Below are 46,113 nucleotides of genomic sequence, written 5' to 3' on the forward strand. Positions count from 1 at the left end.
GGGGTCGGGTCTGGGGGGGTCGGGTTCGGTGGGGTTGGGGTCGTTGCGGTGGGTGTTTTGTTCGGGTGAGGCGTTGGGTGTGGGTGCGGTGGAGGGGTTGCGGGGGTTGGTGTCTGGGGTGGGGGTGGTGAATTTGTATGGGCCGACTGAGGCTGCGGTGGATGTGACGTCGTATGTGGTCTCTGGTGGTGAGGTGGTGGTGCCGATTGGTCGGGCGGTGCCGAATGTGTCGGTGTGGGTGTTGGATTCGCGGTTGCGTCCGGTGCCGGTGGGTGTGGTGGGGGAGTTGTATTTGGGTGGTGTGCAGGTGGCGCGGGGGTATGCGTCGCGGTCGGGGTTGACTGCGGAGCGGTTTGTGGCGGATCCGTTTGGTGGGGTGGGTGTGCGGTTGTATCGGACGGGTGATCGGGTGCGGTGGTCGGGTGTGGGTGAGTTGGAGTATGTGGGGCGTGTTGATTTTCAGGTGAAGTTGCGGGGGCAGCGGATCGAGTTGGGGGAGGTCGAAACCGTCCTCGCGACCGCGCCGGGTGTCGCCCAGGTGGTCGCCTCGGTTCTGGAACTCCCCGCGGGCCAGCAACTCGTCGCACATGTCACCGGAACCGTTGTGGACGTCGATGTACTGCGTGAGACGGCCGAGAAGCTGCCGGCGTACATGCGACCCACGTCGTGGGTGGTGCTCGATGAGCTGCCGTTGAACACCGCTGGCAAGGTCGACCGCAAGGCGCTGCCCGCACCGGATCTCGTCTCTGCGGGTCGCGCCGAACCCGAGACCGACACCGAACTCGCGCTCGCCGGTGTCTTTGCCGATGTACTCGGTCTGACCATGGACTCGGTGTCGGTGACCGACACCTTCTTCGACCTGGGCGGCAACTCTCTGGCGGCCACCCGCCTCGCGGCACGCGTCACCCGGATGCTCGGCGTCACGGTGCGAGTTCGGGACGTCTTCGACGCCCCGACAGTCCGCGATCTCGCGGGCCGGATCGACGCGGCCGAGGTTCCCGTCGACGGCTCAACGATCGCGGCAGACCGTCCGGCCGTGTTGCGCCGCCCGACCCTGCCCCGTCCGACCCTGTTGCCCCGTCCGTCCGTGCTGCCCCTGTCGAGTGCGCAGCAGCGCATGTGGTTCATCAACCAGTACGAACCGGACGTCGCGTCGTACATCATTCCGTTCGCTTTTCGGATTCGCGGCCAGGTCGACGTCGAGCATCTGCGTCGTGCGCTCGCCGACGTGGTCGCGCGCCACGAGATCCTGCGCACCACCTACCCGATCGCCCGCGACGGGCGTCCCGAGCAGGTGATCAACAACATCGACCTCGGGACCGACGGATTCGACTGGGCCGTGGTGGATTCCGAATCCGAGGCCCTGGCCGTGGCCGCCGAACCGTATGACGTGACCCGCGACCGGCCCGTGCGCGCCCGAGCACATGTCGAACCCGGTACCGGTGCGATGCTGGTGATCAGCATCCACCACATCGCCGCCGACGGCGAGTCGGGTCGGGCGCTGTCGCGCGATCTGCTCACCGCCTACTCGGCGCGATGCGATGGTCGGGCCCCGGACTGGATGCCACTGCCGATCCAGTACGCCGACCACGTGCTGCGGACCGCCGCGCGCGCCGCCGAACGGGATGACCACCGGCAATGGTGGGTCCGGAAACTCGCCGGTGCGCCCGTTCTCCTCGATCTGCCCACCACGCATCCCCGTCCGGCCACCCCGACCATGCGCGGCGCAACAGTCGAGTTCATCATCCCGGGACGCGTCGCGCAGGGGGTGGGCACGCTCGCCCGCAACGGTGACGCCTCCGCGTTCATGGTGTTGCACGCGGCATTGGCCGCGGTGCTGGGCCGGTTGTCGGGAACCTCCGACATCGTCATCGGGACCGCCACCGCGGGCCGGGACGGCGACACCGACGACCTCATCGGCATGTTCGTCAACACCATTGCGTTGCGGACTCCGATCGTGGCGGCGCAGGCATTCGCCGACCTGCTCCGGGTTGTGCGCGAGGTGGATCTCGATGCCCTCGATCACGCCGATGTGCCCTTCGACGACGTCATCGATGAACTCGGTGTCGTTCGCGCCGCATCCCACGCGCCTCTGGTGCAGGTGTTGCTCACCACCTCCGAACTGGCAGCTCCCATCGCAGCCGACGGACCGCTCGCCGATCTCGACATCGAACCCGTTGCGGTCGAGGACAACTCGGCGAAATTGGACCTCACCGTCGGTGTCCTCACGGACCCCGCAGTGGGGGCTCCGTGGCGCGGTTCGCTCACCTACGCGACGGACCTCTACGACGAACCCGCAGCCCGCAGGCTCGCCGATCGATTCGTAGCCGTGCTGGCGGCCGCGGTCGACGACAGCGCACGTCCGGTCGGGGACCTCGAGTTGCTGATCGGGGACGAGGAGATGGTCCCGCTGGTGTCGGGCGATCCAGATCCCGATCCGATGATGCTCCCGGACATACTCGACGGCGCGGCGCAGAGGCGTCCGGGGCACCCGGCCGTCGTCGATGCCGAGAGCACCTGGACCTATGCCGAACTCGATACTGCGAGCTCGCATCTCGCGAGTGAGCTCATCGGGCGCGGGATCGGTCCGGAGGATGTGGTCGTGTGCGCGTTCCCGCGGTCGGCAGCCGCGCAACTCGCGTTGTGGGCAGTGGTCAAGACCGGTGCCGTGTACTGCCCGATCGATCCCCGTTATCCGGCCGAACGCATCGCGCGTGTCCTCGCCGCCGCGGACGCCGCGTTGATCCTCACGGATGGGAGTGTCGGGGGGCTCGCCGCCGACGTCATGGCGACGTCGCCGGCGCGGTTGCTGCTCGAGCCGACGCTCGTTCGCGACCTGCGGACACGACCGGCAACCGACGCGTCGCCTCGCATCCGGCCGATGTCACCCGATTCCGGCGCGTACATGATCTTCACGTCCGGCTCCACCGGAACGCCCAAGGGGGTGCTGGTGACACACCGCGGGCTGGCGGGTGTCACCGCGGCGCTGCGCGACCGTCACCGTTCCGGACCCGAGGCGCGGTGGCTCGGGATCAGTTCACCGGCCTTCGATGCAGCCGTCCTCGAGGTTCTCGGGGCCTACGGCAGCGCCGCCACGCTCGTCATCGCTCCTCCCGACGTCTACGGGGGCCGTGAACTCGCCGACTTCATCACGGCCGGTCGGACGACCCACGCCTTCTTGGTGACCTCGGTGGCGGCATCGCTGCCGGACCCCGGCCGCCTGCCGATGACCGACGTACTCGTCGGCGGCGAGTCGGTCCCCGACACCGAGAAGGACCGTTGGGCCGCGCACGTGGGATTCCACAACGGGTACGGGCCGACCGAGACCACGATCATCAGCGTCACATCGCCGCCCATCAGTGCCGACGAGCCTGTCCACCTCGGCCGCCCGGTCGCCGGGGTGAGCGCATTCATCCTGGACGAACGGTTGCATCCGGTGCCGCCCGGAGTCATCGGTGAGCTGTACCTGGCCGGTCCGGAACTCGCACGCGGCTACCATGGCCGCCCCGCCTTGACCGCCGAACGCTTCGTCGCCGCACCCGCGGGTGAGGCGGGGACGCGGATGTACCGGACCGGAGACCTCGTACGCCGGTCCCGCAGCGGTCGACTGACGTACGTGGGCCGCGCCGACTTCCAGGTGAAACTGCGCGGCCAGCGGCTCGAACTCGGGGAGATCGAATCCGTCCTGAGTGCGCACCCGGAGGTGCGGACTGCGGCGGTCGTCGGTGTCGGGAACCCGGTGACCTCGCTGGCCGGTTATGTCGAGCTCGTCGATCCTGTGGGCGGGCGGGACCAGGTGCGACAGATGACCTCCGCGCTGCGGGAGCATCTGATGATCCACCTCCCGCCGCACATGGTCCCGGCCGCACTCGCTGTCCTGGACACCATGCCGCGCAGCCCGATCGGGAAGATCGACCGAGCCCGCCTTCCCGCCATCGAGCAGTCGAGCATCGATACCGAGCACGTCGCGCCGTCGACCCATACCGAGCGCGTGCTCGCCGCCATCGTCGGTGAGGTCCTCGGCGTCGACGTCCTCGGTATCGACGAGGCGGCGTCGGCGGGCTCGACCGGCAGCGGAGTCTCGGTGACCGCCGACTTCTTCGCCATCGGTGGCAACTCGTTGTCCGCAACCCGCGTCAGTGCCCGCGCGGGTGATGCCTTCGGGGTACACGTGGGCGTCCGCGACATCTTCGAGGCGCCGACGGTCCGCCGGCTGGCGCGCCGCATCGACGCCGCCTACGACGACGCGTCACGACCGCCCCCGTTGCGACGTGCGGCTCCCCGCCCCGCGCACATCCCGTTGTCCTATGCACAGCAACGGATCTGGTTCCTCAACCGGCTCGACCCGGAGTCGGGTGCCTACACCATCCCGGTCGCGGTCCGCCTACGCGGCCAACTCGATTCGGGCGCCCTACGCGAGGCGGTCATCGATCTGCTCGGCCGCCACGAGGTCCTGCGGACCGTCTTCCCGGCGCAGGGCGGCGAACCCCGCCAGCACATCCTGCCGATCGACGAGGCACGTGCCCGCCTGCGGTGGGAGACACTCGCGGTGTCGCCGGATCTCGCCGACCCGGCCGAACTCGTGGGAGAACCGACCTTCGATGTCACCACCGACCTCCCGCTGCGGATCCGGCTCCTCGCCGTGGGCGACGACGAGCACGTCCTCGTCATCGTGCTGCACCACATCGCCGCCGACGGGGAGTCGATGCGGCCGCTGCTCGCCGACCTGTGGAGTGCGTATCTGGCACGTGCCGAGGGACGTGCACCCGGCGCCGGGAGCGTAGCGAGCGGGCCGAGTGTCATCGACGGCGCCGGGAGCGTAGCGAGCGGGCCGAGTGTCATCGACGGCGCCGGGAGCGTAGCGAGCGGGCCGAATGTCATCGACGGCGCCGGGAGCGTAGCGAGCGGGCCGAATGTCACCGGAACGGCCGCACCACTGATCCAGTTCGCCGATCACGCACTGTGGCAACGGGACATGCTCGGGGACATCGACTCGGCGGAGTCCGTTCTCGGGCGCCAGGTCGGCTACTGGACGAACCGCCTCTCCGGGATTCCCGATCTGCTCCCGCTGCCGACGGACCGGCCGCGGCCGGCAGTGGCGTCGCAGCGTGGCGGTCGCGTGACCGCGGACCTCCCGGCTGAACTGACCGGACGCATCTCGGCCACGTCCCGCGCGCACGGCGCCACCGAGTTCATGGTCATCCACGCGGCGCTGGCGGTCGTGCTGGCGCGCCTGTCGGCGACTCGCGACATCGTGATCAGCACACCGGTCGGCGGACGTGGACATGCGCACCTCGACGACCTCGTCGGCATGTTCGTCAACACCGTGGTCCTGCGCACTGATGTGGACCCGCATGCCCCGGTCGGCGAGTTCCTGGAGCGCGTGCGCGTCGATGACGTCAACGCACTCGCGCGCGCCGACGTCCCCTTCGAGTACCTGGTCGACAGACTGTCCCCGGTTCGCTCGGAAGCGTTCGCCCCGATCAGTCAGGTGATGTTGTCGGTCCTGCACGATCGAGACGACCTCGGCTCGGGGGGACCTGTCTCCGGTTCCGGTGCGAGGGGGTCCGGTGCGAGAGGTCCCGGTGCGATGGACTCCGGTGCGCTCATCCTCGAGCCGATCGAGACATCCACCGCCACCACCCAACTCGACCTGACAGTGGTGGTGACGATCCGGCCCGGACACGCGTGGGCCGTCGAGATCGTCTATGCCACCGATTTGTTCGACGAACACACCGCCCGGACCGCGCTCGTCCGGCTGACCAGGGTCCTCGAGGCGATCGTGGACGCGGACGACCTGGCCGTCGGCGCCATCGACCTGACCGACGCCGCCGAGCTCGCGCGGATCGCCACGCTGGTGTCGGGGCCGAACCTGCCCGTGCCGTGGTCGACGGTGACCGATGCGATCGCGGCCGCCGCGCGTCGCTCACCGGGGTCGACCGCCCTCGTGGCGGGCTCGCGGACGGTGACCTATCGCGAGTTCATCGATCGGACCACACGGCTAGCCGAAACCCTGACCGCACATGGGGTTGGTCCCGATGTGGCCGTGGGCGTGTGCATCCCGCGTTCGGTCGAACTGGTGCTCGCGATTCATGCCGTGGTCATGGCCGGCGGCAGCTACGTCAGCATCGACCCGGCGACACCGAGCGACCGAGTGGCCGCGATGGTCGACTCCGCGTCCATCGCGGTCATCCTGACCGTCGATCTCCGCCCGTCCGCCCTGTCCGGACTGGCCACGCCGACGATCGTCGTCGATGGAAACGCGTCGCCGGAGGCGAATTCGCGTCGGCGTCCGGAACTGCGGCGGCCTCGCCCGGAGAACGCCCTCTACACCCTGTTCACGTCCGGATCGACGGGAACACCCAAGGGCGTCACCGTCAGTCACGGCGCCGTTCTCAACCGACTGGCGTGGATGTCGGTCCGTTCGCCGCTGCGTCCTGACGACGCGGTCATGCTGAAGACACCGGTCACCTTCGACGTGTCCGTCCCCGAACTGTTCGAACCGCTGATGGCCGGGGCCCGTCTGGTCATCGTCGAGGACGGTCGGCACGTCGACCCGGCCCACGTCCTGGCCGAGATCGAGCGGCATCGGGTGACCTCGGTGCATTTCGTGCCGTCGATGATGGCGGCGTTCGTCGAGTACATCGGTGACCGCCCGCAGCGGCGGGCGGCGCTGTTGTCGCTGCGGCGGATCAACGCCTCGGGTGAGGCCCTACCCGCGGCCACCGCCGAGGCGATGGCCGCGCTGGCTCCGCAGGTCGACATCGACAATCTCTACGGTCCGACCGAGGCGGCCGTCGAGGTGACGGCGTATCGCTTCGCTCCCGGTGATGCGATCGTGCCGATCGGCCGGCCCAATGCGAACACCACGACGTGGGTGCTCGACGACAGGCTGCGCCCGGCGCCGGCCGGGGTGGTCGGCGAGCTGTACGTCGGCGGGGATCAGCTGGCGCGCGGCTACGCGGGCCGGCCCGATCTCACCGCCGAACGCTTCGTGGCCGATCCCACCGGGCCGACGGGCGGCCGGCTCTACCGGACCGGTGACCTGGTGCGCTGGAACGCCTCCGGCGCCCTCGAGTATCTCGGCCGGGCCGACTTCCAGGTCAAACTGCGCGGGCAGCGCATCGAACTCGGGGAGATCGAGACCGTACTGGCCCGCGTCGACGGCGTCACGCACGCCGCCGTCACCGTCCGGAGCGGTCCGGCCGGCGATGTGCTGGTCGGGTATCTCGCCGGTCGTGTCGACCTCGAGGTGGTCCGCGAGCACCTCAGAGGTGCGTTGCCGCAGTACATGCGGCCTACTCGATGGGTGATCCTCGATTCGGTCCCGATCACCGCGACCGGCAAACTGGACCGCCGGGCCCTACCCGCGCCGAGCGACGACCAGACCGAGATGGTGCCGCCGGCCGACGCCGTCGAACGGGCAGTGGCCCTTGTCTTCGCCGACGTCCTGGGACTCGACGAGGTCTCGGTGACGGTGCCGTTCTTCGATCTCGGTGGCAACTCGCTGGCCGCGATGCGCGTCGTGGCGCGGATCGGCGAGCAACTCGGCGTCGACCTCGATGTCCGGGCCCTCTTCCGAGCCCCGACGGTCCGCGAGCTCGCGCGGATCCTCACGCGTCGTCGGGTCGCCGAGCATCCGCTGGTTGCGCGCCCCCGGCCCGCCCACATCCCGCTGTCGTATGCGCAGCAACGCCTCTGGTTCATCAACCAGTTCGACGTGACCTCTCCGATGTACAACATGCCCGTCGCCTTCGACATCCACGGGTTCCTCGATGTCGGCGCACTGCGAGCCGCTGTCGTCGGGGCGATGACCCGCCACGAGCCCCTGCGGACCGTCTACCCGCTCGGTGACGACGGGGTGCCCCATCAGCACATCCTCGACCCGGAGGCGGCGGCGCGTGATCTGCGTTGGGAATCGGCAGACACCGCGGATGCGGCGATGGCGCTGTGCGCGGAGGGATTCGACGTGTCGACGCAGCTCCCGCTGCGCGTCGTGATCGCCGTGGCACCGCCGGACGGAGACGACGTCACGACGCCACCGGTGCATCGGGTGGTGCTGGTCCTCCACCACATCGCCGGCGACGCGGCGTCTCTGGCGATCCTGGCCGCGGAAGTCCTCGGCGGCTACCGCCGTGACGAGGTGGTGGATGTGCCGAAGATCGCATACGCCGATCACGCACTCTGGCAACGCGAACTACTCGGCGAGATCGACGACCCGACGTCGCCGATGGCCGCGCAGTACTCGTTCTGGGCCGAGACGCTGGCCGGTGTGCCCGCCGCGCTCGAGCTACCCGGTGACCGTCCGCGCCCGCCGGTCGCCGACCCCGCCGGCGGCCGCATGTTCCTCGAACTCGGCGAGCAACGCAGCGCGGCAGTCGTGGCGACCGCTCGCGCACACGGGATGACCCCGTTCATGGTCTGTCATGCCGCGTTCGTCGCCGCCCTCGCGCGAGTGGCCGACGTGGACGACGTCAGCGTCGGCGCCGCCGTGTCGGGGCGCGGCCACGCGGCCACGGCGGGGCTCATCGGCATGTTCGTGAACACCGTGGTGCTCCGGACCCCTCTGCGGGCCGAGGACACGGTCGGGGTTCTTCTCCGCCGGGTCCGCGACACCGATCTCGCGGCGTTCGCGCACGCCGACATCCCGTTCGAGACGCTTGTCGAGCACCTCACACCGGTCCGTTCCACCGCCCACGCTCCGCTCGTCCAGGTCATGATCAACTACCTCGCCGAATCCGAGGACGGGACCACGCTTCCGGGGGCCGGTTCCGGCACGGATGCCGGTGCGTTCAGCGTGGACGGTCTCGAGGTGGTGCCTGTCGAACCGGGGCCGCCGCCCGCGAAGGTCGATCTGACACTCGGTCTCGCGGAACGGATGGTCGGCACCCGCGTCGAGTTGGTTGGCGAGATCGATTATGCCGCAGCATTGTTCGACATCGAGACGGTGGCGACGGTTCGCGACGTCTTCCTGCGCATGGTCGACGCCGTCACCGGTGACCTCGATACCGTCGTGGACCGAGTCCCGGTGGTCGAACTCGAGCTGACCGCTGCCGGGGACGGAGCGTCGGTGATCGTCGACAGCGCGGCCCGCGCGGTGCCACCGCGGGTGCCGGGCCAGCTGTACGAGCGCGGCGAGGATGGTGCACTGGCGCCGACGGGCGTCCGGGCACGGTGGGTCGACGCGTCCATGACACGGCTCGAGATCCTCGGGCCGGTCGCGCGCCATCCCCGAATCGACGGCCGGCGAGTGGATCTCGACGCGGTGGAGGACGCGTTGGCCGCCGTGGACGGCGTGGCTGCGGCAGCAGTCGTCGGTGTGCCGACGGACGACGGCGTCGAGGTGGGGGCCTGGGTCGTTCTCGACGGCGACGACCTCGGAGTTTCCGAGCTGCGCCGCGAGGTGACGACGGTGCTGCCCGCGCATTGTGTTCCGACCGTGATCAGCATCGTCGAGGACATCCCGCTCGGTGCCGAGGGTCGGCCGGAGCACGCCCGGATCGCGGCGCTCATGGCCGCGGATGGACTGGTCCGGGACGACACCGAGACCGCGGCGCCGACGGGCCGCTGGGAGGTGGCGGTCGCGGAATCGATGGCGGAGATCACCGGCTCCGCGGTCACGAGCGCGGGTCAGGGATTCTTCGACCTGGGCGGGACGTCGTTGTCGGCGGTGCGACTGGTGTCGCTCCTGCGTCGTCGGACCGGGGTGCCCGTCGAGGTCGCATGGATCTTTGCCGGACCGACGCCGCGCGATCTCGGCGCCCGACTCGCCGCGCACGAGGACCCGGCCGCTCCGGCCGCTCCGGCCGCCCCGCGGGGCGAGGTGGTCGTGCCGCTGCGAGCAGAGGGCAACCGGGCTCCGGTCTTCTGTGTCCATCCCGCCGACGGGCTTGCGTGGCTGTTCGCCGGTCTGACACCGTATCTCGACGATCGTCCGGTCTTCGGCCTGCAGGACCCCTTCGTGGTGGCCGGTGACCCGGCCGACGCATCGATCCGCGAGCTCGCTGCGCGCTATGTGGCCGAGATCCGCACTCTCATTCCGCAGGGGCCATACCATCTCGTCGGCTGGTCAATCGGTGGGTTGATCGCACAGGAGATGGCCGTCCAACTGCGTTCGCAGGGTGCCGAAGTCGGTTTCCTCGGTCTCCTCGACAGCTATCCCGCCGTCGGTGATGAACTCGAGACCGACGGAACGGCATCGGGTTCCGCGGAATCGCCGGACGATACGCGCTCGACGGTCGCGGACCTGCTCGGTGGGTGGCAGGCCGTCATCGACGTCGACGCGGTCGTCGCGTCGGACGATCCGGCTGCGGTGGCCGCCGCGATCCGCGAGAAGGTCACCGGACTCGGCCTGCTCGACGGCGATGCGTTCGACCGGATGCTGCAGCGGATGGCGACGTCCACCCAGCGCACCGTCGACCACCGTCCGCGAGTCTATGACGGCGACGCGATGCTCATCATCGCCGCTGCCGGAGAGGCGGACCCGGACACGACGGCCGGACGGTGGGCGCCGTTCCTCGAAGGACGGATTACCCGCGTCGATGTCGACGCCGATCACCTCGGGATCGTCGGCAGTGACGCACTGGTCGAGATCGGACCGCGGATCGACGCGGCGATCACCGAGGCCGAGGCGCCACCGGCCCGCCCTGACCTCTGATCCGAGACACGGACAAACTGGCCTGCGCTGCTCCCTGACGCGGTACCCCAGACTACTGGCCCCCTCTGCTCCCTGCGGTGCGAGCGAAGCGGACTCCCCTTTGCTCCCTGAGGTGCGAGCGAAGCGGACTCCCTTTTGCTCCCTGAGGTGCGAGCGAAGTGGACTCCCTTTTGCTCCCTGAGGTGCGAGCGAAGTGGACTCCCTTTTGCTCCCTGAGGTGCGAGCGAAGCGAGCCACGAAGGGCATGGTGACGTGCCTCGCCGACCCTTCGTGGCTCGTCGCTATCGCTCCTCGCACCTCAGGGACCAGAAGTAGTGTGGTTCCTTCGGATCAGGGAGCGGGGTGGGCGTTGGTCCCCCTGGGACCAGATCCTCAGCCGGCCGGCAGATCCGCGAGGGCATCGGGCAGGTCGTCGCGATGGACGACGACGAGTCGCTGTGTCGCGCGGGTGAGGGCCACGTACAGGTCGCTGAGTCCGCGCGGTGACTGGTCGATGATCCCGGCGGGTTCGACGACGATCGTCGTGTCGAACTCGAGACCCTTGCAGCTCCGCACCGTGTAGACACGGGGCGGCTCTCGGTCCGGAAGGGTGGAGTCCTCCGACGACAGCGCGCCGCCGATCATGTCGAGCAGGTGATCGGGCACCACGACGGCGGTGAGGCCCTCGGGCTCGGCGAGCGCGACGGCTCGGCGAACGCCTGCGACGATCTCCTCGGGCGTGCCGTTGTGCGCGCGGAGGGCGACCGGTTCGATCCCGTTGCTGCGTAACGAGGTCGGCGCCTTCTCGCCGTTGCCGATCGCGTCGAGGACACGGGCGGCGTACACCATGATCTCGCTGGGCGTCCGGTAGTTGACCGACAGCTCCTTGAACTGCCAGCGCTTCGCGACGTACGGCTCCAGGACCTCGCCCCACGAGCGTGTGCCCGCCTCGTCGGACGTCTGAGCGGTGTCACCGATGATCGTCATCCACCGATTCGGTATGCGCCGCATCACCATTCGCCAGGCCATCCCGGACAGTTCCTGGGCCTCGTCGACGATGACGTGGCCGAAGGTCCAGGTCCGGTCGCCGTAGGCCCGTTCGGCCGTGGTGGCGCGCCGGGTCTCGGTCTGACGAGAGGCGAGCTGCTCGGCATCGATCAGGTCATAGGCCATCAAGATCTCGGGGTCGAGCTCGTCCTCGAGATCCTGAGGTGCCGAGCCGGTCAGGATGTCCAGTGCGTCCTGGGCGTCGGCGAGCTGACGGCGCCAGCGCGCGCGTTCGGCGCGTTCGGCGTCCTCGGTGCCGTAGCCGATCAGCTCGGCGAGCTCGTCGAGCAGCGGGACGTCGGCCGGTGAGAAGTCCTCACCCGATTTTGATGCTGATCGCGTCGAACGGTGCAGCGCAGCACGATCGGCGTCCGTCCACCCCGGGGTGGCCCTGCGTATCGCGCGCTCGTCGCCGAGGAGTTCGCGCAGCAGAGCCTGCGGGGTGAGGGTCGGCCAGAAGCGCAACAGCGCGGCGCGGATGTCCGGATCGCGACTCATGTCGTCGCGGATGTCGGCGATGTCCGCGGGGCTGAGCAACTGCGATCCGTCGAGCAGGCTCGATCCGATCGTGGCCGCGTGCCGCGCCGCGAGTTCGGCGAGCCCGGCCTTCAGAAAAGCGTTCTGCGACAGGTTGTGTGCGCGGCGCGTGGCGCGGGCCTTGGCGCGTGCCGCCTTGACCAGTTCCGAGTCGATCTCGACCTGATAGCTGTCGAAATCGACCGACTCCGGCCGGGACGGCAGGGACTGCTGGGCGCGCACCGCGCGCTTGAGGACGTCGACCATCCGCAGCCCGCCCTTGACAGCAGCTGTCGTCCGCGGATCCTCGGTGCCCGCGCGCACACCGGGGAAGAGATCACCGATGGTCGACAGGAGTACGCCGGACTCACCCAGTGAAGGCAGCACCTGGCCGATGTAGTTCAGGAAGTCGTCGTTGGGTCCGATGATGAGAATGCCGCTGCGCGACAGGTTCTCGCGATGCGTGTAGAGCAGATAGGCGGCCCGGTGCAGCGCGACCGCGGTCTTGCCGGTACCAGGTCCGCCCTGGATGACGGTGACTCCCCGGTGCGCCGAACGGATGATGAGGTCCTGCTCGCGCTGAATGGTCTCGACGATGTCGGTCATCTCGCCGGTGCGAGCGGCGTTGAGTGCCGCGACCAGAGCCGACTCGTTGACGACGTCGCCGTGTCCGAAGTCGTCGAGCAGGGCGTCGCCCGCTGTCAGCGACTCGTCGCTGACACCGCGGACCTTGCGGCTCCGGGTGCGGATGTGGCGACGGCGCGCCACGTCCTCGGGTGCCGCCGGGGTCGCCAGATAGAACGGACGTGCCAGCGGAGCGCGCCAGTCGAGCAGGAGAGTGGCGTCGGTGGCGGTGGCGTCGAGCTCGCCGTCGTCGGCGAATCCGTCGTCGAGGACACCGATACGTCCGATGCGCCGGACCTCGCCGTCCTCGAGATCGAGCCGCCCGAAGTACAGATTGTGTTCGGCGGCATCGAATTTCGCGAGATCTTCGTTGTACATCCGCTCGTAGGACTCGCGCTCGGACAGCGCCTGAGGCGTGCCACCGCGTTCGGACAGCGTCGTGGACAACCGGCGCTGCGTGGTCCGCCGCATCCGGTCGAGCCGGCCGTACACGCGGTCGAGGTGCCGCTGTTCCTCGTCCACCCGAGGATCGGTGTCCGGTGACAGCGCGGTCATCGGTCGCGGCCGATCGGCAGCTGAGCGTGCAACCCGCATGGCCGCGACAGGCCGGCATTGCGCATACGGGCGGTCATCGTCTCGGGTCGGGATGCGAGCCGGGTGCACACCCGGGACGCCGAGTCTGTGAGCGTCGCGTCGTCGAGTTGTCGGGACAACCAGCCGAGGACGTCGGTCTGCGAGCCGAAAGGGAGCGGGGCGCCGGTGACCGGGTCGGCAAGGACGCCGTGTCGGGACACGTAGAGGTCGAACTCCGCAGGCAAGGGCCGCGTGTCCGGGATGAGGGGAGTGGGCCCGCCGGGGATCAGGGGGTGGTCGCGCGTATTCACTGTCTGTCGATGGTAGTTGGGTTCGGTGGCGTCGAGCGCCTCGATGTGCGTGGGACCCAGCCAGGCCGCGAGGGTCCGAATCGTGCCCTGAACTGCGACGACCGGGGCGGCCGGGACGTAACCGCGGGCTGCGACGTGCGCGGAATGGCCGACTGTGATGTTCGCGACGTCGACCGTCTGAAGACAGATAGCCTCCGCGGACGGTACCTGAGCGAGCTTGCGCCGCAAGACATCCGGGGCGGCGTTCGACCCGACCGCGACCACCAGCCGAGAATTGGGCGTCGGAGCCATCCCGAACACCGGATCGTTCACCACCACATCTCGCACCGCGGCCTCTCTCAGCGCCACGGACGCGGGCACCCAGGGATAGTCCTCCGGCGGGTGCGCCGCGTCCGTGGTCGTGAGCTCGGTCGTGTTCAGGGTCGTGCTCGTATCTGGTGGTCGTGCGTGTGGAAGCCCCGGGGGGTCAGCGACGCGCCTTACGCAGACGCTTGCGGCCCTGGTCGGCCGAGTCCTCGGCGGCGGCAGCGAGCTGGCGTGCGGTCTCGGCGAGTACGGCCGATCGTGCGCGGGCGACATCGGCGAGCTCGGTGGACCGATCGCGGGCCACATCGGCGAACTCCGGTCCGCGCTTGCGAGCGGTGTCGGCCAGGTCGGTCGCGCGATCGCGTGCGGCGTCGGCGAGCTTCGGGGCGTTCTTCTTCGCCTGCTTCTGCGCCTTCACCGCCTGCTTCTGGGCCTTCTCGGCTCGTTTCTGCGCCTGCTTGACGAGCTTCGGGCCCCGCTTGCGCGCGGTCTCGGCGAGATCCGACGAGCGCGCGAGGGCCGTGTCGGCGAGTCCCGATGAACGTTCCAGGGCCGCGTCGGCGAGAACCGGGGCGCGGTCACGGATACGGTCGGCCACCTCGGAGGCGGTGTCGGCGGCCTTTCCGGCGAATTCCAGTGAGCGCTTCTGCGCGGCCTCGGCGATCTCGGGTGCGTGTTCCCGGAACTTGGCCGCGGCGTCGGCGGATCGCTCGGAGACGATCTCGGCGCCGTCGTGGGTGCGCTCGACGAGATGCTCCCACGTCGACGATCCGGCAGCCGCACCGATCGGCAGGGCCGCGGCGACGGCCGAGGCCTTCTGGCGTCCGCGCCATGCGAGCGAGGGCTTGCCCTCGGTGTCGACAGCCGCCAGCAGGACGCCGCCGAGGAGACCGACGTTCTTGATGAAGGCGTTGCGCTGTGCTTCCTTCTTGACCGGGTCCGCCTCGTTCCAGAAGTCGGTGCCGGCCGCGGTGGTGGGGATCAGCGTCCCGGCCAGGACGACGGACGCGAAGCGCGGGAACTTACCGGTTGCGAGGAGGATGCCGCCGCCGATCTGGGCGGCCGCGTTGATCTGCACCAGCGTCTCGGTGTTCTCCGGAATCCGGCCGGCCACCTCCGGCGGGAGCGACGACCGGGCCTTGTCCACGACCGGCTCTGCGGACTGCGCGATCGGTTTGGGGCTCCGGATGGCGTCCACGCCGCTGGCGACGAACGCCGAGGCGAGGAGCGGACGGGCTATACGGCGGAGAATCATCGGTCACAACCTTCTTCAGTCGGGTTTGGCTATCGAGATCCGTCGGGTGAAGCGCGTTTCTGGCTCGGTCAACGCTACCCTCTCGCAGCAAATGTGCAGGTCAATCGGCTCTCCGTGATCAGTTTGCCGCTGGCGGGGCTTCGCCGATCACGACTTGCCGAACGATCCGGGTAACAGGTAACCGTCCGGGACGCAGACGAAACACGCCGAGCTCATCGCGTCGCTCGCGTCACTCGGTCACCAGCGGCGCTCGCGCCATTCCGGCAGCGACCCGCGCTCGGCGCCCAGAGTGGTGTCCTTGCCGTGGCCGGGATAGACCACGGTCGAGTCGGCGAATCGGTCGAACAGCTTCGTCGAGACGTCGTCGAGGAGAGTGTCGAAGTCCTCCGGCTTCCAGGTCTTGCCGATGCCGCCCGGAAAGAGGCAGTCGCCGGTGAACAGGTGCACGGTCGACTCGCCGTCGTCGTTCACGTCGGTGAGCGCCAGGGCGATCGACCCCGGGGTGTGCCCGACCAGGTGGATGGCTTCGAAGGTGAGGTCGCCGACCTCGATTACGTCACCGTCGTCGACGAGCCGGTCGGGTGTGACGGGCAGTTCGCCGGCGTCGAGACGCCCGGCGGCCGTAGGCACACCCGTGGCTTCGGCGACGGCGGCGAGCGCCTGCCAGTGGTCGAAATGCTGGTGGGTGGTGAAGATCAGCGCCGGGGTTCCCGTTACGGCCGACAGGACCTCGGTGATGGTGTCCGCGTCGTTGGCTGCGTCGATGATCAGCTGATCACCCGTCGCGCGCGAGGTGACCACGTAGACGTTGTTGTCCATCGGGCCGACGGACAGTTTGACGATGGTTGCCGACGCCAGCGTGCGGCGCTGCGGGGTCGTCGACTCGGAGAGGTCGCCGGTGTAGGTGTCACTGATCGGTGTCGCGGGGGAGGTCATGCCGACAGGCTATGACAGCGGACCGCCGGAATGTGACGGTCGTGACCATGGGACTTCGCGTGGCGGGCGTATCCTGGACCATCGGTTCGGCGATGACACGCGGGCGGCGAGACCGATCGCCCGGTCGTCGGACTCCGAATCTTTCCAGGGCGAGTGCGCGATGACGATCTTGTCGGTGGCCGTCGGTACTGTGCCCGTGCGCCGGGTGTGCGCCCTTGTGACTCGAGAATGTAAGGACTGCAGTGGTTGATCGTCTGATCGTCCGAGGTGCCCGCGAACACAATCTTCGGGGCATCGATGTCGACCTGCCCCGGGACAGCCTCATCGTCTTCACCGGGCTGTCGGGATCGGGCAAGTCGTCCCTCGCCTTCGACACGATCTTCGCGGAGGGGCAGCGGCGCTACGTCGAGTCGCTGTCCGCCTATGCGAGGCAGTTCCTCGGGCAGATGGACAAGCCGGACGTGGACTTCATCGAGGGTCTCTCGCCCGCGGTGTCGATCGACCAGAAGTCGACGAACCGCAATCCGCGGTCGACCGTCGGCACGATCACCGAGGTCTACGACTACCTGCGCCTCCTCTACGCCCGCGCCGGCAAGGCACACTGCCCGATCTGCGGCGAGGCCATCGCCAAGCAGACGCCCCAGCAGATCGTCGACCAGGTCCTCGCGATGGACGAGGGCACGCGCTTCCAGGTGCTCGCACCGGTCGTGCGCACTCGCAAGGGAGAGTTCGTCGACCTCTTCGCCGAACTCCAGACGCAGGGCTTCTCGCGAGCCCGCATCGACGGAGTCGTCCACCCCCTGACCGATGCGCCGAAGCTGAAGAAGCAGGAGAAGCACGACATCGAGGTGGTCGTGGACCGCCTGGTGGTCAAGACGAGCGCCAAGCAGCGCCTGACGGATTCGGTCGAGACCGGCCTACGACTGGCCGATGGGATCATCGTGCTCGACTTCGTCGACCTCGAGGAAGACGACCCGGAACGCGAGCGCCGCTTCTCGGAGCGGATGGCCTGCCCGAACGCGCACCCGATCGCGATCGACGACCTCGAACCGCGCTCGTTCTCGTTCAACTCTCCCTATGGCGCCTGTCCGGAGTGCGACGGGCTCGGTGTCCGCAAGGAGGTCGACGAGGAACTCGTCGTGCCCGACCCGGAGATGTCGCTCGCCGAGGGTGCGATCGCACCGTGGTCGACCGGACACAACGCGGACTACTTCCTCCGTCTGATGTCCGGCCTGGCCGATCAGATGAAGTTCGACATCAACACCCCCTGGAAGAAGCTGCCGATCAAGGCGCGCCGGGCCCTGCTCAACGGCAGCGATCACCAGGTGCACGTCAAGTTCCGCAACCGGTACGGCCGGACCCGCTCGTACTACACCGAGTTCGAGGGTGTGCTGTCGTTCCTCGCACGCCGTATGGACCAGACCGAGTCCGAGCAGATGAAAGAGCGCTACGAGGGTTACATGCGCGACGTGCCGTGTCCGGCATGCCAGGGTGCGCGTCTCCGGCCGGAGATCCTCGCGGTGACACTCGATCATCCGGAGTACGGACCGAAGTCCATCGCGGAAGTGTGTGCGCTGTCGGTGGCCGACTGCGCCGATTTCCTCGAGCAGCTGACGCTCGATTCCCGCCAGGCTGCCATCGCGGGGCGTGTCCTCAAGGAGGTCCAGGCCCGCATCCGCTTCCTGCTCGACGTCGGGCTCGAGTACCTGTCGCTGGAGCGTGCGGCGGGTTCGTTGTCGGGCGGCGAGGCGCAGCGTATCCGTCTGGCCACCCAGATCGGGTCGGGTCTCGCGGGCGTGCTCTACGTCCTCGACGAGCCGTCGATCGGTCTGCACCAGCGCGACAACCGGCGGCTCATCGACACGCTGACCCGACTCCGGGATCTGGGCAACACGCTCATCGTCGTCGAGCACGACGAGGACACCATCCGCGCCGCCGACTGGATCGTCGACATCGGCCCGCGTGCCGGTGAGCACGGTGGACACGTGGTGCACAGCGGTAGCTACAAGGACCTGCTGAAAAACCGCAAGTCGCTGACCGGCGCGTACCTCGCCGGACGCGACTCGTTGCCGGTCCCGGAGATCCGCCGGCCGATCGACCGCAAGCGGCAGCTGACCGTCGTCGGTGCGCGGGAGCACAATCTCCGCGGCATCGACGTGTCCTTCCCGCTCGGAGTGATGACCGCGGTCACGGGCGTGTCGGGTTCGGGCAAGTCCACGCTCGTCAACGACATCCTGGCAACGGTGCTCGCCAACAAACTCAACGGCGCGCGGCAGGTGCCCGGACGCCACACGCGCATCAAGGGTCTGGACAACCTGGACAAGCTCGTCCAGGTCGACCAGTCACCGATCGGTCGCACGCCGCGGTCCAACCCGGCCACCTACACCGGCGTCTTCGACAAGATCCGCACACTGTTCGCGGCGACCACCGAAGCGAAGGTTCGCGGTTACCAACCGGGCCGGTTCTCGTTCAACGTAAAGGGCGGCCGCTGCGAGGCGTGCACCGGCGAGGGCACGATCAAGATCGAGATGAACTTCCTGCCGGACGTCTACGTCCCGTGCGAGGTCTGCCACGGCGCGCGCTACAACCGGGAGACCCTCGAAGTCCACTACAAGGGCAAGACCATCTCCGAGGTCCTCGACATGCCGATCGAGGAGGCGGCCGACTTCTTCGAGCCCGTCACCTCGATCCACCGCTACCTCAAGACCCTCGTCGACGTCGGGCTCGGTTATGTCCGGCTCGGACAGCCTGCCCCGACTCTGTCCGGTGGCGAGGCCCAGCGCGTGAAGCTGGCCGCCGAGTTGCAGAAGAGATCGATGGGCCGGACGGTCTACATCCTCGACGAGCCCACCACCGGGCTCCACTTCGAGGACATCAAGAAGCTGCTGGCGGTGATCAACGGTCTGGTCGATAAGGGCAACACCGTCATCGTGATCGAGCACAACCTCGATGTCATCAAGACCGCCGACTGGGTCATCGACATGGGCCCCGAGGGCGGTGCAGGTGGTGGGACCGTCGTCGGCGAGGGCACACCGGAGGACATCGCCGCGACCCCGGGCAGCCACACCGGCAAGTTCCTCGCCGAGATCGTCGACATCGATCACGCGGTGGCCTCGGTCGGCTGACCTCCCGCCGGACCGCTCGTCCGGCTAGGCGGGCACGGGTGCGGCCGGGTCCGTCGCGGCGCTCGATTGCTCCGGAGTCACGACTTCTCGGGCCGCGGTGAGGACAGTGCCTCTCGCAACGCCGACCCCGAGCAGGATGTAGAAGACCGCGACTCCCGCAACGCCCGGGAACAGCAGTGTCATCTGGACGTCCTGGGTCACGAGTAGAAGCGGTACGGCCAGGCCGGCAGCGACCCCGCCCACGATGCCGGGGGCCGCGATGAGTCCCCACAACGGTCGGCGCCGGGTGGCGGTGATCGCGACCATCAGCGCGAGCAGAGCCGACCCGAAGCCGAACACCGGTCCGGAGTACGCGGCCAGCACCTCATGCGTGCGGGTGATGGGGGCGGGGTCGCCTGCCTTCAGTTCGTCGAGTTCCGACTTCGCCGCGATGTGCGGAATGTACTCGACGGCGGCCAGAACCGCGCCCACACCCGCGACGACGAGAAACGGACGGATTCGGGCCGGCTCCACACGGCCGCGCGAGAGGCCGATCAGCGCCGCCGCGATGATCGCGGTACCGAGGAAGGCGATCGAGTGTGTGGGCACCCATGTCGGGTCTTCCAGCATGCCGATGACGTGACCTTCGATCGAGTCCATCGGTCCGTGGGGGTGAGTCGCGCCGCCGACACACACGAGCACGCCGCCGCCGACGAGGCCGTATCCGGCAAGTTTGGCCTTTTCCATGGGTGCCCCTAGATTGGGTGAGTCGAACTAATTTCATTGAGTAACACTCAGTTAATATAGCCGGGAGTGGTGGATGGAACAAGACAAGCGCGCGTACTCGTCGCCGCACCGTGAGGCGCAGGCGCGCGAGACCCGTATGCGACTGTCCGCCGAAGCGCGTCGACTGTTCGCTGAAAAGGGTTGGACCAAAACAACTCTGAAGGAAGTCGCCGCAGCGGCCGGCGTGGCCGAGCCGACCGTCTACGCCGTGTTCGGCAACAAGGCCGGACTGGCCACCGCACTGGTCGACGTCGTCGACGACGAGGCCGACGTGCCGAAACTCGTCCGCGAACTGCAGGCGGAAGGGGCCACGCCCCGTGAGCAGATCGAGGCGATGGCCAGGCATCGGCAGCGGATGTTCGACGGACCGGGAGACATCGTCAGGTTGCTCTTCGAAGGCAGTGTCACCAACGACGTGCTCGCCGAGGCGTACCGAAACGGCGAGCAGAGGGGTGACGATGGCCGGCGGCGGATCTTCTCGTCCTGGCCGGAGGGAACGCTGCGCGACGGCATCGACGCCGAGGCGGCCTGCGATGTGGCCTCACTGGCGTTCGGGTATGAGGTGTGGTCGCATCTGGCCGCGCGGGGCTGGCCATCGGACCGCATCCGTGCGTGGGTCGGGTCGATGCTGTGCAGGGATATCCTGGCGGATCAGGAGTTACGGGGGGAGTGAGGTCGGTCTCACGAGCCCATCGACTTGCGGATCTCTTCGAGTCGCTTCTTCGCGGCTTCGTCGCGTTTGCGCATCATCTCGTCCACGCTGTGGCCTTCGGGGCTCGCCTCCGCGAGCTCTTGCGAACCGATCGCGGTGGTGATCCGGTTCTCGATCTTGTCGCGGACGAAGTCGAAGGTGGGGATGCCGCTGTCGGAGTAGTTCGGATCGGGTGACGCCCCCGGGACCGGGCCGGTCGGCACGATCTCCGCGTCGACGATCTCGTCGGACCCTGCGGGCTCATCGGCATTCGTCATGGGTCCAGCGTAGTGGTTTCGACACGGCTCGTCGCTACGCTCCTCACCTGCTCAACCGGCGGGAGGGGCGGGCTCCGTCGCTATGCTCCTCACCTGCTCAACCGGCGGGAGGGGCGGGCTCCGTCGCTATGCTCCTCACCTGCTCAACCGGCGGGAGGGGCGGGCTCCGTCGCTACGCTCCTCACCTGCTCAACCAGCAGTAGGGCCCCCTACTTCTGGGGCGCGCGAACCGGACCGGTGTACTTCTCGCCCGGACCCTCGCCGGGCTCGTCGGGGTACGCGCTCGCTTCGCGAAACGCCAGCTGAAGGCTTTTCAATCCATCGCGGATCGGCGCGGCGTGGATGCCGAGATCGGCTTTCGAGGCATCGACGATTCCGGCCAGGGCGGTGATCAGGGTGCGGGCCTCGGGCAGGTCGATACGGTCCGCGGGGGTGCCCTCGGCCAGACCGAGCTTCTCGGCCGCGGCGCTCATCAGCATGACGATGGAACGGGTGATGACCTCGATGGCCGGAATATCGCCCAGGTCACGGACGTTGTCGGGATCGGTGTGCGCCGCATCTCCCATGTCGGCGCCGCCGCCCGTCGCACCTTCCGGGGATGACGGTCCAGGTGACGAATAGGAGTTCTCGGCCATGGCTGTTAGACTCCCATAGCACGACCGCCCTGGTTTGCGCCGGGGTCGTAAGTGGAGTTCCGCTCCCACCGTTCGACGCGAGGTTCTCGCAGTTGCACGGTCCGGTTCACGCCGATCGTCGCAGATCGCATCCATTGATGCTGAGCTGTGTGTCGGTGGCAGCGTCTGCCAGTCATGGCAGCCATGTTGCGAACCGGTCGGTATCGGAGCCCCGCGGACATCTGTCCCGGGGCTTCTTTGCTGAGGTGTTCCGCAGGTTCTCTTGCATACGTCCCTCGCCACGACGCGACGGTTACCACTGCAGGATTGAACAAGGAGGCCCCATCAGCACTGAGACCCGCATCAACGAGCGCATCCGCGTCCCTGAGGTCCGACTCGTCGGACCCAACTCGGAGCAGGTGGGCATCGTGCGTGTTGAAGATGCGCTTCGCTTGGCCTACGAGGCCGATCTCGACCTGGTCGAGGTGGCCCCGGACGCCCGTCCGCCGGTCTGCAAGATCATGGACTACGGCAAGTTCAAGTACGAAGCGGCCCAGAAGCAGCGCGAATCGCGCCGGAACCAGCAGATGACCGTCATCAAGGAGCAGAAGCTCCGTCCCAAGATCGACGACCACGATTACGAGACCAAAAAGGGTCACGTCGTCCGGTTCCTCGAGGCGGGATCCAAGGTGAAGGTCACCATCATGTTCCGCGGCCGCGAGCAGTCCCGTCCGGAGCTCGGCTACCGGCTGCTGCAGCGCCTGGGCAACGACGTCGCCGACTACGGCTTCGTCGAGACCTCGGCCAAGCAGGACGGTCGCAACATGACGATGGTCCTCGCCCCGCACAAGGGTGCGAAGACCCGCCAAAAGGCGCAAGAGAGCCGTGAACGTTCCGGTGGCCCGAAGGCCGCCCCAGACGAGAACTGAATCGTCGAGAACTGAGCGGACGAGAACTGAGTCGATCGGCCAGACGAGAGTCCGAACCGTTCCGGCCGAGATAACGACACGCGAACCCGAGTACTCACCGGACCTCGCCAGGTCCGGTGCCCGAGTTCGCCCGAGAGAAGGAAGATCATGCCGAAGAGCAAGACCCACAAGGGCACCGCGAAGCGCTTCAAGGTGACCGGCAGCGGGAAGATCGTTCGCCAGAAGGCCAACCGCCGCCACCTGCTCGAGCACAAGTCGTCCAAGCGCACCCGTCGTCTCGACGGCACCACGGTCGTCAGCGAGAACGACGCCCCGCGTATCAAGCGACTGCTCAACCGCTGACGCCAGCGACCCCAGACATCTGACAAGCAAAAGGATCTAACACATGGCACGCGTGAAAAGGGCCGTCAACGCACAGAAGAAGCGTCGGTCCACCCTCGAGGCCTCCAAGGGCTACCGCGGACAGCGGTCGCGCCTGTACCGCAAGGCGAAGGAGCAGCAGCTCCACTCGCTGAACTACGCCTACCGTGACCGCCGGGCGCGCAAGGGTGAATTCCGCAAGCTGTGGATCTCGCGTATCAACGCCGCGGCCCGCGCCAACGACATCACCTACAACCGCCTCATCCAGGGCCTGAAGGCCGCTGGTGTCGAGGTCGACCGCAAGGTGCTCGCCGATATCGCCGTGACCGATCCCGAGGCCTTCACCGGTCTGGTCGAGGTCGCCCGCAAGGCACTGCCGGCCGACGTCAACGCCCCGGCTGCCTGATTGCACCCCAGCATTCACGACCCGCGAGCCGCGCGGACCAGCCTCCGATGACGGAGATCCTGTCCGAGCGATCCTCGCGGGTCGTGTCGTATGCGAAGCTGCACCGTGCAGCAGAACGGCGGGCGCAGGGTCGTTTCCTCGCGGAGGGGGCCAACGCCGTCGCATCGGCGCTCGCCGTCGGACGGGTCGAGGTGCTTCTCGTCGCCGACGAGGAGCAACTCCGCCATCGCGACCTCCTCGATACCGCGACGGCGGACGGTGTCGGCGTGTCGGTGATCACCGCCCGTGCCGCGTCGAAGCTCGCGGAAACCTCCACGCCGGCAGGCATTTTCGCGATCTGTCCGCTCCTCGACGTGTCCCTCGACGCCGTCCTCACCGATGCACCGAGGCTTCTCGCGGTCGCCGTAGAGCCCCGTGAGCCCGGTAACGCCGGCACGCTCATCCGATGCGCCGACGCCATGGGCGCCGACGCCGTCGTCCTTCTCGGCGATGCCGTCGACCCGCACAACGGGAAGTGTGTCCGTGCGAGTGCGGGGAGCGTGTTCACGGTCCCCGTCGTACGCGGGCGTTCGGTCGTCGACGGGCTGAACGCCGTCCGCGCTGCGGGCGTCACCCTGCTCGCGACGGCCGCCGACGGCGAGGTCGACCTGGACTCCGCCGGTGACGTCCTCGCCGGTCGCGTCGCGTGGCTCTTCGGCAACGAGGCGCACGGGCTGTCGGTCGACGTGCAACGGTCTGCCGATCACCGCGTGTCCATTCCGATCCGCGGTCGCGCGGAGAGCCTGAATGTCGCTGCCGCTGCGGCCATCTGTCTGTACGAGAGCGCACGCGTCCACGGCGCGGCGGGTCGAGTCTGATCGCTGTCCGAGGCGGCCGGTAGGGTCGGCGATCGTGTCAGAAACTGTGTCACCCGATTCCGCGCCCGAACCCGCACCCGCGACCCCCGGCTCGCCGGCCGCGGCACCCCAGACGGTGCCCGCGCCCGATCCGGCGGTCGTGAACTCCCGCATCGCCTCGGCCATCGCCGCCGAGCTCGGGGTGGGCGTCGGCCAGGTGCGCGCGGCCATCGACCTGCTCGACGGCGGATCGACGGTTCCGTTCGTCGCCCGATACCGCAAGGAGGCCACCGACGGCCTCGACGACGCGCAACTCCGCACTCTCGACGAGCGTCTCGGATACCTCCGCGACCTCGAGGCCCGCCGCCAGGCGGTGCGCGAATCGATCGCCGCGCAAGGCAAGCTCGACGCCGCTCTCGACGCACGCATCCTCGAGGCCGACACCAAGGCCCGACTAGAGGACATCTATCTGCCCTACAAGCCCAAGCGCCGCACGAAGGCCCAGATCGCCCGGGAGGCCGGACACGAGCCCGTGGCCGAGGCGCTGCTTTCGGATCCGATGACGGACCCGTCGACGTTCACCGCTGAGCAGCTCGACGGCGCGCGCGCGATCGCCGTGGAGCGTTTCGCCGAAGACGCAGACCTGGTCGGCGAACTGCGCGAACTGATGTGGCAGACCGGCGTGTTGCGAACCGCCGTTCGCGAGGGCAAGGAGTCCGCGGGCGCCAAGTTCTCCGACTACTTCGAGTTCTCCGAGCCGTTCACCTCGTTGCCGTCGCACCGCGTGCTGGCCGTGCTGCGCGGCGAACGTGAGGAGATCTTGTCGGTCACCCTCGACGCCGATCCGGAGGCGGCCGACCGCCCCGCCGGTCCCGGGCCTTACGAACAGCGGATCGCAGCTCGATTCGGCATCTCGGATCAGGGCCGTCCGGCCGACCGCTGGCTCACCGACACGGTGCGATGGGCGTGGCGCACCAAGATGTTCGTCGGGCTGTCCCTCGACGTCCGGATGCGGCTGCGTCAGGCCGCCGAGGCCGACGCGGTTGCCGTGTTCGCGACGAACCTCAAGGACCTCCTGCTGGCCGCACCCGCGGGGTCACGCACGACGATGGGTCTCGACCCCGGTCTGCGAACCGGTGTGAAGGTCGCCGTCGTCAACGCGACCGGCAAGGTCGTGGACACCGCGACGATCTATCCGCACGAGCCCAGGCGGGACAAGTCCGGCTCGCTGGCGGTTCTCGGCGCGCTCGTCGAGAAGCACGGCGTCGACCTCATCGCGATCGGCAACGGCACCGCGTCTCGAGAAACCGATGCACTTGCCGGCGAGCTCCTGTCCGCGATCAAGGAGGCCGGAAAGAAGCCGCCGACGAGCGTCGTCGTGTCCGAAGCGGGTGCCTCGGTGTACTCCGCGTCGGCCTATGCGTCGAAGGAGCTGCCCGACCTCGATGTCTCCATCCGCGGCGCGGTCTCGATCGCTCGTCGTCTGCAGGACCCGCTCGCCGAGCTCGTGAAGATCGACCCGAAGTCGATCGGCGTCGGCCAGTACCAGCACGACATCTCCGAGACGCTGCTCGCCCGTTCGCTCGGCGCGGTGGTCGAAGACGCGGTGAATGCGGTCGGCGTCGACGTGAACACCGCCTCGGTGCCGCTGCTGTCCCGGGTCTCCGGAATCACCGCCGGTCTCGCGGAATCAATTGTCGCGCATCGGGATACCAATGGGGCGTTCCGGAACCGCAAGCAGATCACCGCTGTACCCCGACTCGGACCCAAGGCGTTCGAACAGTGTGCGGGCTTCCTCCGCATCGCCGACGGCGACAACCCGCTCGACGCGTCGAGCGTGCACCCCGAGGCGTATCCGGTTGTCACGCGCATCATCGACAAGGTGGGTTCCGACGTCCGCTCCCTCATCGGCGACACCGCAACGCTCACCAAGCTGCGTCCCGAGGAGTTCGTCGACGAGAAGTTCGGTCGTCCGACCGTCGTCGACATCATCGCCGAACTCGACAAGCCGGGGCGCGATCCGCGTCCCGAGTTCAAGACCGCGACCTTCGCGACCGGCATCGAGAAGGTCTCCGATCTGACACCGGGCATGGTCCTGGAAGGACAGGTCACCAACGTGGCCGCGTTCGGTGCGTTCGTCGACGTGGGGGTGCATCAGGACGGGCTCGTCCACGTCTCGGCGATGGCCCACCGGTTCGTCTCCGATCCCCACGAGGTCGTCAAGTCCGGTGACATCGTGAAGGTCAAGGTGATGGATGTCGACGTCGAACGCAAGCGCATCGGATTGTCGCTGCGGCTCGACGACGAACCGGGCAGCGATGGGAAGCCTGCTCGGGCACCCCGCGGGCAGGGGCGTGACGATGCTCCGCGCGGCGGCGGGCAGCCGCGTAAGAACGATCAGCGCGGCGGCGGTCGCGGCAACCCATCGAACCAGGGCGGGCAGGGTGGGCAGGGCGGCCGGGGGAGTCAGGGCAACCGGGGCGGAAACCGCAACGACCGGCGCCCGGCGCCCGGCGGAGCGATGGCCGATGCACTCAAGAGGGCCGGCTTCGGCAAATAGGGCCGCGGCGGTCCGGGCACATAGACCCGGGCCGTCGAGGGTCTCCAGACGTTCCCCTCGGCGTCCGGCGATACGGGGATTGCTGACCGCGACCGAGTAGTTTCGCTCAGGCCGTGTCGGCCGGGTCGGCCGAGACTGTCGTCATGCTCAGCACCGAATCAGGGCGCCCGGCGTCGGCGGGCCTGCCCACTTCCCGAGAATTGCACGCCCTCACCGGGAACCGTGATCGCGTCGTCGACCTCATCCGGATCGTGTCGCTCGTCGTGGTCGTCGCCGGTCACTCGATCATGCTCACCGTCGAGGTGGCGGACGGCTCGGTCCACCTGGGCAACACACTCGGCGACGTGCCCGCACTGCAGCCGGCGACCTGGCTGCTGCAGGTGCTGCCGCTGTTCTTCTTCGCCGGCGCGGCCGCCGCGACTCGCGGCTGGACCTCACGTGGCCGCGGCGACACCCCGACGGCGGGGCAGTGGCTCTTCGCGCGGACGCAGCGCCTGCTGCGCCCGGTCTTCTGGTACCTCGGCGCCGTGGTCGCCGTGTACGCGGTATTGACCCGTATCGGTGCCTCGGCTGCGGCCGATGTCGTCGCGCGGCTCGGGGTGCAGTTGCTGTGGTTCCTCGGTGCGTACCTGCTCGTGCTGGCCGTGGTCCCGTTCCTGCAGCGGCTCTCCTCCGGAGCCGGCGTGGCGGTCGCGCTGGCCGTCTGCTGGGGGAGCACCGCGACCGTCGACACCATCCGGCTCGCAGGCGGTCCCGCCGAGCTCGGCTACCTGAACTTCCTCTCTGTGTGGACGATCCCCGCTGTCCTCGGCGTCGCCTACGCGAAGAAGATCTTCCGGCCCGCAACAGCGCTCGTGGTGGCCGTCGGCGCGCTTGCCGCCGACCTCGCCCTCGTCTCGTGGGGACCGTACGAGGTCTCTCTCGTGACCGTGCCGGGTCAGCAATTGTCCAACATGAGTCCGCCGAGCCTGCTGCTCGCCGGCCACGCGATCGTCCTGTGCGCGGGTGCGATAGCGGTGCGTCGGTTCCTCGCAGTCCTCGCCGATCGTCCGCGTGTGTGGTGGTGGGTGGTTCTGGGCAACCGGGGCGCGATGACGCTGTATCTCTGGCATCTACCGGTGCTGGCGGCGATCGTCGGGTTGTGCGCGGCTGCCGGCATGGACCGCGCGGACGTGCATTCCGCGTCGTTCCCGGTGGTCGTCGCGGTCCAGACCTTCGTGTTGCTCTCGGTCATGATCCCGGTCGTCGCGATGCTGTCGCCGCTGGAGAACCGATCCCTGCCGTGGTGGGACGATCCGATCGCGCGGCGCAGCGGGCCGGGCCGGGACGCGGCGCTGGTGGCGGTGCTGGCATGCCTCGGCGTGGCGGTGCTGATGCTCGCGCGTGGCGGTCTGGTCGGTGACGGCCTCTGGTGGCTGGTCGTGGGTCTCGCGTGTGCTGCCGCCGCTCGTTGCCTCGTGGTTCCCGCCGGTCGCGGGACGGCGGCAGGAGCGCTTCCCGGGGACGACGCCTCCCTGCAGGTCAGCGCCTCGCAGTAGTCGACTACCCTCGATGGGGTCATCGTCGGCACTCGACGTGTCCCGCTGGGCCCCGCCGTGCCAGCGTGCACAGCGCGACGACGATGCCCACCATCCATCGATCGACGCATGAGGAGCACGCCCACCGTGGCCACTTCCGCCGACGCAACGGCATTCCCGGGATCCGACGACCTCGAGGCGGCCGCATCGTCGGCGATCGAGGCCTTCGAGGCGGCGGCCGACCTCGACCAGCTCGCCGCGGCCAAGTCGGCGCACCTCGGCGACCGGTCGCCGATCGCGCTGGCCCGACGCGCGCTGGGTTCGATCCCGAAGGACCAGCGCTCGGAGGCGGGCAAGCTGGTCAACCAGGTCCGCGGCCGGGTGTCGGCAGCACTGGAGGCCCGCACCGAGGTCCTGGATGCCGAGCGCGACGCGGCGGTCCTCGTCGCCGAATCCATCGACGTGACGCTGCCGAGTGGCCGACGTCCGGTGGGTGCGCGCCATCCCATCACCGTCATCGCCGAGCAGGTTGCCGACGTGTTCGTCGGCATGGGCTGGGAGATCGCGGAGGGGCCGGAGGTCGAAACCGAGCACTACAACTTCGACGCCCTCAACTTCCTGCCCGACCACCCCGCCAGGTCCATGCAGGACACCTTCTACATCGCGCCCGAGGGGTCCCGTCAGGTACTGCGGACGCACACCTCGCCCGTCCAGGTGCGTTCGATGTTGAGCCGCGACCTCCCCATCTACGTCGCCTGCCCCGGCCGAACCTTCCGGACCGACGAACTCGACGCCACCCACACTCCGGTGTTCCATCAGATCGAGGGCCTCGCCGTCGACAAGGGCCTCACGCTCGCGAACTTGCGCGGCACCCTCGAGACCTTCGCGCGCGCCCTGTTCGGACCCGAGACGACCACCCGCATGCGGGCGAGCTACTTCCCGTTCACCGAGCCCTCCGCCGAGGTCGACGTGTGGTTCCCCGCCAAGAAGGGCGGGCCGGGGTGGGTCGAGTGGGGCGGGTGCGGGATGGTCAACCCGAATGTGTTGCGTGCCAGTGGTATCGATCCGGATGTGTACTCCGGCTTCGCGTTCGGGATGGGCCTGGAACGCACCCTGCAGTTCCGCAACGACATCTCCGACATGCGCGACATGGTCGAGGGTGACATCCGATTCACCCTCCCGTTCGGTCCGGCCGCCTGATCCGCTCGGCGCAGATCTCCGCCCGACGACCCGCCGCCTTCCCACGACGCGACGAAAGTAGTTGATACACAGTGCGTGCACCGCAGTCCTGGTACACCGAAGTCCTTCGATCCGGCGCTCCGCAGTGGTCGGCGACCACCGAGGAGATCGACGCGGGCTTCGTCCGCGTCGGGTTCGAGATCGAGGACATCGAGACGTTCCCGGAGATCACCGGTCCGCTGGTGATCGGTCGTGTGGAGACGATCGAGGAACTCACCGAGTTCAAGAAGCCCATCCGCTTCTGCACGGTCGCGGTCGGCGAGGCCGAACCGCGCGGGATCGTCTGCGGTGCACGCAACTTCGCCGAGGGCGATCTGATCGTCGCCGCATTGCCGGGCGTCGTGCTCCCCGGTCCGTTCGAGATCGCTTCGCGTAAGACCTACGGCCGGGTCTCCGACGGCATGATCTGCTCGGTCTCCGAACTGGGGATCGGCACCGACCACAGCGGCATTCTCGTGCTCGCTCCCGGCACCGCCGAACCGGGCGCCGATGCCCGGGAGGTCCTCGGACTCGACGACGCGGCCATCGACGTGAACGTCACGCCCGACCGCGGCTACGCGTTCTCGGTGCGCGGTCTGGGCCGCGAACTCGCCGGCAGCTTCGGGGTTTCGTTCGTGGACCCGGGACTCCGTGCCGCGGACCTGCCGGACGACGGCTCGGTCCCGGCGTGGCCAGTGGCCATCGACGCGAACTCCGATGCAACGCGCTACACCGCGCGGGTGATCACCGGCGTGGACCCGACGGCGACCTCACCGTGGTGGATGCAGAAGCGGTTGATGGTTGCCGGCATCCGTCCGATCTCGGCGATCGTCGACATCACCAACTACGTGATGATCGAGCTCGGGCAACCGCTGCACGCCTTCGACGCGGACCGGATCACGGGCACCGTCACCGTCCGTTCGGCGCAGCCGGGGGAGAAGCTCACCACCCTCGACGACGCCGTGCGTGTCCTCGACCCCGAGGATGTGGTGATCGCCGACGAGACCGGCCCGATCGCCTTGGCCGGGGTCATGGGCGGCGCCAGCACCGAGGTTGCATCCGAGACGACGACGGTGTTGCTGGAGTCCGCGACCTTCGATCCCGTCCGGGTCTTCCGTACCGCGAAGCGTCACAAGCTGACCTCCGAGGCCAGCAAGAGGTTCGAGCGGATCGTCGATCCGGAGATCACCGCGGTGGCCTCCGACCGCGCGGCCCGCCTGATCGTCGAGATCGCCGGTGGACGAGTCGCCTCCCCACTGGCGGAGACGCACGTCCAGACGCCGATCCGATCGACGATCTCCATCGCGGCCGACGAACCGGATCGCGTCGCGGGTGTCAGCTATCCGCCGGGCACCACGCTGACCCGGCTGACCGAGGTCGGTTGTGTGGTGACCGGCACCGACCAGCTCGACGTCTTCCCGCCGTCGTGGCGGCCCGACCTGCGCCAGCGCGCCGACCTCGTCGAAGAGGTGCTGCGGCTGGAAGGCCTCGAAGACATCCCCGCCGTGGTGCCCCGCGCGCCCGGCGGCACCGGTCTGACGCCGGTTCAGCGACGCCGGCGCAGCGTGGGACGCACGCTCGCGCTCGATGGGTACGTCGAGGTGCTCCCGTACCCGTTCATGCCGTCCGGCGTGTTCGATCTGTGGGACCTGCCGGCCGACGACGAGCGCCGACGCACCGTCAAGGTTCTCAATCCGCTCGAGTCCGACCGTCCCGAACTGAACACGACGCTGCTGCCGGGCCTCCTGGAAATGGCGGCCCGCAACATCGCGCGCGGACAGCGCGATCTGTCGCTCTTCACGATCGGACAGGTCGTCATCGCCGGTGATCACGTGACTGCGGTCGAGGCACTCGACGTGACGCGGCGACCGACCGACGAGGAGATCGCGACCCTCGACGCCTCCCTGCCGCATCAGCCGCTGCACGTCGGGGTCGTCCTGACCGGGCTGCGTGATCCCGCCGGCCCCTGGGGGCCGGGACGTGTCGCCGACCATCTCGACGCCTTCGAGGCGGCGCGCACCATCGGTCGCGCAGCCGGGGTCACCATCGAACTCACTGCCGACGATCACCGTCCGTGGCATCCCGGGCGCTGCGCGCGCCTCACGGTCGACGGCCGCACGGTCGGATACGCGGGCGAACTCCACCCCGCGGTCCTCGAGCGTGCCCACCTTCCCAAGCGGACCTGCGCCGTGGAGATCGACATCGACTCATTGCCGCTGGACGCGCAGCTCCCGGCGCCGTCGGTGTCGGTGTTCCCCGCGGTCCTGCAGGACGTCAACGTCGTCGTCGGCGGTGAGGTCCCGGCCGCGGACGTCCAGGCAGCGCTCCGCGACGGGGCGGGCGACCTGCTCGAAGAGATCGCTCTGTTCGACGTGTTCACCGGGGAGCAGGTCGGTGCGGGCAACAAATCGCTGACCTTCTCGCTGCGTTTCCGCGCTGCCGATCGCACGCTCACCGAGGACGAGGCCAACGAGGCCAAGCTGGCGGCTGTCGACGCAGCGGCCGCACGGGTGGGTGCCCGCCTCCGCTGACTCCGGAATCGGACCGGGTGTGAATTCATTTGCACGCTGCTGCATAATGATGACATGGCTTCGACAAGCTCAACCAGCGGCGAACTGGGCTCAACCGGCGGCGAACTGGGCTCAACCGGCGGCGAGGGTGTGTCCTCGACCGGCGGTGAAGGGACTTCCTCGTCCGGCAAGGTGAAGGTGGCAGTCGCCGGCGCGAGTGGTTACGCGGGCGGCGAGATCCTCCGATTGCTGTGCGGACATCCGCGTCTGCGATCCGGCGACCTCGAGATCGGTGCGCTCACCGCGGGCGGCAACGCGGGGACCGTCCTGGGGGCACACCACCCGCACCTGCTGCCGCTGGCCGACCGGGTCCTGCAGGACACGACTCCGGAGGTCCTGGCCGGGCACGACGTCGTCTTTCTGGGACTCCCGCACGGCGCGTCGGCGGTGATCGCCGATGCCCTGCCGCCGACGACGCTCATCGTCGACTGCGGTGCGGATTTCCGCCTGCAAGACGGCGGTGAGTGGACGACGTACTACGGCGGTGACCATGCGGGAACCTGGCCGTACGGTCTGCCGGAACTGCCCGGCAACCGGGAGGTCTTGAAGGACGCGAGCCGGATCGCGGTGCCCGGGTGCTACCCGACGGTGTCGATCCTCTCGCTGCTCCCGGCGATCGCTGCGGGGATCGCCGACCCCCACGTCACCGTCGTCGCGGTCAGCGGCGCATCGGGCGCGGGTCGGTCGCCGAAGGTCGACCTCCTGGCCTCGGAGGTCATCGGCTCCGCACGCGCCTATGGCGTGGGCGGTGTCCACCGGCACACGCCGGAGATCTCCCAGGCACTCTCGGCCGCCGCGGAGCAGCCGGTGACCGTGTCCTTCACGCCGATCCTCGCGCCGATGGCCCGCGGCATCTTGGCGACATGTACCGCGCGAACCTCTGCAACCGCCGAGGAGGCCCGTGCGGTGTACGAAAAGGCGTATGCCGACGAGGAATTCGTGCACGTCCTACCGGAGGGCCGACTACCGGCCACCGGTTCGGTGATCGGATCCAACGCCGTGCAACTCGGTGTGACCGTGGACGAACGCGCCCAGACGCTCGTGGTCGTCGGTGCGGTGGACAACCTGACGAAGGGGACCGGCGGCGCCGCGGTCCAGTCGATGAACCTGGCGCTGGGATGGACCGAAAACGAGGGATTGAGCACTGTGGGAGTGGCACCGTGACCGGACCGCACGACACCGACCGGATCCAGGGCGGCGCCCCCGGCGACCATCCGCGACTCGTGCGCGGGCAGGGCGTCACCGCGCCGTTGGGGTTCCGGGCCGCAGGCATCGCCGCCGGGATCAAGGCATCCGGTGCGCTCGACCTCGCCCTCGTCTTCAACGAAGGTCCCGATCATTCCGCCGCAGGCGTTTTCACCCGTAACCAGGTGAAGGCGGCGCCGGTGCTGTGGTCGCAGCAGGTCCTCACCACAGGTCGGTTGCGCACCGTGATCCTCAACTCCGGCGGCGCGAACGCCTGCACCGGACCGGGCGGCTTCCAGGACACCCACAAAACCGCGGAGGCGGTGGCCGACGCGCTCAGCAACTGGGGGACCAGCACGGGCGCCGTCGAGGTGGCGGTGTGCTCCACCGGACTCATCGGTGACCGGTTGCCGATGGACAAGGTGCTGGCCGGGGTCACCGAGATCGTCCAGGACATGGGCGGCGGCCTGACCGGGGGGACGGATGCCGCGCACGCCATCATGACCACCGACACCGTCCCCAAACAGGCTGCGCTGCACCACCCGCAGGGGTGGAATGTGGGCGGCATGGGGAAGGGCGCGGGCATGCTCGCGCCATCGCTGGCGACCATGCTGGTGGTCCTCACCACCGACGCGGCCGCAACCGCCGAGCAACTCGACGCCGCGCTGCGCAAGGCCACTGCACGCACCTTCGATCGCCTCGACATCGACGGCTCGTGCTCGACGAACGACACGGTGCTGCTGCTGAGTTCGGGCGCCAGCCAGATCCCGGTCGAGCAGGCCGATCTCGACGACGCGGTGTTCGCCGTGTGTGACGATCTCGCCGCCCAGATGATGGCCGACGCCGAGGGTGTCACCAAACGGGTCGTCATCACGGTCACGGGTACCCACACCGAGGACGACGCCCTCACCGTCGCGCGCGCGGTGGCGCGCGATTCGCTGGTCAAGACCGCGCTGTTCGGCTCCGACCCCAACTGGGGACGGGTGCTGGCGACGGTCGGGGCGTCCCCGGTCACCGTGGACCCGGACCGGATCGCGGTGTCGTTCAACGGGAGCCCGGTGTGTGTCGACGGCGTCGGAGTCGACGGCGCGCGGAACGTGGACCTGTCAGGGCCCGACATCGCGGTCCTCATCGACCTGAAGCTCGGTGACGCCTCGGCGAGTATCCGGACCACCGACCTCTCGCACGCGTACGTCGAAGAGAACTCGGCGTATTCGTCATGAGCGACACCACATCCGACGCGGGCGTCCACGAGATCGACCCCGCCGCGGGACTCGCGAAGGCCACTGTCCTCGCCGAGGCGCTGCCCGCACTGCAGCGACTCGCCGGCGCGACTGTCGTCGTCAAGTACGGCGGCAACGCCATGGTCGACGACGAGCTGAAGAAGGCGTTCGCCGTCGACATGGTGTTCCTGCGCGCGTGCGGCATGCATCCCGTGGTGGTTCACGGTGGTGGGCCGCAGATCTCGGCGATGCTGAAGAGGCTGGGGCTGCAGGGTGAGTTCAAGGGCGGCTTTCGGGTGACGACCCCCGAGGTCATGGACGTGGCCCGGATGGTCCTCTTCGGCCAGGTCGGGCGTGAGCTCGTCGGCCTGATCAATTCGCACGGTCCATATGCGGTCGGCATCACCGGCGAGGACGCCCACCTGTTCACCGCGGCGCGTCGTACGGTGCTCGTCGAGGGCGTTCCCACCGACATCGGCCTCGTCGGCGACATCGCGTCGGTCAACACCTCGGCGGTGCTGGATCTGGTTGCCGCGGGACGTATCCCGGTCGTGTCGACGATCGCGCCGGATCGGGACGGGGTGGTGCACAACATCAACGCCGACACCGCCGCCGGGGCTCTCGCCGAGGCGCTCGGTGCGTCCCGACTGGTGATGCTGACCGACGTCGAAGGTCTGTACACCGACTGGCCCGACCGTGGCTCCCTGGTGTCCCAGATCGACACGGACACACTCACCGAGCTGTTGCCGTCGCTCGACTCGGGCATGGTTCCCAAGATGGAGGCGTGCCTGCGTGCGGTCACCGGTGGGGTCGACCGCGCACACGTGATCGACGGGCGTGTCGCCCATTCCGTACTGGCCGAGTTGCTGACCGAGAGCTCGACCGGCACCACCGTCGTCATTCCGGAGGAGGACGCATGACCGCGCCACTGCAGCAGCGCTGGACACAGTCGCTGATGAACAACTACGGCACCCCCGCCATCGCCCTGGTCGGTGGCTCGGGAGCGTATGTCACCGATGCCGACGGCAAGCGCTATCTCGATCTGCTCGGCGGGATCGCGGTGAACGCCCTCGGTCATGCGCACCCGGCCATCGTCGAAGCGGTCACCGGCCAGCTCCAGACGCTCGGGCACGTGTCGAACCTCTACATCGCGCCGCCCGTGGTCGAACTCGCCGAGAAGTTGCTCGATCGGTTCGGTCATCCGGGCCGCGTCTTCTTCTGCAACTCCGGGACAGAGGCGAACGAAGCGGCGTTCAAACTGGCCCGGCGCACCGGCCGCCCCGAGATCGTGGCGGCGGAGAAGGCCTTTCACGGCCGCACGATGGGTGCGCTCGCGATGACCGGGCAGCCGGCGAAACGCACGCCGTTCGAGCCGATGCCGCCGGGCGTCCGCTTCGTCCCCTACGGGGATGTCGAGGCACTCGACGCGGTGGTCTCCGATCAGACCGCGGCGGTGATCCTTGAACCGATCCTCGGGGAGGCCGGCGTCGTGGTGCCCCCGGCCGACTATCTGGCGGCCGCACGCCGGATCACCGAGGAGCGCGGCGCACTGCTGATCCTCGACGAGGTGCAGACCGGCGTCGCCCGCACCGGTACGTTCTTCGCCCATCAGCAGGTGGGCGTGGTGCCTGATGTGATGACTCTGGCCAAGGGGCTCGGCGGAGGCCTCCCGATCGGCGCGTGCATCGCGACGGGTCGCGCTGCCGATCTGTTCGAACCCGGTCAGCACGGCACCACGTTCGGCGGCAATCCGGTCAGCGCCGCGGCCGCGCTGGCCGTCCTACGGGTCATCGAATCCGACGGGCTTCTCGATTCGGTTGCCGCGGTGGGCAAGTCGATCGCCACCGGCATCGAGGACCTGCAGCATCCGCTGGTGTCCCACGTCCGGGGTTCTGGTCTGCTGCTCGGCGTCGTGCTGACCGAGCAGCTGTCGCAGCGCGTCGAGGCGGCGGCTCGTGACGCCGGGTACCTGATCAACGCACCCGCGCCGGATGTCCTGCGCCTCGCGCCGCCGCTGATCCTCACCGAAGAGCAGGGGCAGGATTTCGTGCGCGCCCTGCCGGGGCTGCTCGACACCGCCGCGGCAGCGGCCCGGCACGACACCGCCGCGGCAGCGGCCCGGCCCGACACCGCCGCGGCAGCGGCCACTTCGAACGAGGGGGACAAGTCATGACCCGACATTTCCTGCGTGACGACGACTTGACGCCGGCCGAGCAGGCCGAGGTGCTGGCGCTCGCCGCCGAGGTGAAGAATAAGCCGTTCGACTTCCGGCCCCTGGAGGGACCGCGCGGTGTCGGGGTGATCTTCGACAAGAACTCCACGCGCACCCGCTTCTCGTTCGAGGTCGGCATCGCCCAACTGGGCGGCCACGCGGTCGTCGTCGACGGCCGGACGACACAGCTCGGCCGCGAGGAGACCCTGGAGGACACCGGCCTCGTCCTGTCCCGTTTCGTCGACGCGATCGTGTGGCGGACGTTCGGGCAGGACCGTCTCGAAGCGCTGTCGTCGACCGCCACCGTCCCGGTGGTGAATGCGCTCTCGGACGAGTTCCACCCGTGCCAGGTACTCGCCGACCTGCAGACGATCGCCGAGCACAAGGGTCCGCCTGCGGGACAGACGATGACCTATCTGGGCGACGGTGCGAACAACATGGCCCATTCGCTGGCGCTCGGCGGAGTCACGGCCGGGATGCACGTCGTCATCAGCTCACCGGACGGTTTCCAGCCCGACCCCGAGGTCATCGCCGCCGCCGAGGGGCGTGCGGCGCAGACCGGCGGGTCGGTGAAGCTGGTGACCGATCCCGTCGCCGCCGCCACCGGTGCCGACGTGCTGGTGACCGACACCTGGGTCTCGATGGGTCAGGAGGCCGACGGGAGAGACCGCACCGCGCCGTTCCGGCCGTACCAGATCAACGACGAACTCCTCGCACATGCGGCGGACGACGCGATCGTGCTGCACTGCCTGCCGGCGCATCGCGGCGACGAGATCACCGCCTCGGTGATCGACGGTCCCCGCAGCGTGGTGTTCGACGAGGCGGAGAACCGCCTGCACGCGCAGAAGGCGCTGCTGATCTGGCTGCTGGACCACCAGTGATCCGCACGCGACAGTGAGCAGGAACCCACGATGACCGCCGGAGCCGAACCCTCGGAGAGCCGCCTCGCCGCCACCCGTGCGGGGCGGCATGCGCGAATCATCGAGCTCCTGTCCGCGCATCAGGTGCGCAGCCAGTCAGAACTGCAGCGATTGCTCGCCGACGAGGGCGTCGACGCGACTCAGGCGACGCTGTCGCGCGACCTCGACGAGCTCGGGGCGGTGAAGCTCCGCGCGGCCGACGGCGGCGCGGGTGTGTACGTCGTACCCGAGGACGGGTCACCGGTGCGCGGTGTCTCCGGCGGTACCGACCGGCTCGGGCGCCTCGTGTCCGAGCTGCTCGTCTCGACCGACAGCAGTGGCAACCTCGCTGTGCTGCGGACACCACCGGGAGCCGCTCACTACCTGGCCGCGGCGCTCGATCGCGCGCGCCTACCCGACGTCGTGGGGACGATCGCCGGCGACGACACGATCTTCGTCGTCGCGCGCGATCCACTCGACGGAGCCGAGCTCGCCCGTCGGATCGAGCGTCTCGTGTAACCCTCGCCTCACCGATTTCCGGTTCCGCCCGCGCGGAACGGACAGACCACACCAAACGAACAGCCGAGACACCGCCAACCGATACCCGGACGGTGTCGTCGGAACACCGGGGCCGATGATGGACTCGGTCAACGCGCAGAACAGGAGCTTCACCTCATGGCAGAACGTGTCGTACTCGCATACTCGGGCGGCCTGGACACCTCGGTCGCGATCAGCTGGATCCAGAAGGAGACCGGCAAAGAGGTCGTCGCCGTGGCACTCGATCTCGGTCAGGGCGGCGAGGACATGGAGGTCATCCGCCAGCGTGCACTCGACTGCGGCGCGGTCGAGGCCGTCGTGGTGGACGCCCGCGACGAGTTCGCCGACGAGTACTGCCTCGGCGCGATCACCTCGAACGCGCTCTACATGGACCGCTACCCCCTCGTCTCGGCGCTGTCCCGGCCGCTGATCGCCAAGCATCTGGTCACCGCGGCCCGTGACCACGGCGGCACCGTCGTCGCCCACGGATGCACCGGCAAGGGCAACGACCAGGTCCGGTTCGAGGTCGGTTTCGCGACGCTGGCGCCCGATCTGCAGGTGCTCGCGCCGGTCCGCGACTACGCGTGGACCCGGGAGAAGGCCATCGCCTTCGCCGGCGAGAACGACATCCCGATCAACGTCACCAAGAAGTCGCCCTTCTCCATCGACCAGAACGTGTGGGGACGCGCGGTGGAGACCGGTTTCCTCGAGGACCTGTGGAACGCGCCGACCAAGGACGTCTACGACTACACCGAGGACCCCACGGTCAACTGGAACTCGCCCGACGAGGTCATCATCGGCTTCGACAAGGGCCGTCCGGTCAGCATCGACGGCCGACCGGTGAGCGTGCTCGAGGCGATCCAGGAACTCAACCGCCGTGCCGGTGCGCAGGGAGTCGGACGTCTCGACGTCGTCGAGGACCGCCTGGTGGGCATCAAGAGCCGCGAGGTCTACGAGGCCCCCGGCGCCATGGTTCTCATCCGCGCCCACGAGGAGCTCGAGCACGTCACCATCGAGCGCGAGCTGGGACGCTACAAGCGCGGCACCGACCAGAAGTGGGCCGAGCTGGTCTACGACGGTCTCTGGTTCTCGCCGCTGAAGCGGTCGCTGGACGCCTTCGTCGCCTCCACGCAGGAGCACGTCACCGGCGAGATCCGGCTCACCCTGCACGGCGGCACCATCGCCGCCACCGGTCGGCGCAGCTCGGAGTCGCTCTACGACTTCAACCTCGCCACCTACGACGAGGGCGACACCTTCGACCAGTCCGCGGCACGTGGCTTCGTCGAGCTGCACGGTCTGTCGTCGAAGATCGCCGCGAAGCGGGACCTGAATCTGTGAGTGCGGGCACCGGCAACGGTAACGGCACCGGTTCGGGGGCCGGCGGAACGACCAACCAGGGTTCGCTCTGGGGCGGCCGCTTCGCCGGTGGTCCGGCGGAGGCGATGGCCGCGCTGAGCAAGTCGACTCATTTCGACTGGGCCCTGGCCCCTTTCGACGTCGAGGCGTCCAAAGCGCACGCACGGGTGTTGCACAAGGCCGGGTTGCTCACCGCTGACGACCTCACCGGCATGCTCGACGGGCTCGATCGGCTCGCCGCCGATGTCGCCGACGGCAGCTTCGGGCCCGCCGACTCCGACGAGGACGTCCACGGTGCCCTCGAGCGCGGCCTGATCGAACGGGTCGGTCCCGAACTCGGCGGTCGCCTGCGGGCGGGACGCTCGCGCAACGACCAGGTCGCAACACTGTTCCGGATGTGGCTGCGCGCCGCGATGCGTCGGGTCGCGCTCGGCCTGCTCGACGTCGTGGACGCGCTGACCGCCCAAGCGGCTGCCCACCCCGACGCGATCATGCCGGGCAAGACGCACTTACAGGCCGCGCAGCCGGTGTTGCTCGGTCATCACCTGCTCGCGCATGCGCAGCCGCTCTTGCGCGACATCGACCGGCTCGCCGATGCCGATCGTCGTACTGCCGTGTCGCCCTACGGGTCCGGTGCACTGGCCGGCTCGTCGCTCGGCCTCGATCCGGCGGCGATCGCCGCCGACCTCGGCTTCGACGCCCCGGCCGAGAACTCGATCGATGCCACTTCTGCGCGTGATTTCGCCGCGGAGGCCGCGTTCGTCTTCGCGATGACCGCGGTCGATCTCTCCAGGCTGTCCGAAGAGGTGATCATCTGGAGCACACCCGAATTCGGATACGTCACACTGGCCGACGCCTGGTCCACCGGCAGTTCGATCATGCCGCAGAAGAAGAACCCGGATGTCGCCGAGCTCATGCGAGGCAAGGCCGGTCGTCTCATCGGTGACCTGACCGGACTGCTGGCCACGCTGAAAGCGCAGCCGCTGGCCTACAACCGGGATCTGCAGGAGGACAAGGAGCCGGTCTTCGACGCGGTGGCCCAGCTGGAGCTGCTCCTGCCCGCGGTGACCGGGCTGGTCGCGACGCTGGAATTCCACACCGACCGCATGGAGGAACTCGCGCCTGCGGGCTTCACCCTCGCCACCGACATCGCCGAATGGATGGTCCGACAGGGCGTGCCGTTCCGCGTGGCCCACGAGGCCGCGGGTGCATGTGTGCGGGAGGCGGAGTCGCGCGGTGTCGGTCTGGACGAACTCGACGATGCGACTCTGGCCGGTGTCCATCCGGCGCTGACGCCCGCGGTGCGGGACGTGCTGACGGTCCGCGGGTCGGTCGAATCGCGCAACGCACACGGTGGTACTTCGCCCGGACAGGTACGACGGCAGATCGACGTCGTGACGGCTCAGACCACCGATCTTCGAACACGCTGGGCCGCTGGGCCCGGCGGGCGACGCTGATCCCGCACGACTGGGTACAGTGACCTGTGTCACCGACTCGTCGGTGAGGCCGGAACACCGACGACGGGAGGATCGACACGATGGCGGTGTGGGACGGGGGCCCCGATCTCGCGGGGGTGGTCGGCAGGGTGCTGGCGACCGCACAGAACGGCCTCGAGGTGTTGCGTTTCGGCGGATTGGAGACCGGTACCGAACCGGCGCCGTTCGCGGTCGTGGAGACGCACAAGATGTTCCGACTCCGTCGGTACTTCCCGAACGAGTCGACGACCGGGCCGAACATCGTGCTGGTTCCGCCGATGATGGTGTCGGCCAACGTCTATGACGTGACCGAGCACAATGGTGCGGTGTCGATCCTGCACCGCAACGGCATCACGCCATGGGTCGTCGACTTCGGGTCGCCGGATTCCGAAGAGGGCGGGATGGAGCGCAATCTCGCCGACCACGTCGTCGCCATCAGCCGCGCGATCGACCTGATCGTGGAGGCGACCGGGCAGGACATCCACCTCGCGGGGTACTCGCAGGGCGGGATGTTCGCCTATCAGACCGCCGCGTATCGCCGGTCGAAGGGGATCGCGAGCGTCATCACGTTCGGCAGCCCGGTCGACGTCCTCGCCGCGCTGCCGCTCGGGCTTCCCGCGGGTCTGGTGGCGCCGGCCGCAGAATTTCTCGCGGACAAGGCGTTCTCGCGCAACCTGTGGGTGCGGGATTGGATGGCACGCACGGGTTTTCAACTGCTCGACCCGGTCAAGACGGTTCGCAGCCGCATCGATTTCCTCCGCCGGCTGCACGACCGCGAGGCGCTACTGCCCCGCGAAGACCAGCGCCGGTTCCTCGAGGCCGACGGCTGGGTGGCGTGGTCGGGTCCGGCCATCGCCGAACTGCTCCGGCAGTTCGTTGCGCACAACCGGATGGTCTCCGGTGGATTCGTGATCAACGGTGATCTGGTCTCCCTCACCGAGATCACCTGTCCGGTCCTCGCCTTCATCGGCGACGCCGACGACATCGGCCAGCCCGCCGCCGTGCGAGGTATCGTTCGGGCGTCTCCCGACGCGGAGGTGTACGAATCCACCTTGCCGGTCGGACATTTCGGACTTGTGGTCGGCAGTGCGGCGGGCGAACACACCTGGCCGACGACTGCCGACTGGGTGAACTGGCTCTCCGCCGACCGTCCCCGCCCCGAACTCGTCTCCGAGATGTCGCTCGTGGAGCCGGGGCACGGCGGTGGCGTCAGCCTGTCCTCACGCATCACCCACGGCGTGGGATCGGTCGCGGACGCCGGTACCGCCGCGTCGCGCGAACTGCTCGGTCTCGCCAACTCTTTGCAGCGGACCTCACGGGCGGTGGCGTCGGAGTCGGTGCGGACGGTTCCCCGGCTGTTCCGCCTGGGGCAGATCCAGAGCGGGACGCGCATCTCCCTCTCGAAGCTCATGGCCGAGAACACCAAACGCGGCGGCGACAACGAACTCTTCCTGTTCGAGAACCGCGTCCTCACCCATGCACAGGTGAATGCGCGCATAAACAACGTGGTCGCCGGACTGGTCGAGTGCGGCGTGCGTCCCGGTCAGCACATCGGCGTCCTGATGGATACCCGGCCGAGCGCCCTGGTGGTCATCGCCGCGCTGTCCCGTCTGGGCGCGGTGGCGGTGCTGCTCGCCGCGGACGCCGACGTGCGCGAGATGATGCGGCTCGCCGACAGTTCGGTCATCGTCACCGATCCCACGAACCTCGACCTCGCCGGCGCCGCCTCGGAGCGGGTGCTGGTGCTGGGCGGCGGTAGCGGCGACTCCCGCGCCATCGAGGGCGCCGACGGGACGTCGATCGTCGACATGGAGCGCATCGACCCTGACGAGGTCATACTGCCGACGTGGTACCGGCCGGACCCCGGGCTGGCCGGCGATCTCGCGTTCATCCTGTTCAGCCGGGCCTACGGCAAGCTCGTTCCGTGGCCGGTGACGAACCACCGGTTCGCGATGTCGGCCTTCGGCGCGGCGTCGGCGGCGGCACTCACCGACCGCGACACCGTGTATTGCCTACCGCCGCTGCACCATGCGTCGGGACTGTTGACCACGCTGGGCGCGACCGTGGTCGGGCGGTCGCGGATCGCGCTGTCGAACGGCATCGATCCCGCCAACTTCGCCGTGGAGGTGCAGCGCTACGGCATCACCGTCGTGTCCTACACCTGGTCGATGCTCAGCGACATCGTCCGCGATCCGGAGTTCCACATCAACCAGCACAACCCGATCCGGCTGTTCATGGGCTCGGGGATGTCGGCGGGACTGTGGGAGGACGTGTGCTCGAGCTTTCCTCGCGCGCGCATCCTCGAGTTCTTCGCGACCGCCGACGGTTCGGCGATCCTCGCGAATGTGTCGGGGGACAAGCTGTCCTCGGTGGGCCGGCCTCTGCCGGAGACCAACCCCGTCGAGGTCGCGGCGTACGACATCATCGGCGACCGGCTGCTCATCGACGAATCGGGCTTCGTCCGCCGTGCCGAGACCGGGGAGCCCGGTCTGCTCCTGGCCAAGGCGAAGCACAAGTTCGACACCAACGGGACGGTGCTTCGCGATGTCTTCACGACTCGTGATCGGTGGGAGGTCTCCGGCCACCTGTTCGTCCGCGACGCCGACGGCGACCTGTACTTCCTGGGTGCGACCGACCGCGTGATCCGGACTGCCGACGGGCCGGTGTTCATCCCGCCGCTCACCCACGCGCTGTCGCGACTCAAGAGCGTCGACCAGGTCGTCGTGTACGGCGTCGGCGAACCCGGTCACCAGATCGTGGTGGCGGCGATGACTCTGCGTCCCGACGTCAAACCGGACTCGCTGACGGTCACGCAACTGCGGATAGCGTTGGGGGAGTACCGGGCCGACGTCCGGCCACATCTCATCCACGTCGTCGACGAAATCCCCAAGTCGGCGTCGTTCCGTCCGCTGAGCACGGGTCTGGTCGAGGACGGCCTGCCGAAACCGGGAGCGCGCGTCTGGTACCGCGACGACGAGGGACGCTACCGCCGGTACACGCGAACCGTGGTGGACAAGCTGGACTGGGCCGGGTCCCGAACGAGCAATGCCCTAGGCTGATCGGGTGACGACACGCGCTGAGGCCATCGACCCGATCGTGCGCGAACGCCTGGCCTGCCCGCAGGACCACGGTCCGCTCATCGACGCAGGCGACGAGCTCTACAACCCTCGTCTGCACGTCGCCTACCGCATCGACTCCGACGGCATCCCGGTGATGCTCATCGACGAGGCGCGTGCGGTCGACGACGCCGAGCACGAGCGCATCGTCGGGTCGCAGTAGTCCAGACCGCCGGGCGGGCTCCGGTGAGTGCCGGACTACCGACCTCCTCACCTCACCCGCGCGCTGATCCCGTCGGATGACAAGATCGGGGGGTGAGTGCTGACAACGCCGAGACCCCCCAGCCGACCGCTGTCCCCGCAACCGTCGACATCCTCGACGAGCTGCAGTGGCGTGGGCTGATCGCTCAGTCCACCGACCTGGGCGCGCTGGGAGAGGCGCTCGCGAACGGGCCGGTCACCTTGTATGCGGGGTTCGATCCGACGGCGGCGAGTCTCCACGCCGGTCACCTCGTCCCCTTGCTGACGCTCAAGCGGTTTCAGCTCGCAGGTCATCGGCCGATCGTCCTCGCAGGCGGTGCCACCGGTCTGATCGGTGACCCTCGCGACGTGGGGGAGCGGACGATGAACTCACCGGACACCGTCGCCGAATGGGCCGGCCGCATCGATTCGCAGCTGCGACGATTCGTCGACATCGAGGACACCCCCACCGGTGCGGTGGTGGTCAACAACCTGGACTGGACCGGCAAGCTGTCGGCGATCGAGTTCCTGCGCGACCTGGGTAAGCACTTCTCGGTGAACGTGATGCTCGCCCGCGACACGGTGAAACGACGCCTCGAGGCCGACGGCATGAGCTATGCGGAGTTCAGTTACCTGCTCCTGCAGTCGAACGACTTCGTCGAACTCCATCGCCGCTACGGATGTGCGCTGCAGATCGGTGGCTCCGACCAGTGGGGAAACATCGTCGGCGGAGTGGACCTGGCCCGGCGACTCGACGGATCGGCGCTGCATGCGCTGACGGTTCCCCTCGTGACGTCGTCGGACGGCAAGAAGTTCGGGAAATCGACCGGCGGCGGGAGCCTGTGGCTCGACCCCGAGCTGACCAGTCCCTACTCCTGGTACCAGTACTTCGTGAACACCGCGGACGCCGATGTCATCCGCTACCTGCGCTGGTTCACCTTCCTCGGGCGGGACGAGATCGACGAACTCGAACGTGCCACCGCCGAGACCCCGCACCTGCGCCGCGCGCAACGACGACTTGCTGCCGAGATGACGACCCTCATCCACGGGCAGGCCAACACCGATGCGGTCGAGTTGGCCAGCCAGGCGCTGTTCGGGCGGGCCGAGCTCGACGAACTCGACGAGGCGACCCTCGCCGCGGCAGTCGGGGAGACCTCGATCGCCGAGTACCCGGAGTCGCGCCCGACCATCATCGAGCTACTCGTCGACACCAATCTCTCGGAGAGCAACAAGGCGGCCCGCCGTGCGGTGTCGGAGGGCGGCGCGTACGTGAACAACCTCAAGATCACCGACCCCGAGTGGCAGCCGGCGGACGCCGACCTGCTCCACGGACGGTGGTTGGTGGTGCGGCGCGGCAAGAAGAGTTTCGCCGGCGCAAAACTAGGCCACTGACCAGGCGATTTGACGCGTTGTTCGCGCCTGTGTAACTTAATCGACGCACCGCAGAGAGCAACTCCCCCGGAGCCGCAAGCCCCGGGGAAGTAAAAGTGCCCGAGCCACTCGCTCGGGCCGCCATTGCGGGGCCACTCCCGAGAACAAGATCGCGAGTAATCATCGCGCTCTGGGAGAGCTCATCGGAGCCGGCTTCATACCGAAGACGTCTGGTGGGTGTGTGTTCTTTGAGAACTCGATAGTGTGTTGGTGGATTGTTTGATGCCATTTACGGTGTCAGATGATTTGCTTGGATGATGTGTCCCGCGACTTTTTGTCGCGAGACGCTGATGAGTTTATTTTTGATGCCAGTTCTATTTTGAGGATTATTTTGGTCAGGTTTTGCTTTCCTGGTTGAAACATTTGTGTTGAAACGCCGGCTCTTTGGGGTTGGTTTGGTTTCTGCATTTTTTCATGGAGAGTTTG

The 46,113-nt window shown here is 68.5% G+C and carries 30 protein-coding genes; 22 read left to right on the top strand and 8 right to left on the bottom strand.

The window, feature by feature from the left end; all coding sequences use genetic code 11:
• Nucleotides 1-28 precede the first annotated feature (28 nt).
• Nucleotides 29-10,657 (top strand): amino acid adenylation domain-containing protein, encoded by a 10,629-nt coding sequence (locus ACFW3F_RS20470; RefSeq protein ID WP_388060651.1) that lies wholly within the window; start codon nt 29-31, stop codon nt 10,655-10,657.
• 372 nt (nt 10,658-11,029) lie between these two features.
• Here the strand turns inward: ACFW3F_RS20470 and ACFW3F_RS20475 are convergent, their stop codons facing one another.
• The 4 genes from ACFW3F_RS20475 to ACFW3F_RS20490 form a co-directional block, all read right to left on the bottom strand.
• The gene (locus ACFW3F_RS20475) at nt 11,030-13,378 is read right to left on the bottom strand and encodes a HelD family protein (protein WP_388060653.1); all 2,349 of its coding nucleotides are present in this window, start codon (nt 13,376-13,378) and stop codon (nt 11,030-11,032) included.
• Nucleotides 13,375-14,067, bottom strand: a complete 693-nt coding sequence (locus ACFW3F_RS20480) for a hypothetical protein (protein WP_388060655.1) — start codon at nt 14,065-14,067, stop codon at nt 13,375-13,377. The genes ACFW3F_RS20475 and ACFW3F_RS20480 overlap by 4 nt, the downstream gene beginning before the upstream one ends.
• A 106-nt stretch (nt 14,068-14,173) precedes the next feature.
• Nucleotides 14,174-15,268, bottom strand: coding sequence for a DoxX family membrane protein (locus ACFW3F_RS20485; RefSeq protein ID WP_388060657.1), 1,095 nt, complete (start codon nt 15,266-15,268; stop codon nt 14,174-14,176).
• A gap of 237 nt (nt 15,269-15,505) precedes the next feature.
• Entirely contained in the window at nt 15,506-16,204 is a 699-nt protein-coding gene (locus tag ACFW3F_RS20490) for an MBL fold metallo-hydrolase (protein WP_388060659.1), read from the bottom strand.
• Nucleotides 16,205-16,446: 242 nt separating this feature from the next.
• Here ACFW3F_RS20490 and uvrA point away from each other — a divergent pair, with 242 nt between their 5' ends.
• On the top strand, nt 16,447-19,329 hold the full coding sequence (gene uvrA / locus ACFW3F_RS20495) for an excinuclease ABC subunit UvrA (protein ID WP_388060661.1): 2,883 nt from the start codon (nt 16,447-16,449) through the stop codon (nt 19,327-19,329).
• A gap of 24 nt (nt 19,330-19,353) precedes the next feature.
• Here uvrA and ACFW3F_RS20500 read toward each other — a convergent pair whose 3' ends face one another.
• Entirely contained in the window at nt 19,354-20,055 is a 702-nt protein-coding gene (locus ACFW3F_RS20500) for a hypothetical protein (RefSeq protein WP_388060663.1), read from the bottom strand.
• Between the two features lie 73 nt (nt 20,056-20,128).
• Here ACFW3F_RS20500 and ACFW3F_RS20505 point away from each other — a divergent pair, with 73 nt between their 5' ends.
• Nucleotides 20,129-20,767, top strand: a complete 639-nt coding sequence (locus ACFW3F_RS20505; RefSeq protein ID WP_388060665.1) for a TetR/AcrR family transcriptional regulator — start codon at nt 20,129-20,131, stop codon at nt 20,765-20,767.
• 8 nt (nt 20,768-20,775) lie between these two features.
• Here the strand turns inward: ACFW3F_RS20505 and ACFW3F_RS20510 are convergent, their stop codons facing one another.
• Entirely contained in the window at nt 20,776-21,063 is a 288-nt protein-coding gene (locus tag ACFW3F_RS20510) for a PspA domain-containing protein (protein WP_388060667.1), read from the bottom strand.
• A gap of 209 nt (nt 21,064-21,272) precedes the next feature.
• Nucleotides 21,273-21,698: a DUF1844 domain-containing protein gene (locus tag ACFW3F_RS20515; RefSeq protein WP_388060669.1), complete on the bottom strand. Its 426-nt coding sequence runs from the start codon at nt 21,696-21,698 to the stop codon at nt 21,273-21,275.
• A gap of 266 nt (nt 21,699-21,964) precedes the next feature.
• Between ACFW3F_RS20515 and infC the strand changes: the two genes are divergently transcribed.
• The 19 genes from infC (at nt 21,965) to tyrS (ending at nt 45,648) form a co-directional block, all read left to right on the top strand.
• Nucleotides 21,965-22,606: a translation initiation factor IF-3 gene (infC, locus tag ACFW3F_RS20520; protein WP_388060698.1), complete on the top strand. Its 642-nt coding sequence runs from the start codon at nt 21,965-21,967 to the stop codon at nt 22,604-22,606.
• Between the two features lie 147 nt (nt 22,607-22,753).
• Complete coding sequence (rpmI, locus tag ACFW3F_RS20525) at nt 22,754-22,948, top strand: 50S ribosomal protein L35 (RefSeq protein WP_004018754.1); 195 nt, start codon at nt 22,754-22,756, stop codon at nt 22,946-22,948.
• Between the two features lie 43 nt (nt 22,949-22,991).
• Nucleotides 22,992-23,372 carry a 50S ribosomal protein L20 gene (gene rplT / locus ACFW3F_RS20530; protein ID WP_010844357.1) on the top strand — a complete coding sequence of 127 codons (381 nt, stop codon included), beginning with the start codon at nt 22,992-22,994 and terminating at the stop codon, nt 23,370-23,372.
• Between the two features lie 47 nt (nt 23,373-23,419).
• Nucleotides 23,420-24,229: a TrmH family RNA methyltransferase gene (locus ACFW3F_RS20535; protein ID WP_388060671.1), complete on the top strand. Its 810-nt coding sequence runs from the start codon at nt 23,420-23,422 to the stop codon at nt 24,227-24,229.
• 46 nt (nt 24,230-24,275) lie between these two features.
• The gene (locus ACFW3F_RS20540; protein ID WP_388060700.1) at nt 24,276-26,768 is read left to right on the top strand and encodes a Tex family protein; all 2,493 of its coding nucleotides are present in this window, start codon (nt 24,276-24,278) and stop codon (nt 26,766-26,768) included.
• 143 nt (nt 26,769-26,911) lie between these two features.
• Nucleotides 26,912-28,306 carry an acyltransferase gene (locus tag ACFW3F_RS20545; protein ID WP_388060673.1) on the top strand — a complete coding sequence of 465 codons (1,395 nt, stop codon included), beginning with the start codon at nt 26,912-26,914 and terminating at the stop codon, nt 28,304-28,306.
• 126 nt (nt 28,307-28,432) lie between these two features.
• A complete protein-coding gene (gene pheS / locus ACFW3F_RS20550) occupies nt 28,433-29,485 on the top strand; it encodes a phenylalanine--tRNA ligase subunit alpha (RefSeq protein WP_388060675.1) in 1,053 nt (350 codons plus the stop codon).
• 71 nt (nt 29,486-29,556) lie between these two features.
• Nucleotides 29,557-32,034 carry a phenylalanine--tRNA ligase subunit beta gene (pheT, locus tag ACFW3F_RS20555; RefSeq protein ID WP_388060676.1) on the top strand — a complete coding sequence of 826 codons (2,478 nt, stop codon included), beginning with the start codon at nt 29,557-29,559 and terminating at the stop codon, nt 32,032-32,034.
• Between the two features lie 177 nt (nt 32,035-32,211).
• The gene (gene argC / locus ACFW3F_RS20560) at nt 32,212-33,237 is read left to right on the top strand and encodes an N-acetyl-gamma-glutamyl-phosphate reductase (RefSeq protein ID WP_388060702.1); all 1,026 of its coding nucleotides are present in this window, start codon (nt 32,212-32,214) and stop codon (nt 33,235-33,237) included.
• Complete coding sequence (argJ, locus tag ACFW3F_RS20565; protein WP_388060678.1) at nt 33,234-34,481, top strand: bifunctional glutamate N-acetyltransferase/amino-acid acetyltransferase ArgJ; 1,248 nt, start codon at nt 33,234-33,236, stop codon at nt 34,479-34,481. Before argC ends, argJ begins: the two co-directional genes overlap by 4 nt.
• On the top strand, nt 34,478-35,401 hold the full coding sequence (gene argB / locus ACFW3F_RS20570) for an acetylglutamate kinase (protein WP_388060680.1): 924 nt from the start codon (nt 34,478-34,480) through the stop codon (nt 35,399-35,401). Before argJ ends, argB begins: the two co-directional genes overlap by 4 nt.
• The gene (locus tag ACFW3F_RS20575; protein ID WP_388060682.1) at nt 35,398-36,654 is read left to right on the top strand and encodes an acetylornithine transaminase; all 1,257 of its coding nucleotides are present in this window, start codon (nt 35,398-35,400) and stop codon (nt 36,652-36,654) included. The genes argB and ACFW3F_RS20575 overlap by 4 nt, the downstream gene beginning before the upstream one ends.
• Complete coding sequence (gene argF / locus ACFW3F_RS20580) at nt 36,651-37,574, top strand: ornithine carbamoyltransferase (protein WP_388060684.1); 924 nt, start codon at nt 36,651-36,653, stop codon at nt 37,572-37,574. The genes ACFW3F_RS20575 and argF overlap by 4 nt, the downstream gene beginning before the upstream one ends.
• A 30-nt stretch (nt 37,575-37,604) precedes the next feature.
• Nucleotides 37,605-38,111: an arginine repressor gene (locus ACFW3F_RS20585; RefSeq protein WP_388060686.1), complete on the top strand. Its 507-nt coding sequence runs from the start codon at nt 37,605-37,607 to the stop codon at nt 38,109-38,111.
• A gap of 156 nt (nt 38,112-38,267) precedes the next feature.
• On the top strand, nt 38,268-39,467 hold the full coding sequence (locus ACFW3F_RS20590) for an argininosuccinate synthase (protein WP_058253842.1): 1,200 nt from the start codon (nt 38,268-38,270) through the stop codon (nt 39,465-39,467).
• Nucleotides 39,464-40,942: an argininosuccinate lyase gene (gene argH / locus ACFW3F_RS20595; RefSeq protein ID WP_388060688.1), complete on the top strand. Its 1,479-nt coding sequence runs from the start codon at nt 39,464-39,466 to the stop codon at nt 40,940-40,942. Before ACFW3F_RS20590 ends, argH begins: the two co-directional genes overlap by 4 nt.
• A gap of 80 nt (nt 40,943-41,022) precedes the next feature.
• On the top strand, nt 41,023-44,019 hold the full coding sequence (locus tag ACFW3F_RS20600) for an AMP-binding protein (RefSeq protein ID WP_388060690.1): 2,997 nt from the start codon (nt 41,023-41,025) through the stop codon (nt 44,017-44,019).
• Between the two features lie 4 nt (nt 44,020-44,023).
• Nucleotides 44,024-44,239 carry a Trm112 family protein gene (locus ACFW3F_RS20605; protein ID WP_388060692.1) on the top strand — a complete coding sequence of 72 codons (216 nt, stop codon included), beginning with the start codon at nt 44,024-44,026 and terminating at the stop codon, nt 44,237-44,239.
• Between the two features lie 92 nt (nt 44,240-44,331).
• Nucleotides 44,332-45,648: a tyrosine--tRNA ligase gene (gene tyrS / locus ACFW3F_RS20610; protein ID WP_388060694.1), complete on the top strand. Its 1,317-nt coding sequence runs from the start codon at nt 44,332-44,334 to the stop codon at nt 45,646-45,648.
• Between the two features lie 276 nt (nt 45,649-45,924).
• Here tyrS and ACFW3F_RS20615 read toward each other — a convergent pair.
• A partial coding sequence (locus ACFW3F_RS20615) for a hypothetical protein (protein ID WP_388060696.1) occupies nt 45,925-46,113 on the bottom strand: 189 nt, incomplete at its 5' end.

The sequence above is a fragment of the Gordonia sp. NPDC058843 genome (assembly GCF_042743165.1).
Lineage (GTDB): Bacteria > Actinomycetota > Actinomycetes > Mycobacteriales > Mycobacteriaceae > Gordonia.

Excerpts from the sequence above, each read along its gene's own strand:
- ACFW3F_RS20475 (WP_388060653.1), bottom strand. The coding sequence starts at position 13,378 with ATGACCGCGCTGTCACCGGACACCGATCCTCGGGTGGACGAGGAACAG.
- ACFW3F_RS20485 (WP_388060657.1), bottom strand. The coding sequence starts at position 15,268 with ATGATTCTCCGCCGTATAGCCCGTCCGCTCCTCGCCTCGGCGTTCGTC.
- ACFW3F_RS20490 (WP_388060659.1), bottom strand. The coding sequence starts at position 16,204 with ATGACCTCCCCCGCGACACCGATCAGTGACACCTACACCGGCGACCTC.
- ACFW3F_RS20500 (WP_388060663.1), bottom strand. The coding sequence starts at position 20,055 with ATGGAAAAGGCCAAACTTGCCGGATACGGCCTCGTCGGCGGCGGCGTG.
- ACFW3F_RS20505 (WP_388060665.1), top strand. The coding sequence starts at position 20,129 with ATGGAACAAGACAAGCGCGCGTACTCGTCGCCGCACCGTGAGGCGCAG.
- ACFW3F_RS20510 (WP_388060667.1), bottom strand. The coding sequence starts at position 21,063 with ATGACGAATGCCGATGAGCCCGCAGGGTCCGACGAGATCGTCGACGCG.
- ACFW3F_RS20515 (WP_388060669.1), bottom strand. The coding sequence starts at position 21,698 with ATGGCCGAGAACTCCTATTCGTCACCTGGACCGTCATCCCCGGAAGGT.
- rpmI (WP_004018754.1), top strand. The coding sequence starts at position 22,754 with ATGCCGAAGAGCAAGACCCACAAGGGCACCGCGAAGCGCTTCAAGGTG.
- rplT (WP_010844357.1), top strand. The coding sequence starts at position 22,992 with ATGGCACGCGTGAAAAGGGCCGTCAACGCACAGAAGAAGCGTCGGTCC.
- ACFW3F_RS20535 (WP_388060671.1), top strand. The coding sequence starts at position 23,420 with ATGACGGAGATCCTGTCCGAGCGATCCTCGCGGGTCGTGTCGTATGCG.
- ACFW3F_RS20545 (WP_388060673.1), top strand. The coding sequence starts at position 26,912 with ATGCTCAGCACCGAATCAGGGCGCCCGGCGTCGGCGGGCCTGCCCACT.
- argB (WP_388060680.1), top strand. The coding sequence starts at position 34,478 with ATGAGCGACACCACATCCGACGCGGGCGTCCACGAGATCGACCCCGCC.
- ACFW3F_RS20575 (WP_388060682.1), top strand. The coding sequence starts at position 35,398 with ATGACCGCGCCACTGCAGCAGCGCTGGACACAGTCGCTGATGAACAAC.
- argF (WP_388060684.1), top strand. The coding sequence starts at position 36,651 with ATGACCCGACATTTCCTGCGTGACGACGACTTGACGCCGGCCGAGCAG.
- ACFW3F_RS20585 (WP_388060686.1), top strand. The coding sequence starts at position 37,605 with ATGACCGCCGGAGCCGAACCCTCGGAGAGCCGCCTCGCCGCCACCCGT.
- ACFW3F_RS20590 (WP_058253842.1), top strand. The coding sequence starts at position 38,268 with ATGGCAGAACGTGTCGTACTCGCATACTCGGGCGGCCTGGACACCTCG.
- ACFW3F_RS20600 (WP_388060690.1), top strand. The coding sequence starts at position 41,023 with ATGGCGGTGTGGGACGGGGGCCCCGATCTCGCGGGGGTGGTCGGCAGG.